This window comes from Pseudomonas fildesensis (assembly GCF_001050345.1).
In the GTDB taxonomy this organism is placed as follows: domain Bacteria; phylum Pseudomonadota; class Gammaproteobacteria; order Pseudomonadales; family Pseudomonadaceae; genus Aquipseudomonas; species Aquipseudomonas fildesensis.
Genome location: NZ_LFMW01000001.1, coordinates 394762 through 450701, shown reverse-complemented (window position 1 = coordinate 450701; position 55940 = coordinate 394762). Strand labels below are relative to the sequence as shown.

Annotated in this window: 53 protein-coding genes and 1 pseudogene (1 of these 54 running past the window's edge); 33 read left to right on the top strand and 21 right to left on the bottom strand. The window is 59.9% G+C overall.

From position 1 onward, the window contains the following. Positions 1–18: 18 nt before the first annotated feature. From ACR52_RS02210 to ACR52_RS02195, 4 genes are all read left to right on the top strand, one after another. Positions 19–1296, top strand: a complete 1278-nt coding sequence (locus ACR52_RS02210) for a flavohemoglobin expression-modulating QEGLA motif protein (RefSeq protein ID WP_048720030.1) — start codon at positions 19–21, stop codon at positions 1294–1296. A gap of 133 nt (positions 1297–1429) precedes the next feature. Continuing rightward, positions 1430–2335 carry an alpha/beta hydrolase gene (locus ACR52_RS02205; protein WP_048720028.1) on the top strand — a complete coding sequence of 302 codons (906 nt, stop codon included), beginning with the start codon at positions 1430–1432 and terminating at the stop codon, positions 2333–2335. Then, a complete protein-coding gene (locus ACR52_RS02200) occupies positions 2332–2658 on the top strand; it encodes a hypothetical protein (protein ID WP_048720026.1) in 327 nt (108 codons plus the stop codon). Before ACR52_RS02205 ends, ACR52_RS02200 begins: the two co-directional genes overlap by 4 nt. A gap of 186 nt (positions 2659–2844) precedes the next feature. Then, positions 2845–3189 (top strand): hypothetical protein, encoded by a 345-nt coding sequence (locus ACR52_RS02195; protein WP_048720025.1) that lies wholly within the window; start codon positions 2845–2847, stop codon positions 3187–3189. Positions 3190–3249: 60 nt separating this feature from the next. Here ACR52_RS02195 and ACR52_RS02190 read toward each other — a convergent pair whose 3' ends face one another. The 3 genes from ACR52_RS02190 to ACR52_RS02180 all read right to left on the bottom strand — a co-directional run bounded on the left by ACR52_RS02190 (position 3250) and on the right by ACR52_RS02180 (position 5147). Beyond that, positions 3250–4035 (bottom strand): OmpA family protein, encoded by a 786-nt coding sequence (locus ACR52_RS02190; protein WP_048720023.1) that lies wholly within the window; start codon positions 4033–4035, stop codon positions 3250–3252. 56 nt (positions 4036–4091) lie between these two features. Beyond that, a complete protein-coding gene (locus ACR52_RS02185; RefSeq protein WP_048720021.1) occupies positions 4092–4517 on the bottom strand; it encodes a DUF4398 domain-containing protein in 426 nt (141 codons plus the stop codon). A gap of 285 nt (positions 4518–4802) precedes the next feature. Beyond that, on the bottom strand, positions 4803–5147 hold the full coding sequence (locus ACR52_RS02180) for a hypothetical protein (RefSeq protein ID WP_048720019.1): 345 nt from the start codon (positions 5145–5147) through the stop codon (positions 4803–4805). A gap of 186 nt (positions 5148–5333) precedes the next feature. On the opposite strand from ACR52_RS02180, the gene ppc reads away from it, so the two are divergent. From ppc to ACR52_RS02145, 7 genes are all read left to right on the top strand, one after another. Next, entirely contained in the window at positions 5334–7979 is a 2646-nt protein-coding gene (gene ppc, locus ACR52_RS02175; RefSeq protein WP_048720017.1) for a phosphoenolpyruvate carboxylase, read from the top strand. 295 nt (positions 7980–8274) lie between these two features. Beyond that, a complete protein-coding gene (gene adk, locus ACR52_RS02170; protein ID WP_048720015.1) occupies positions 8275–8922 on the top strand; it encodes an adenylate kinase in 648 nt (215 codons plus the stop codon). A gap of 90 nt (positions 8923–9012) precedes the next feature. Then, positions 9013–9699: a tRNA (adenosine(37)-N6)-threonylcarbamoyltransferase complex dimerization subunit type 1 TsaB gene (tsaB, locus tag ACR52_RS02165; RefSeq protein ID WP_048720013.1), complete on the top strand. Its 687-nt coding sequence runs from the start codon at positions 9013–9015 to the stop codon at positions 9697–9699. 160 nt (positions 9700–9859) lie between these two features. Then, on the top strand, positions 9860–10162 hold the full coding sequence (locus ACR52_RS02160) for a hypothetical protein (protein ID WP_048720011.1): 303 nt from the start codon (positions 9860–9862) through the stop codon (positions 10160–10162). After that, positions 10162–11022, top strand: coding sequence for a DUF72 domain-containing protein (locus ACR52_RS02155; protein WP_048720009.1), 861 nt, complete (start codon positions 10162–10164; stop codon positions 11020–11022). The genes ACR52_RS02160 and ACR52_RS02155 overlap by 1 nt, the downstream gene beginning before the upstream one ends. 27 nt (positions 11023–11049) lie before the next feature. Further along, positions 11050–11877 carry an isocitrate lyase/PEP mutase family protein gene (locus tag ACR52_RS02150; protein ID WP_048720007.1) on the top strand — a complete coding sequence of 276 codons (828 nt, stop codon included), beginning with the start codon at positions 11050–11052 and terminating at the stop codon, positions 11875–11877. A 3-nt stretch (positions 11878–11880) separates the two neighbouring features. Further along, positions 11881–12579 (top strand): extensin-like domain-containing protein, encoded by a 699-nt coding sequence (locus ACR52_RS02145; RefSeq protein WP_048720005.1) that lies wholly within the window; start codon positions 11881–11883, stop codon positions 12577–12579. A gap of 3 nt (positions 12580–12582) precedes the next feature. Here the strand turns inward: ACR52_RS02145 and ACR52_RS02140 are convergent, their stop codons facing one another. Next, complete coding sequence (locus ACR52_RS02140; protein WP_048720003.1) at positions 12583–13203, bottom strand: hypothetical protein; 621 nt, start codon at positions 13201–13203, stop codon at positions 12583–12585. A 96-nt stretch (positions 13204–13299) separates the two neighbouring features. Here ACR52_RS02140 and ACR52_RS02135 point away from each other — a divergent pair, with 96 nt between their 5' ends. Then, positions 13300–14082, top strand: a complete 783-nt coding sequence (locus ACR52_RS02135) for a class I SAM-dependent methyltransferase (RefSeq protein ID WP_048720001.1) — start codon at positions 13300–13302, stop codon at positions 14080–14082. Between the two features lie 56 nt (positions 14083–14138). On the opposite strand, the gene ACR52_RS02130 is transcribed toward ACR52_RS02135, so the two are convergent. Next, on the bottom strand, positions 14139–14792 hold the full coding sequence (locus ACR52_RS02130; protein WP_048719999.1) for a TetR/AcrR family transcriptional regulator: 654 nt from the start codon (positions 14790–14792) through the stop codon (positions 14139–14141). Between the two features lie 93 nt (positions 14793–14885). Here ACR52_RS02130 and ACR52_RS02125 point away from each other — a divergent pair, with 93 nt between their 5' ends. Both ACR52_RS02125 and ACR52_RS02120 read left to right on the top strand, forming a co-directional pair. Then, positions 14886–15986, top strand: coding sequence for an efflux RND transporter periplasmic adaptor subunit (locus ACR52_RS02125; protein ID WP_048719997.1), 1101 nt, complete (start codon positions 14886–14888; stop codon positions 15984–15986). Positions 15987–15992: 6 nt separating this feature from the next. After that, positions 15993–19061, top strand: coding sequence for an efflux RND transporter permease subunit (locus ACR52_RS02120; protein ID WP_048719994.1), 3069 nt, complete (start codon positions 15993–15995; stop codon positions 19059–19061). A 131-nt stretch (positions 19062–19192) separates the two neighbouring features. Here ACR52_RS02120 and ACR52_RS02115 read toward each other — a convergent pair whose 3' ends face one another. Beyond that, positions 19193–19648, bottom strand: coding sequence for an Lrp/AsnC family transcriptional regulator (locus ACR52_RS02115; RefSeq protein WP_048719992.1), 456 nt, complete (start codon positions 19646–19648; stop codon positions 19193–19195). 301 nt (positions 19649–19949) lie between these two features. Here ACR52_RS02115 and ACR52_RS02110 point away from each other — a divergent pair, with 301 nt between their 5' ends. Together ACR52_RS02110 and ACR52_RS02105 are read left to right on the top strand one after the other, a co-directional pair. Then, the gene (locus ACR52_RS02110) at positions 19950–20567 is read left to right on the top strand and encodes a LysE family translocator (protein WP_048719990.1); all 618 of its coding nucleotides are present in this window, start codon (positions 19950–19952) and stop codon (positions 20565–20567) included. Positions 20568–20616: 49 nt separating this feature from the next. Next, on the top strand, positions 20617–21210 hold the full coding sequence (locus ACR52_RS02105; RefSeq protein WP_048719989.1) for a LysE family translocator: 594 nt from the start codon (positions 20617–20619) through the stop codon (positions 21208–21210). Positions 21211–21246: 36 nt separating this feature from the next. Here ACR52_RS02105 and ACR52_RS02100 read toward each other — a convergent pair whose 3' ends face one another. The 3 genes from ACR52_RS02100 to plsB are packed head-to-tail and all read right to left on the bottom strand — an operon-like array spanning position 21247 to position 24950. Beyond that, positions 21247–21936, bottom strand: a complete 690-nt coding sequence (locus ACR52_RS02100; RefSeq protein WP_048719987.1) for a DUF4197 domain-containing protein — start codon at positions 21934–21936, stop codon at positions 21247–21249. Positions 21937–21962: 26 nt separating this feature from the next. Beyond that, on the bottom strand, positions 21963–22364 hold the full coding sequence (locus tag ACR52_RS02095; RefSeq protein ID WP_048719985.1) for a YbaY family lipoprotein: 402 nt from the start codon (positions 22362–22364) through the stop codon (positions 21963–21965). A 51-nt stretch (positions 22365–22415) separates the two neighbouring features. Continuing rightward, entirely contained in the window at positions 22416–24950 is a 2535-nt protein-coding gene (plsB, locus tag ACR52_RS02090; RefSeq protein ID WP_048719983.1) for a glycerol-3-phosphate 1-O-acyltransferase PlsB, read from the bottom strand. A gap of 181 nt (positions 24951–25131) precedes the next feature. Between plsB and ACR52_RS02085 the strand changes: the two genes are divergently transcribed. Next, a complete protein-coding gene (locus tag ACR52_RS02085; RefSeq protein ID WP_032891681.1) occupies positions 25132–25341 on the top strand; it encodes a cold-shock protein in 210 nt (69 codons plus the stop codon). Between the two features lie 143 nt (positions 25342–25484). Here ACR52_RS02085 and ACR52_RS02080 read toward each other — a convergent pair whose 3' ends face one another. The 4 genes from ACR52_RS02080 to ACR52_RS02065 form a co-directional block, all read right to left on the bottom strand. Beyond that, positions 25485–25862: a hypothetical protein gene (locus tag ACR52_RS02080; protein WP_048719980.1), complete on the bottom strand. Its 378-nt coding sequence runs from the start codon at positions 25860–25862 to the stop codon at positions 25485–25487. 71 nt (positions 25863–25933) lie between these two features. Continuing rightward, positions 25934–26743, bottom strand: coding sequence for a putative RNA methyltransferase (locus ACR52_RS02075; protein WP_048719978.1), 810 nt, complete (start codon positions 26741–26743; stop codon positions 25934–25936). Continuing rightward, the gene (gene dapE / locus ACR52_RS02070) at positions 26743–27894 is read right to left on the bottom strand and encodes a succinyl-diaminopimelate desuccinylase (RefSeq protein ID WP_048719976.1); all 1152 of its coding nucleotides are present in this window, start codon (positions 27892–27894) and stop codon (positions 26743–26745) included. Before dapE ends, ACR52_RS02075 begins: the two co-directional genes overlap by 1 nt. A 225-nt stretch (positions 27895–28119) precedes the next feature. Continuing rightward, complete coding sequence (locus tag ACR52_RS02065; RefSeq protein WP_048719974.1) at positions 28120–30711, bottom strand: glycosyltransferase; 2592 nt, start codon at positions 30709–30711, stop codon at positions 28120–28122. A gap of 217 nt (positions 30712–30928) precedes the next feature. Between ACR52_RS02065 and tcdA the strand changes: the two genes are divergently transcribed. After that, positions 30929–31738: a tRNA cyclic N6-threonylcarbamoyladenosine(37) synthase TcdA gene (tcdA, locus tag ACR52_RS02060; protein WP_048719972.1), complete on the top strand. Its 810-nt coding sequence runs from the start codon at positions 30929–30931 to the stop codon at positions 31736–31738. Positions 31739–31817: 79 nt separating this feature from the next. Here tcdA and ACR52_RS02055 read toward each other — a convergent pair whose 3' ends face one another. The 4 genes from ACR52_RS02055 to ACR52_RS02040 all read right to left on the bottom strand — a co-directional run bounded on the left by ACR52_RS02055 (position 31818) and on the right by ACR52_RS02040 (position 34858). Then, positions 31818–32216, bottom strand: a complete 399-nt coding sequence (locus ACR52_RS02055) for a SufE family protein (protein ID WP_048719970.1) — start codon at positions 32214–32216, stop codon at positions 31818–31820. Next, a complete protein-coding gene (locus ACR52_RS02050; RefSeq protein ID WP_048719968.1) occupies positions 32213–33418 on the bottom strand; it encodes an aminotransferase class V-fold PLP-dependent enzyme in 1206 nt (401 codons plus the stop codon). The genes ACR52_RS02055 and ACR52_RS02050 overlap by 4 nt, the downstream gene beginning before the upstream one ends. Positions 33419–33482: 64 nt before the next feature. After that, entirely contained in the window at positions 33483–34517 is a 1035-nt protein-coding gene (gene dapD / locus ACR52_RS02045; protein WP_048719966.1) for a 2,3,4,5-tetrahydropyridine-2,6-dicarboxylate N-succinyltransferase, read from the bottom strand. Positions 34518–34549: 32 nt separating this feature from the next. Further along, on the bottom strand, positions 34550–34858 hold the full coding sequence (locus ACR52_RS02040; protein WP_236692109.1) for an arsenate reductase: 309 nt from the start codon (positions 34856–34858) through the stop codon (positions 34550–34552). Positions 34859–35124: 266 nt separating this feature from the next. Between ACR52_RS02040 and ACR52_RS02035 the strand changes: the two genes are divergently transcribed. Continuing rightward, on the top strand, positions 35125–36759 hold the full coding sequence (locus ACR52_RS02035) for a Na+/H+ antiporter (RefSeq protein ID WP_048719962.1): 1635 nt from the start codon (positions 35125–35127) through the stop codon (positions 36757–36759). A 172-nt stretch (positions 36760–36931) separates the two neighbouring features. Here ACR52_RS02035 and ACR52_RS31655 read toward each other — a convergent pair. The 4 genes and pseudogenes from ACR52_RS31655 to map form a co-directional block, all read right to left on the bottom strand. Next, positions 36932–37279: pseudogene (locus tag ACR52_RS31655) on the bottom strand (M12 family metallopeptidase); the annotation flags it as partial. Positions 37280–37580: 301 nt separating this feature from the next. Continuing rightward, positions 37581–38780, bottom strand: coding sequence for a succinyldiaminopimelate transaminase (gene dapC, locus ACR52_RS02025; RefSeq protein WP_048719959.1), 1200 nt, complete (start codon positions 38778–38780; stop codon positions 37581–37583). Positions 38781–38912: 132 nt separating this feature from the next. Beyond that, entirely contained in the window at positions 38913–41615 is a 2703-nt protein-coding gene (locus ACR52_RS02020; RefSeq protein ID WP_048719958.1) for a [protein-PII] uridylyltransferase, read from the bottom strand. A 64-nt stretch (positions 41616–41679) separates the two neighbouring features. Beyond that, positions 41680–42474 carry a type I methionyl aminopeptidase gene (gene map / locus ACR52_RS02015; RefSeq protein WP_048719955.1) on the bottom strand — a complete coding sequence of 265 codons (795 nt, stop codon included), beginning with the start codon at positions 42472–42474 and terminating at the stop codon, positions 41680–41682. A 387-nt stretch (positions 42475–42861) separates the two neighbouring features. Between map and rpsB the strand changes: the two genes are divergently transcribed. The 14 genes from rpsB to lpxB all read left to right on the top strand — a co-directional run. Then, entirely contained in the window at positions 42862–43599 is a 738-nt protein-coding gene (gene rpsB, locus ACR52_RS02010; RefSeq protein ID WP_048719953.1) for a 30S ribosomal protein S2, read from the top strand. 190 nt (positions 43600–43789) lie between these two features. Next, a complete protein-coding gene (tsf, locus tag ACR52_RS02005) occupies positions 43790–44653 on the top strand; it encodes a translation elongation factor Ts (RefSeq protein WP_048719951.1) in 864 nt (287 codons plus the stop codon). Positions 44654–44862: 209 nt separating this feature from the next. After that, on the top strand, positions 44863–45606 hold the full coding sequence (pyrH, locus tag ACR52_RS02000; protein ID WP_048719949.1) for a UMP kinase: 744 nt from the start codon (positions 44863–44865) through the stop codon (positions 45604–45606). Next, entirely contained in the window at positions 45603–46160 is a 558-nt protein-coding gene (frr, locus tag ACR52_RS01995) for a ribosome recycling factor (protein WP_048719947.1), read from the top strand. Before pyrH ends, frr begins: the two co-directional genes overlap by 4 nt. 17 nt (positions 46161–46177) lie before the next feature. Beyond that, positions 46178–46933, top strand: a complete 756-nt coding sequence (uppS, locus tag ACR52_RS01990) for a polyprenyl diphosphate synthase (protein ID WP_048719945.1) — start codon at positions 46178–46180, stop codon at positions 46931–46933. Then, positions 46934–47740, top strand: coding sequence for a phosphatidate cytidylyltransferase (locus ACR52_RS01985; RefSeq protein ID WP_048719943.1), 807 nt, complete (start codon positions 46934–46936; stop codon positions 47738–47740). After that, positions 47737–48927: a 1-deoxy-D-xylulose-5-phosphate reductoisomerase gene (ispC, locus tag ACR52_RS01980; protein ID WP_048719942.1), complete on the top strand. Its 1191-nt coding sequence runs from the start codon at positions 47737–47739 to the stop codon at positions 48925–48927. The genes ACR52_RS01985 and ispC overlap by 4 nt, the downstream gene beginning before the upstream one ends. A 53-nt stretch (positions 48928–48980) precedes the next feature. Continuing rightward, positions 48981–50333 (top strand): sigma E protease regulator RseP, encoded by a 1353-nt coding sequence (gene rseP, locus ACR52_RS01975; protein ID WP_048719940.1) that lies wholly within the window; start codon positions 48981–48983, stop codon positions 50331–50333. Between the two features lie 74 nt (positions 50334–50407). After that, positions 50408–52795, top strand: coding sequence for an outer membrane protein assembly factor BamA (bamA, locus tag ACR52_RS01970; RefSeq protein ID WP_048719937.1), 2388 nt, complete (start codon positions 50408–50410; stop codon positions 52793–52795). 45 nt (positions 52796–52840) lie between these two features. After that, the gene (locus ACR52_RS01965) at positions 52841–53344 is read left to right on the top strand and encodes an OmpH family outer membrane protein (protein ID WP_003189173.1); all 504 of its coding nucleotides are present in this window, start codon (positions 52841–52843) and stop codon (positions 53342–53344) included. Positions 53345–53347: 3 nt separating this feature from the next. Further along, entirely contained in the window at positions 53348–54403 is a 1056-nt protein-coding gene (lpxD, locus tag ACR52_RS01960; protein WP_048719934.1) for a UDP-3-O-(3-hydroxymyristoyl)glucosamine N-acyltransferase, read from the top strand. Positions 54404–54513: 110 nt separating this feature from the next. After that, the gene (fabZ, locus tag ACR52_RS01955; RefSeq protein WP_003172281.1) at positions 54514–54954 is read left to right on the top strand and encodes a 3-hydroxyacyl-ACP dehydratase FabZ; all 441 of its coding nucleotides are present in this window, start codon (positions 54514–54516) and stop codon (positions 54952–54954) included. Then, positions 54951–55727, top strand: coding sequence for an acyl-ACP--UDP-N-acetylglucosamine O-acyltransferase (gene lpxA, locus ACR52_RS01950; RefSeq protein WP_048719932.1), 777 nt, complete (start codon positions 54951–54953; stop codon positions 55725–55727). The genes fabZ and lpxA overlap by 4 nt, the downstream gene beginning before the upstream one ends. Before the next feature lie 2 nt (positions 55728–55729). Continuing rightward, positions 55730–55940, top strand: the beginning of a protein-coding gene (lpxB, locus tag ACR52_RS01945; RefSeq protein WP_048719930.1) for a lipid-A-disaccharide synthase. Its footprint extends 929 nt past the window's final position; 211 of the gene's 1140 nt are visible here — the first part of the coding sequence; it begins with the start codon at positions 55730–55732; its stop codon lies beyond the right edge, outside the window.

Below are 55940 nucleotides of genomic sequence, written 5' to 3'. Positions count from 1 at the left end.
TTAAAGAGGAAGCACCGGGTGGACGATTACCAGCAGACGATACGCACCTTGTCCGATCGCATTGTGCTGGCGCAAACACCGATCCGCGTCCTCGACGCCGTGAAATGGGACGAGAGCATTCGCCAGGGATTCCTCAAGGCCAAGGGCAAGGAAATGCCCGCCGTGAACCGCGACTATTATCTGAACCGGCCGCTCTCGTTCGATTCCAGCGCAGTTAAGCTGGAGTTCCAGAACATCGAGCGCGACATCACGCGCCGCCTCGGCCAGTTCAGCCCGGTGGGGCAGATCATGCGCCGCATGTGCCGTGAGTACCGCATGGTGGTGCGCATGCTTGAAGCGCGGGGCACCGAGGATTTCGGGCTGATTTCCCAGGAGCTCTACGGCGCTGCCTCCGATGCCTTCCACGCTGGCGACCCGACCCTGGCTGACCTCGGCCTGATGCTCTCCGACTACCTGAACAATATCGACGGCCGTGGCGACCTGAAAGACGAAGCCAAGACCCTCACCGCCAAGGACGCCGTGGCCTTGCTGCAAACCCGCCTGAACAAGGTGTTTGGCGAGGCCGAAGAAACCATCCGCGTGTTCGAGTCCGATGGCATCGTCGCTGACGCTGCAGCGGGCGCCGACTACATCAAGATCCGCGCCGACGCGATGTTCAACGACCGTGACGTGCGTGCCCTGGAAGTGCATGAAGGTCTGGTGCATGTCGGCACCACGCTCAACGGCCAGAACCAGCCTATCTGCACCTTCCTGTCCAAGGGCCCGCCATCGTCCACCGTGACCCAGGAAGGCCTGGCGATCCTGATGGAGATCATCACCTTTGCCTCTTACCCCAGCCGCCTTCGCAAGCTGACCAACCGCACCCGCGCCATCCATATGGTGGAAGAGGGCGCTGACTTTTTGCAGGTGTTCGAGTTCTTCCGCGAACAGGGTTTTGAAATGGCCGAGAGCTACGGCAACGCCAGCCGGGTGTTTCGCGGCTCGGTGCCGAACGGGCTGCCGTTTACCAAGGATTTGTCCTACCTCAAGGGCTTTATCATGGTTTACAACTACATCCAGCTCGCCGTGCGCAAAGGCAAGCTGGAACAAGTGCCGCTGCTGTTCTGCGGCAAGACCACGCTGGAAGACATGCGCACCCTGCGCCAACTGGTCGACGAAGGCCTGGTGGTACCGCCCAAGTACCTGCCCGAGCAGTTTCGCGACATGAATGCGCTGGCAGCATGGATGTGCTTCTCGAACTTCCTCAACCATTTGAGCCTGGACCGGATAGAAGCGGACTACTCCAATATTCTCTAGGGAATTCGATCGTTCCCACGCTCTGCGTGGGAATGCAGCCCGTGACGCCCTGCGTCACAAAAGCGGACGCAGAGCGTCCTGTTGATGCATTCCCAAGCAGAGCGTGGGAACGAGCGTCTGGAGGCTTCAACGGATGAGAATCCTCGGCATTATTTGCCTGCTACTCACGCTGAACGGCTGCAGTTCGCTGCTGTTCTACCCCGAGCCCGGTCTGCCGTTCACGCCGGAAAAAGCCCATCTTCAATACCGCGATGTCACCCTCACCACCGCCGACGGCGTAAAGCTGCACGCCTGGTGGCTGCCGGCCAAGCCCGGTGTGCCACTCAAGGGAACGGTGCTGCACCTGCATGGTAATGGCGGCAATCTCGCCTGGCACTTGGGTGGCAGTTGGTGGTTGCCGGAGCAGGGCTATCAAGTGCTGCTGCTGGACTATCGCGGCTATGGGCTGTCTGAGGGCAAGCCGTCGTTGCCGGCGATCTATCAGGACTTGGATGCCGCCTTCAGCTGGCTCGACAAGGCCCCTGAAACCCAAGGCCAACCGCTGATCGTCCTCGGTCAAAGCCTGGGCGGCGCACTGGCAGTGCACTACCTCGCCGCTCACCCCGAGCGTCAACCGCAGCTCAAGGCCCTGGTGCTGGACGGTGTACCCGCCAGTTATCGTGACGTAGGACAATTCGCCCTCAGCACCTCCTGGCTAACATGGCCATTCCAGGTTCCCTTGTCCTGGCTGGTGCCCGACGGCGACAGTGCGATCAATGCCATGCCCCGCTTGACCGGCGTGCCGAAACTGCTTTTCCACAGCCTGGATGACCCGATCGTGCCCATGTCCAACGGCATCCGCCTGTATCAAGCGGCGCCGCCGCCGAGGGTGCTGCAACTGACCCGGGGCGGGCATGTGCAGACGTTTGCCGACAAGACCTGGCAAACCGTGATGCTGCGTTATCTGGACGACCCGCAGCACTTCAACGGCCTGCGCCGCCTGGGCGAAATTCCGAACTATCCCATTCCTAAAGTTGATTCATCAGAGAGCCCGCAATGAGCGAAGAACGCAACATGATCCCGCTGATCCTCACTGGCATCGGCACCATCATCGGCACCGTCGGTTGCCTGTGGTTTTACGGCTACCTGCACTTCGCCAAGCCGGAGGATGCGTTGCTGCTCAGCGACTTCACCATGCTCAAGACAGTGCCGGGTGAGGACTACAAGATCTCCCTGACGCCTGCGGCGCAAGTCGCGCAATGTGTCGATGGCGTGCTGGTGATGTTCGACACCGAGCAGAAAGGCTTGAGCGGCGTGTTGGTGAACAACAAGAAACAGGCGGTGCGTTGCATGGGGCAGGAAACGCCGCAGCTCGAGCAATAGCGACTGCGGACGTACGAAAGATGCACTTCACCCCAGTGTTGTTGCGCTGATCGATGGTCGATTTCTGGTTCAAGGTATGTCGGGGAAGCGTCGTAGCGGAACCATTTCAGGTGAGTTACCACAGATTTTGAACTGACCGGCAGCGCTGGTCGGATCAAAGTGGTACCTAAATTTGGAGACGGCTATATGAATATGAGCGTGAACCCTCAGTTTTCTCAGGGCAGCATTGGCGGCTCCAATGAGGCCGGCGGTGGCCAGAAAGAAGTCGATGCGCTGAAAAAGCAGATCAAAGGTCTAGAGGAACAGATTTCGGCGAAGCAGCAACAGGGCTCCAGCGGCGCTGGAGGTGCTGGAGGTGCGGAAGGCGAAGAAGACCCGCTTCAGAAGCTGCTGAAGGAGTTGCAGGAGAAATTGGAGCAACTGATGGGTGGACAGGGGGCCGGTGGTGGAAATGACGCCGCAGGTGGGCAGGGCGGTTCAGGCCAAGTCAATGCGTCGGTCGAGCAATCTAAAACCTCGGTCAGTTTCTAATTAACGCACCCTGACAAGAACCCCGCCTATTGGCGGGGTTTTTTATGGTGCGTCAGACGATCAATTAGCGACGGACGAGCGCGGCTTGACCGGCTGGTTGTCGTTGGAGATGGTCACTTCCACGCGGCGGTTCATGGCACGGCCCGACACACTGCCGTTGTCGGCAACCGGGTATTCCTTGCCATAACCCTGGGTCACGATGCGCGAGATATCCACGCCCTGTTGAGCCAGTGCACGCTGTACGGAAGAAGCGCGACGCTCGGACAGGCTCTGGTTATAAGAGTCGGAACCGGTGCTGTCGGTGTAGCCTTCGACGATCACTTTACGGTCCGGGTTATCGCGCAGGAATTGCGCCAGCTTGGTGATATTCACCAGGCCGCTGGATTTCAGGTCGGACTTGTTGGTCGCGAACAGCACGTCACCGAAGGTCACCAGAGTGCCGCGCTCGGTTTGCTTGGCGTTCAAGCTGTCTTGCAATTGCTTGATCTGCGCGTCACGGGCGTCCAACAGGGCGCGGGCACGTTCGTCACCGGCGTTTTTCAGCTTGGCTTCGGATTCGCGCAACACGATGGTGTCTTTGGCCACTTCAACGCGCTGGTTGGTCAGGTAGGCCAACTGGTCGACTTTCTTCTCGTCTTCCTTGTCACGGTAAGCCTTGTCCGCCTTGTCCAGCCATTCGCTGGCGTCCTTGGTTTCCAGGGCTGCAATCTTGGTGGATTGCGGGTTGGATTGCAGGGCCGAGAAGTTGGTCCGTGCGTTTTCCAGGTTCGCGTTCGGCGGGGTGGAGCAGGCCGCCAGGGCAACGCTCATCGCCAGCAGGGCAGGGATCATCAATTGTTTACGCATAGTCGTGTCGTCCTTTCAATTCGATATTCAGGTGCGATGCAGTCAAGGGCAGCGGCTTATTGCTGTTGGATAACAGCCGGGCGCATGCCTTCTTTACGCAGCTCATCAACAGCCTTCTGGGAATCCTTCACCGCCTGTTCAGCCTTGGCAGCCTGGGATTTACGCTCAGCGACGCGAGCGTCCCACTCGGCTTGTTCAGCCAACTGACGGGCCTTGTCGTAGTTCTTGTCGTGCATGGCCAATTCGGCTTGCTTGAGCTTGTCCTGGGCCGACTTCATTTCCACGGCCGCGTATTCGGTGCCGCCGGCGCTGACTGCGCTATTCACCGCCGATTGAGTCACGGCGTATTGCTCGGTCGGAGGGTTGCCGGCGCAACCGGCCAGAACGAAGCTGGTGCCGATTGCCAGCGCGGCCAATTTGAGCCCGCGCAGGTGGTTAAACGTGGATTTGGCAGTGCTGGTCTTCATCGTCTTCAACTCCATTGGATAACTCCCGAAAAACATCAAAATCCATCTCAGCTGGTCAGCGGTTGCGGGCCCGGCGGTAAAGCACGAGGTGCCCTTTCAAACGGCCGTTCCAAGTGATGGCTTACTGGCTGTGACCGGAGGATTTTTTCAAAAGTTCAGAGAAGATGGCGATTTGCCTAAAAAAATATCTGACTGAATGGTCAGGGTAAATATCTTGGAACTTTCGTGACGCGCAGGGGTAACCCGAGCCTCAAAGAGGCCCGGAATAAAAGGGGTTTATGGTTTTTTAGCGGGTGCTTGTCAGTGCTTCTGTTCGTCTGCACTGGCCGACAAATCATGCAGATAGCGACGCGACAACGTCAGAAAGCGCGGGGTAGGGCCGACGTCTTCGTACAGCGGGTCACCCTCTTCATCCGTGGCAATCACGTGCTGGCCCTTGATGTAGGGAAAGCTGGCTTCCAGCTCTTCCAGGGCGGCGCCGATCAGCTCGCCGAGCAGCTCTTCAGTGTGGCGCTTGGGGTACATTTCAGCGATCGCCGCCAGCCGTGCAGCGGCCTCCACGTCCAGATGGATCGCGTATTCGGTTTTGGTCAGGCGACCCTTGGCATTCTCTTCCCAATGCTGGGCCAGTTCTCGAATTTTCATGGCAACCTCAATAGAACCTGCGGCAGCAGGCGGTGATGAGTGACCAGCCGCCTGCGTGAATAAACGCGGCGACTCACCATTGAGACTAGCTGCAAGCCGCAAGGTTTAAAGTGTCTTGTCAGAAACCGATGCGGGCGGCACTCTGGATGGCCTGCGCGTCCCGGAATTCTGGCTGGAGATTGGCTGATGAGTGATATCGATGCACGCTTGCGTGAGGACGTTCACCTGCTGGGTGAACTGTTGGGCAACACAATTCGAGAGCAGTACGGTGATGAATTTCTCGACAAGATCGAGCAGATCCGTAAAGGCGCCAAGGCCGACCGCCGCGGAGCCGTCCTGGAGAAAGCCGCTGGCGATGAACTGAGTGCCAGCCTGAACCAGTTGCAGGAAGACGAGTTGCTTCCGGTGGCCCGGGCCTTCAATCAGTTCCTCAACCTGGCCAACATTGCCGAGCAATACCAGTTGATTCATCGGCGCGATGAGTCGCAACCGGCGCCCTTCGAATCCCGTGTGTTGCCGGAATTGTTGGCGCGTCTGCAACGCGAAGGCCACAGCAATGAATCCCTGGCCCGCCAGTTGGGGCGCCTGGAGATCGAACTGGTCCTCACCGCGCACCCCACCGAAGTGGCCCGCCGTACCCTGATCCAGAAATACGATGCGATTGCCGCGCAATTGGCGCTGCAGGATCACCGCGACCTCACCACCGCCGAGCGCGATCAAATTCGCGAGCGCCTGCAACGGCTGATCGCCGAAGCCTGGCACACCGAAGAAATCCGCCGCACTCGCCCCACACCGGTAGACGAAGCCAAGTGGGGCTTTGCGGTGATCGAGCATTCGCTGTGGCACGCCATCCCCAACTACCTGCGCAAGGCTGATCACGCCTTGCATGCCGCCACAGGCCTGCGCCTGCCCCTGGAGGCGGCACCGATTCGCTTTGCGTCGTGGATGGGCGGCGACCGTGACGGCAACCCGAATGTCACCGCGCCGGTCACCCGCGAAGTGCTGTTGCTGGCGCGCTGGATGGCGGCCGATCTGTACCTGCGCGATATCGATCACCTGGCCTCGGAACTGTCGATGCAGCAAGCCAGCCCGGCGTTGCAGGCCAAGGTGGGTGACAGCGTCGAGCCGTATCGCGCCGTGCTCAAGCAACTGCGCGAACGTCTGCGGGCCACGCGCCAGTGGGCTCACGCTTCGTTGACGGCCAGCACGCCGGCCCCGGCTGAAGTGCTGCAAAACAACCGCGACCTGCTGGACCCGCTGGAGCTGTGCTATCAGTCGCTGCATGAATGCGGCATGGGCGTGATCGCCGATGGCCCGTTGCTCGATTGCCTGCGCCGCGCGGTCACCTTCGGCCTGTTCCTGGTGCGGCTGGATGTGCGCCAGGATTCCAGTCGGCATTCGGCAGCCATGACCGAGATCACCGACTACCTCGGGTTGGGGCGCTACGAGGACTGGGACGAAGACGCACGTATCAGCTTCCTGATGAAGGAGTTGGCCAATCGACGGCCGCTGCTGCCGGGTTATTTCAAACCGTCGGCGGACACCGCTGAAGTCTTGAATACCTGTAAGGAAGTCGCCGCCGCGCCGGCAGCATCCCTCGGCTCGTATGTCATCTCCATGGCTGGCGCCGCGTCGGACGTGCTGGCGGTGCAACTGCTGCTTAAAGAGTCGGGCGTGCAACGGCCGATGCGCGTGGTGCCGCTGTTCGAAACCCTGGCCGACCTGGATAACGCAGGTCCTGTAATCGAGCAACTGTTGCTGCTGCCGGGTTATCGCGCACGGTTGCAGGGCCCGCAGGAAGTGATGATCGGCTATTCGGATTCGGCCAAGGATGCCGGCACCACCGCTGCGGCCTGGGCGCAGTACCGGGCGCAGGAACGGTTGGTGGACATCTGCCGCGAGCAGCAGGTGGAACTGCTGTTGTTCCATGGTCGCGGCGGTACTGTAGGTCGCGGCGGCGGCCCGGCTCACGCGGCGATTCTGTCGCAGCCACCGGGCTCTGTGGCGGGGCGTTTCCGTACCACCGAGCAAGGCGAGATGATTCGTTTCAAATTCGGCCTGCCGGACATCGCCGAACAAAACCTCAATCTTTACTTGGCCGCCGTGTTGGAAGCGACCTTGCTGCCACCGCCTCCGCCGGAACCTGCCTGGCGTCATTTGATGGACGAATTGGCAGCAGACGGCGTCAGCGCCTATCGCGCCGTGGTGCGGGAAAATCCGCAATTCGTCGAGTACTTCCGCCAGTCCACCCCGGAGCAGGAACTTGGCCGTTTGCCCCTCGGCAGCCGTCCGGCCAAGCGTCGTGCCGGTGGTATTGAAAGCCTAAGGGCGATCCCGTGGATCTTCGGCTGGACCCAAACCCGCCTGATGTTGCCGGCCTGGCTCGGGTGGGAAGCCGCCTTGAGCAAGGCGTTGGAGCGCGGTGAAGGCGAGTTGCTGGGGCAGATGCGCGAGCAATGGCCGTTCTTCCGTACCCGCATCGATATGCTGGAAATGGTGCTGGCCAAGGCCGATGCCGATATCGCGCGACTGTATGACGAGCGTCTGGTGCAGCCGGACCTGCTGCCATTGGGTGCGCATTTACGCGACCTATTGTCGCAGGCGTGTAACGTGGTGCTTGGCCTGACTGGCCAGTCGCAACTGCTGGCCCATAGCCCAGACACCCTGGAGTTCATCCGCCTGCGCAACACCTACCTCGACCCCTTGCACCTGTTGCAGGCCGAACTGCTGGCGCGCTCGCGTCAACAGGAGGCGGCGCAGGACAGCCCTCTGGAACAGGCGCTGCTGGTGTCCGTGGCCGGTATTGCTGCCGGTTTGCGCAACACCGGTTAAGGTTTTTCGCGTGTTCTCAAAGGTTTGCAGATAAACACCGACGACCGCCTGGAACAGGGCGGTCGTTGTTTGAGTGGCCGGGTTGCACTCAGGCACACCCTACCTATGACGCATGCGCGGCGCGGGTTCCTCCGACTTTCGGCGGCTTGTGTGGTTAGGGCCTGCTGTGTATCTTGATCAGCCTTTGGCCGTTTGGGCGGCTTGGGCTCATATTTTTACGAGCCATATTTTTACGAGATTGGCCCCACGCGGCGAATCCGAGCGTCATCTCTATAAAAAATTGAGGAGCACATCGATGCGCGTCATTCTGCTGGGAGCTCCCGGGGCCGGTAAAGGTACTCAGGCAAAGTTCATCACTGAAAAATTCGGCATTCCACAAATCTCCACCGGTGACATGCTGCGCGCGGCCGTCAAGGCCGGCACCGAGCTGGGCCTGATCGCCAAGAGCGTGATGGACAGCGGCGGTCTGGTTTCCGATGACCTGATCATCAACCTGGTCAAGGAACGCATCAGCCAGGACGACTGCAAGAACGGTTTTCTGTTCGACGGCTTCCCACGCACCATTCCCCAGGCTGAAGCCCTGGTGAAGGCCGGCGTCGAGCTGGACAACGTGGTGGAAATCGCCGTTGAAGACGAAGAGATCGTGCAGCGTATTGCCGGTCGTCGTGTTCACGAGGCCTCGGGTCGCGTTTACCACATCGTCTACAACCCGCCGAAAGTCGCAGGCAAGGACGATGTCACGGGTGAAGACCTGGTGCAGCGTAAAGACGACACCGAAGAAACCGTGCGTCATCGCCTGTCGGTCTACCATTCGCAGACCAAGCCGCTGGTGGACTTCTACCAGAAGCTGGCCGATGCCCACGGCAAGCCGAAGTACAGCCACATTGAAGGTGTTGGTTCGGTTGAAGCCATCACCGGCAAGGTTCTGCAAGCCTTGAGCTGATCAACCGATCAGGTTCATGTACAACGGCCCGCTTGCGGGCCGTTGTTGTTTATACTGGCGCACTTTTTTTCGACTTGGACACCTACACCGATGAGCACCCTGCTGGCCCTGGATACCGCGACTGAAGCTTGCTCCGTTGCCTTGTTGCACGATGGCATCGTCACAAGTCACTACGAGGTGATCCCGCGCCTGCATGCGCAGAAGCTGCTGCCGATGATCAAGCAATTGCTCGAAGACGCCGGCATCACCCTGTCCGCTGTGGATGCCATCGCCTTTGGCCGTGGCCCGGGTGCATTCACCGGCGTGCGCATCGCCATTGGCGTGGTCCAGGGCCTGGCCTTTGCGCTGGAACGTCCGGTGTTGCCAGTGTCCAACCTTGCCGTGCTGGCACAGCGCGCCTTGCGTGAACACGGTGCCTCGCAAGTGGCCGCCGCCATTGATGCGCGCATGGATGAAGTCTATTGGGGTTGCTACCGCGAAACGGACGGGGAAATGCGCCTGGTCGGCGTGGAAGCGGTGCAGCCACCGCAAGCATCCGTATTGCCCGCGGATGCCAGTGGAGACTGGTTCGGTGCAGGTACCGGTTGGGGGTATGGCGAGCGCATTTCTGTGCCGCTTATTGGCCAGGACGCCGCGATGTTGCCTCATGCTGAAGACTTGCTGACGTTGGCACGCTTCGCTTATGAGCGCGGTGAGGCGATACCTGCGGATCAGGCAGCGCCTGTGTACTTGCGCGATAAAGTCGCTCAAACCAAGGCGGAACGCGGGATAATTTGACGTCAAAAATGATGGAAGTCTGGGATAAAAATCACCAATCGTCAGAATTTGCCCCCGTGTTTAAACCTTTTTCAAATTATGTGTTCTAGTTATCACCAGAGCATTTGCGCGCTACGGATTGCGCCACTAAAATGCCATCACCGATACCGAGTTCGCATCGATGCGTATAGACGGCTTTTCCTCACAGTCCTACCCCCTAAAGCGTAAGCCGCGTAAGGCAAACGTCACGGTAGACGAGTCCGTCGAGGATTCGCCGGACTTCATTGAGGTCCTGTCCGACGCATCGTCCAGCCCCAAGGGCTCTGCAAGCGCCCGCATCAGCGGCCTGCCTGCCCGTCAGCAAGACATGGTCTTCCCGCGTTCCATGAGCAAAAGCGTTGCCACCGCCCTGGCCAGCTACCTGACCACCGCCGGCTTTGTCGAATGGGATATGGAAGTGCTGGGCCTCGACGTCCACATCTGATGCGCCTGCCTTACTACCTCGGTTGCCCGTCCTGGAGTGAAAACGCCTGGCGCGAGTACCTGTACCCCGTCGATGCCCGTTCCAGCGACTACCTCGCCCTCTATTCCCAGGTCTTCAATACCGTTGAAGGCAACACCACTTTTTACGCTCGCCCCTCGGCCGCCACCGTGCAGCGCTGGGCCGAGATCATGCCGCTGGACTTCCGTTTCACAGCCAAATTCCCCGGTGATATCAGCCATGGCGGCGACCTGCGTGAGCAGTTGCCGGCGGCGGAAAGTTTCGTCGGCCTGATGAGCCCGCTGGGTGAGCGTGTGTCGCCGTTGTGGCTGCAACTCTCGGCGAGCTTTTCGCCGCAACGCCTCGGCGAACTGGCCGGTTTTATCGACGGGTTGGAGCGCCCCATGGCGGTGGAAGTACGCCACCCGGAATTCTTTGCCAAGGGTGATGCCGAGCGCATGCTCAATCGGCTGCTGCGCGACCGTGGCGTCGAGCGCATTTGCCTCGACCCTCGTGCGCTGTTCAGTTGCACGTCGACCTCGGCGGCCGTGCTGCATGCCCAATCAAAAAAGCCCAAGGTACCGACGCGCCCGGCGGCGCTGACCCAGTTTCCCCAAGTGCGTTTTATCGGCCACCCGGAGCTTGAGGCCAATGACCCGTTCCTGGTCCCGTGGGTGGAAAAAGTCGCCGGTTGGATCGAAGAAGGGCGCACACCCTACGTGTTCCTGCACACCTCTGATAACCGCCTCGCCGCGCAACTGGCCCTGCGTTTTCACGACCAGTTGATGGCGCGGTTGCCGGGCCTGCCGGCGTTGCCAACCTTGCATCGGGAACCCGCAGCGCAGCAACTGGGGTTACTCTAGGGCTCCTTTTCCCGCCAGGAGTCAGTCATGGATGCCCAAACCCTTCGCGCCGAAACCTTCAAGGCCTTGCACGAGCGTGACCGCGCGTTTGTGATGCCCAACCCGTGGGACGCTGGTTCCGCGATCATGCTTGCCAGTCTCGGCTTTGAAGCCCTGGCCACCACCAGCGCTGGCTATGCGTTCAGCCTGGGGCGGCCGGATGCCGAAGGCGCGCTGTCCCTGGAAGACACGCTGGTCAACGCCGCAATGATCGCCAAGGCAACCGCGTTGCCAGTCGCGGCCGACCTGGAAAACGGCTTCAGCGACACCCCCGAAGGTTGTGCCCAGACCATCCTGCGTGCGGCTGCGAGCGGTATCGTCGGTGGCTCCATCGAAGACGCCACGGGCATCGCCATCGACCCGATCTACCCCTTTGATTTGTCCGTCGAGCGCGTGGAAGCCGCCGTTGTCGCTGCCCGCAGCCTGCCATTCCCGTTCATGCTCACGGCCCGCGCAGAAAACCTCCTGCATGGTCGCCTGGATTTGCCTGACACCATTCGCCGTCTGCAGGCCTACGCCGAAGCCGGTGCCGACGTGCTCTATGCGCCGGGCCTGCGCAATGCCGAAGAAGTGCTGGCGGTGGTCAAGGCGGTCGCGCCAAAGCCGGTGAATGTGTTGATGTCCGGCGGGCTGAAACTCAGCGTGGCGCAATTGAGCGCGATGGGTGTCAAGCGCATCAGTGTGGGCTCGGCCATGGCGTTGGCGGCGTATGGCGAGTTCTACCGGGCGGCGCGGGAGGTGTTTGAGTCGGGCACCTTTACCTTCACCGAACGCTCGATGCCCTACAGCCAGGCCAGCCAATTCTTCAAGGATTAAGCGGTGCGTTTCCTCAAGGTGATGAGTGTGCTGCTGTTACTGGCCGGTGCATTCGCGCTGGGCGTGTGGCGCGGTTGGGTGCCGTTGCCCGGCGAATGGAACCCGTGGGCACCGTTGGACGTACGCGCCAGCCCGAACTTTCTGACCCGCTTTAAGCTGGGCCGCTTACAGGATGACCCGGCGCTGTGCGATGAAGTGCTGAAAACCTCCGGCCTGCGAGTCAGCCATCAAGCGGATACGCCGGCCGATGCCGTGTGCCCGTTGCGCAATGTCTTGCGCGTGCAGGGCGCCGACGTGGCCTTGAGCAGCAGTTTTCTTGCCAGTTGCCCGCTGGCGGTGGCGTTTGCCCTGTTCGAGCGCCACAGCGTGCAACCGGCGGCCCAGGCGGTGTTCGGCCAGGCGGTGGCGCGGGTTGATCACCTGGGCAGTTTCGCTTGTCGCAACCTGTATAACCGCGCCGAAGGGCGGCTCAGTCAGCATGCCTCGGCCAATGCCCTGGATATTGCCGGCTTCCGTCTGGCGGATGGGCGCAGCATCAGTGTGCTCAAGGAGTGGCCGGGGGAGGGTGACGGTGCGCGCTTTCTGCGCCAGGTGCGTGATAGTGCCTGCGATGATTTCAACGTGGTGTTGAGCCCGGACTACAACGCCGCGCACCGTAATCACTTCCATCTGGACATGGGCCGATGGTGGGTGTGTCGCTGAGGCTCAGGCGGCCAGGCGCAGGTTGTGGGTGATCAGCGGGCGTGCCCAGTAGTAATCGAAGTCCAGGGCCTTCTGTTGTGCCACCAATTCTTCTTCAGGGAACGGGATGGCGGCTGGCGGCAGCAGGTCCATTTCGAACTCGGCAATCGGCAGGTGCAGTGGGCGAGGTGCCGGCGCCGGGCCCGGTTCAGGCAATGGAAGGCCGGCGGTGAGCACGATCGGGCGTACCCAACCGCTTTCGAAGTTCTGCTGACGCTGCTGGGCGACGATTTCGTCGTCCGGGAACGGCGTAGCGGCCGGTGGCAGCAATTCTGTTTCAAATTCGGCAATCGGCAGGAACAGCGGCTCAGGCGGGGCGATCTCGGTGTCTTTAACGTCGCAGTCGCGCTGGGTGAGGATCTGCGCCAGCAGGTCGGCGCCTTCGCTGGGTTCCACCGCTGGATCGGTCGGTGCAGGCGCATTGGCGGCGAGCGCGTCCGGCGTTTCACCGAGCTGCTCGGCCAACGCTCGGGCGAAGAAGTCCTGCCACACATGACTGACTCCGGCGAGCGCTTGAGTATTGCGCAGGCCGTAGTGGTTGTGGGTCGGCAGTACACCGATGGATAGGGGAAGAATGTCTGACATTTTTCTCGGTCGACGCTCAGCTCTGGCAAAATACCTGACTATTGTTTTTATCGGCCGCTGTTTGCCGATCCTTAATATTTTTGAGCGTAGCGATTCATGAGCGAACAACCAGCGGCCAGCCGCATTCGGGTCGAGGCCTTGGCCGAAGGCTTCCAGGCTCGCGCACAGCAGTGGGCTTCGCTGCTGGGCTTGCCTTTACAGCTGGCGGATGCGGATTTTTCCCTGCAGGTCGGGGAACAGGGCCTGCAGCTGCAACAGCTCGGGCCTGACGCGCCGGGTGCGGTGCGGGTGGATTTTGTCGAAGGCGGTGCAGCACACCGGCGTTTATACGGTGGTGGCAGCGGGCAGATGATCGCCAAGGCCGTGGGCGTTGCCCAAGGTGTGCGACCGCGGGTGCTGGACGCTACGGCAGGGTTGGGCAAGGACGCGTTTGTACTCGCCAGCCTGGGCTGCGAGATGAGCCTGATCGAGCGTCAGCCACTGATCGGTGCCTTGCTCGAAGACGGCCTGGCACGCGGTGCGGATGATTTTGAAGTAGCGCCGATTGTGGCGCGCATGAAGCTGCTCAAGGGCAACTCCATCGACGTGATGCTCAACTGGCAGGGCGAGCCGCCCCAGGTGATCTACCTCGACCCGATGTTCCCGCATCGTGAGAAAACCGCCCTGGTAAAGAAGGAAATGCGCCTGTTTCGCCCACTGGTGGGAGATGACGCGGATGCACCGGCCCTGCTGGCAGCAGCGTTGGCCCTGGCAAGCCACCGCGTAGTGGTCAAGCGCCCGCGCAAGGCGCCGTGTATCGAAGGGCCAAAGCCAAGCCATGCGCTGGAGGGTAAATCCAGCCGGTATGACATCTATCCTAAAAAAGCACTTAAGCCTTAGGAGCAGCTACAAGCCGCAAGCTAAAAGCTGCAAGTACATCCACTTGCAGCTTGCAGCTAACCACTTACAGCTGCTTCACTCCTATACGCCCGCATAAACAACCCGACCACATCATGCACATGAGCTTCGGCGGCTTCCTCGCTCAACTGCCCACCGCAGCCATACAACAAGCAGAAATTTGCCGTGCCCTTGAGCAGGCAGAAGAAGTGCTCGGCTGCGGTAAGCGGTTTGTCGATGCTCAAGGCGCCACTCTGGTCGATGCGGCTGAGGAGGCGCTCCATGCCTTGCAACATCCGCATGGGCCCGGCTTCGAAGAAGATCTGTGACAATTTCACGTCCTGATTGCCCGTGGTCATCATCAGGCGATGCAGGTTCACCGATTCCTCGCTGTTGATCAGGCGATGGAACCCCCGCGCAATATTCAGCAGCACCGTCTCCACGGGCACGCCTTCGGGCAGTTCGAAGTACATCACCGGCAACTGCTCTTCGCACTTGGCCACCACGGCGGCGGTGAACAAGGTCTCTTTGTCGGTGAAGTGGCTGTAGACGGTCAGTTTCGACACGCCGGCCTCCAGGGCCACGGCATCCATGCTGGTATTGGCGTAACCATTGCTCAAAAACAGGAATTTCGCTGCTTCGAGGATAGCCTGGCGTTTTGCCATGTCCTTGGGACGCCCGGGGCTATTAGTGTTTACAGGATTGTCGGACATTTTCACCTTTAATACTGGACTGGCGAGTTTGGTATTAATAACATACCGGCTAGTATAATTATTCCAAGCTCCATTTGCGAAAGGTCCTTCAGCATGCGCAGTACTTTCCTGCCCCTTGCGTTGCCTGTCAGCCTGGTCTTCCTGTTAGCCGCCTGCGGCCACGAAGAAGCGGCCCAGACCACCATCCGTCCGGCCATGGTGGTGCAACCGCAGCCATCGGCGCAGGCGATGGACAGTTATCCAGGTGAGGTACGTGCCCGCTACGAGCCCGACCTGGCCTTTCGCATCGGTGGCAAAGTCAGTAAACGCCTGGTGGAGGAGGGCGAGCGGGTCAAGGCCAACCAGCCGCTGGCGGAGCTCGACCCCCAGGATGTGCGCCTGCAATTGGAGGCCACTCGCGCCCAAGTCGCCGCCGCCGAGGCCAACCTGAGCCTGGTGCGTTCCGAGCGTGATCGCTACAAGACCCTGATGGACCGTCAGATGGTCAGCCGCTCCCAGTACGACAATTCCGAAAACCTCTACCGAGCAGGTGTTGCGCGCCTGAAGCAGATCAAGGCCGAGTTCGACGTGTCGAGTAACCAGGCCGGTTATGCCGTGCTGCGTGCGCCGCAGGACGGCGTGGTCGCCAAACGGGCGGTGGAAGTCGGCCAGGTGGTTTCCGCCGGCCAGACCGTGTTCACCCTGGCCACCGATGGCGAGCGCGAGGTGCTGATCAGCCTGCCTGAACAAGGTTTTGGCCGGTTCAAGATCGGCCAGCCGGTGACGGTCGAATTGTGGAGCCAGCCGGACCAGCGTTTTGCCGGGCGCATTCGTGAGCTGTCACCCTCAGCAGATCCGAAATCTCGCACCTTCGCCGCCCGCGTCGCCTTCACCGGCGGCAAAGTTCCGGCGGAACTGGGCCAGAGTGCCCGCGTATTCATGCAGGCCGACAGCGTTATTGCGCTGTCGGTACCGCTGTCTGCGCTGAGTGCGGAGAACGGCGCGTCCTACGTCTGGCGTGTGCAGCCGGACAATACCCTCAAGCGCACCCCGGTACGCATCGGCGCCTTCGGTGAAAAAACCGTACCGGTGCTCGAAGGGCTTAACCCCACTGATTGGGTGATTGCTGCGGGAGTGCATGTGCTCCATGAGGGCCAGCAAGTACGCCCGGTGGACCGTTCCAACCGTGTGGTGAATCTGGCGGCCAAGGAGTAGTCCCCGATGGGTTTCAATCTTTCCGAATGGGCGTTGCGTAATCGCCAGATCGTACTGTTCCTGATGATCCTGCTGGCAGTGGTCGGCACCTTGTCCTACACCAAGTTGGGGCAAAGTGAAGACCCGCCGTTTACCTTCAAGGCCATGGTCATCAAGACCAACTGGCCCGGCGCCACAGCCCAGGAAGTGTCGCGCCAGGTCACTGAGCGCATCGAGAAAAAACTCATGGAGACGGGCGATTATGAGCGCATCGTTTCCTTCTCGCGGCCCGGAGAGTCACAGGTCACCTTCATCGCCCGCGACTCGATGCACTCGGCGCAGATTCCCGAGCTGTGGTACCAGGTGCGCAAGAAAATCAGCGATATCCGCCAGACCTTGCCACCGGATATCCAGGGGCCGTTTTTCAACGATGAATTTGGCACCACGTTTGGCAATATCTACGCCCTGACCGGCGATGGCTTCGACTACGCGGTGCTCAAGGACTACGCCGACCGCATCCAGATTCAGCTGCAACGGGTGCCGGATGTGGGCAAGGTCGATCTGCTTGGCCTACAGGACGAGAAGGTCTGGATCGAACTGTCCAACCTCAAGCTCGCCACCCTAGGCCTGCCATTGGCCGCCGTGCAGCAGGCGTTGCAGGAACAGAACGCCGTCTCTACGGCAGGCTTCTTTGAAACTCCGAGCGAGCGCGTGCAACTGCGGGTGTCGGGTAACTTCAAGACGGTGGAGGAGATCCGCGCCTTCCCGATTCGCGTGGGCGATCGCACTTTCCGTATCGGCGACGTGGCCGACGTCCATCGGGGCTTCAACGATCCACCGGCCCCGCGCATGCGTTATATGGGCGCGGACGCCATCGGCTTGGCCGTGGCTATGCGTGACGGCGGCGACATTCTGGTACTGGGCAAGGCGCTTGAAGGCCAATTCGCACGCTTGCAGAAGAACCTTCCTGCGGGCATGGAGCTGCGCAAGGTGTCAGACCAACCGGCAGCGGTGAAAACCAGCGTCGGAGAATTCGTCCAAGTGCTGGCTGAGGCGCTGGCCATTGTATTGCTGGTGAGCTTTTTCTCCCTCGGCGTACGCACCGGTATGGTGGTGGCCCTGGCGATTCCGCTGGTGCTGGCAATGACGTTTGCCAGCATGTATTACCTCGGCATCGGCCTGCACAAGATCTCCCTCGGCGCCTTGGTACTGGCCCTCGGCTTGCTGGTGGACGATGCGATCATCGCCGTGGAAATGATGGCGATCAAAATGGAGCAGGGCTACGACCGGCTTAAAGCCGCGAGTTTCGCCTGGACCAGCACCGCGTTCCCGATGCTCACCGGCACGCTGATCACGGCGGCGGGTTTCCTGCCGATTGCCACCGCGCAATCAAGCACCGGCGAATACACCCGTTCGATATTCCAGGTGGTGACCATCGCGTTGCTGGCCTCTTGGGTCGCCGCCGTGGTGTTTGTGCCGTACCTGGGGGAAAAACTCCTGCCGGACCTGGCGAAAATTCATGCGGCCAAACACGGCGCCAATGGCCCTGATCCCTACGGCACACCGTTCTACCAGCGTGTAAGACGTTTGGTGGAGTGGTGCGTACGCCGGCGTAAAACCGTGATCGTGCTGACGCTGTTGCTGTTTATCGGCTCGGTCGCGCTGTTTCGCTTTGTGCCGCAGCAATTCTTCCCGGCCTCCGGTCGCCTGGAGTTGATGGTCGACCTCAAACTGGCCGAAGGCACCTCACTGAGCAACACTGCCGACCAGGTCAAACGCCTGGAAGCGTTACTCAAGGAACACGCCGGTATCGACAACTATGTGGCGTATGTCGGCACCGGTTCGCCGCGCTTCTACCTGCCGCTGGACCAGCAACTGCCTGCGGCCAGCTTCGCGCAATTTGTGGTGTTGTCCAAGACCATCGAGGAACGCGAAAGCCTGCGTATTTGGCTGATTGAAACCCTCAACGAACAATTCCCCACTCTACGCTCGCGCGTCACTCGCCTGGAAAACGGCCCGCCCGTGGGCTACCCGGTGCAGTTCCGTGTGACCGGCGAACACATCGAAGAAGTCCGCGCCCTGGCTCGGAAAGTGGCGGCGAAGGTTCGCGAAAATACCCACGTGGTCAACGTGCACCTGGACTGGGAAGAGCCGAGCAAAATCGTCTACCTCAATATCGACCAGGACCGCGCCCGCGCGCTCGGTGTGAGCACGGCCAACCTGTCGAAATTCCTGCAGAGTTCCCTGACCGGCTCCAGCGTCAGCCAGTACCGCGAGGACAACGAGTTGATCGAGATTCTCCTGCGCGGCACCGTGCATGAGCGTACCGAGTTGTCGCTGCTGCCAAGCCTGGCGGTGCCGACAGACAACGGTAAAAGCGTGGCACTGTCGCAGATCGCCACCCTTGAGTATGGCTTCGAAGAAGGCATCATCTGGCACCGCAACCGCCTGCCGACCGTGACCATTCGCGCCGATATCTATGGCAAGGAACAACCGGCGACCCTGGTCCAGCAAATCCTGCCGACCCTTGAAGGCGTGCGCGCCGAACTGCCGGACGGCTATCTGCTGGACGTCGGCGGCACTGTCGAAGACTCCGCGCGTGGCCAGAACTCGGTGAAGGCGGGTGTGCCGCTGTTTATCGTGGTGGTGCTGACCCTGCTGATGCTGCAACTGCGCAGCTTCTCACGTACCGCGATGGTGTTTCTGACAGCTCCCCTGGGCCTTATCGGCGTGACGTTGTTCCTGCTGGTGTTCCGCCAACCCTTCGGCTTCGTGGCCATGCTCGGTACCATCGCCCTGTCGGGGATGATCATGCGTAACTCGGTGATTCTGGTGGACCAGATCGAACAGGACATCAAGGCCGGCCTGGCGCCGTGGCAGGCGATCATCGAAGCCACAGTGCGCCGCTTCCGACCGATTGTTCTCACTGCGCTCGCAGCGGTGTTGGCAATGATCCCGCTGTCACGCAGTGTGTTCTTCGGGCCGATGGCGGTGGCGATCATGGGTGGGTTGATAGTGGCGACGGCGTTGACGTTGTTGTTCCTGCCGGCGCTGTATGCGGCGTGGTTCCGCGTCAGGAAGGACACTGGCCAATAATAAGGTCGTTAACCGGGCGTGTGCATATAAGTGTATGCGCCCTTTGACGTTTTAGGTGTGTAACAGTTAAGTGGGACATTCCTGATGTCCGATGATGGTGGTCACAGTCTGGATATTTCCCACTGATTGGCTTAGAGGTTGGGTAGTTTCTTATCAACTGTTTTTATAATGGAAGTGTTAGTGTCGGCCAGTCGTGTTATTTTTTGCAGTGTGTGGTCCAGATGGCTGACAGACTCAATATACAGATGGCAGACGAAACTATCCTCTCCGGTAATTTTGTAGCAAACAACACACTCCGCCATATCCGCGAGCATTTGTTCCACGGCCTGAAACTTTCCCGTAAACGGTTTTACCCGTACGAGTGCTTGTAGTGAAAAGCCCAACGCAGTGGCATCCAACTCTACGCTGAACCCAGTGATGACGCCGCCTTCCTCCAGGCGTTTAAGGCGCTCACTGCAACCCGGCGCCGACAATCCTACCTGGCGACTGAGCGCACGGATGGACGCACGGGCGTTCTGGTGAAGGGCGAGAATCAGGGCACGATCAATCGGGTCTAGTTCCTGATCGTTCTTTGTAAGCTTTTTCATTAAATGGACCTTACGAACATTGATGAAACAGCAAGGAAATCTTACATACCATAATTCCATGAAAAAATAATGGCTTTTTTAAAAGGGATGACTAATGCTTTGTCTTTGGTTGCCTCCGCCACGGTGCAATTAATTTGATAAGGTGTCGCTGTGTCAACTGATGTTGTACGGAGCCGCGTCTTGAGTAGGTTGTGCGCTTTATATGCACTCGTTCATGAAAGTTTAAAGCATCAATAATTTGTAAAGTGTGTTCCTACTCCCCCAATAAGTTGCGACGACTACTGGAATAGAGGAGACCTGTATGCCCGGCACCCCACTATCCGTCTATCAGGCGACATTTACTTTCGCCGTCGCCGCCATTGCACTACTCGCCAGCCCAGGGCCAGCGACTCTGGCGTTGGCGGCGAGCGGAGCAGCCTATGGCATGAAGCGTTCGATTCGGTTTTTCATCGGGATCACGGCGGGACTAGTGATTGCCATGGCATTGGTTGCCACGGGACTGTATGTGGTGTTGCACAGCTTTCCCGTGTTAGCGATGGCGCTAACTGTCATCTCCATTGTTTATATCTTGTCGCTGGCTTATCGGATTGGCACTGCGCCGCCGATCAAGTATGAGCAGGCGGTGGTCACGCCAGGCTGGGGTGCCGGGTTTGTGCTGGGGGCCGCGAACATCAAGGCATATGCAGCGTTTGCGGCGTTGTTGGGCAGTTTTACCTTGGGTGCGTCGCCAGCCTGGGAGCAGGGTACGAAGGCGTTGATCTGCCTTGTGGTGTGTGTGGTATTCGACTTCTTGTGGCTCTTTGCGGGCAGCAAACTTCGCAAGGTGTTCATCCACCCCACCTGGAGTCGAGTACTTAACGTAAGCTTCGCGCTTTTGATGATAGCGACAGTCGCCTGGTCATTCACGCTGACGCAGTAACGCTATCGGTGGAAAGGCGATTGATCATTTCCCGCCGAGGATAATCTTCATGTTTGGGACTGTTTCTGCATTGGTGTTGCTGCTGGTCGTGCCTGGCCCGACAAACACTCTGTTGCTGCGAGCAGGGGTGTTGTTTGGGTTTGCGGCTTCTTGGCGCCTGGCCTTTATCGAGTGCCTGGCGTACTTGCTCCAGGTATCGGTGTGGGGGGCGGCGTTGCTCTATCTCTCGGCCTGGTCCCCGTGGGCTGTGAAAGCCACGCAGTTGGCCGCCGCGTGCTATTTGTTGTACCTCTCCTATAAGTTGTGGCTGCGCAAGAACAGCGTAGTCAGCCCGGCCCGCGACCGCTTCTCCGGGCCGTATTTCTTTTTACTGACGGTGATGAACCCCAAGGGCTTGCTGATCGTTTCGTTCATCGCGCCGCTCGATACGTTCGTCACGCTGCACGGGTACGCAGCTTTCATGACCACGCTGGCATTGGTCATCGTTCCGGTAGGGTCGGTGTGGATTTTATTCGGCAGTCGCTTCGCCGGGATTCAGAAGACTTGGTTGACGCCGCTGAAGATCAATCGCGCTACTGCAGTCGCGATTGTCTGTTTTGCGATGCTTATGATTGGCCGTCTGGCTGGCTCGATTAGTCCATGAGTCCGTTCCCGGATGAGGGAACGGACTTTCGTGTTTTTACAACGCGCCAAACACCTTCTTCGCCAAACTGGTAGCCGCCGCTGCCGGGTTCTTGCGAATCGTCTCTTCCTGCTGCGCAATCATCTTGAACAACCCGTCGAGCGCCTGCTCGGTCACGTAGTTTTCGACATTGGCACTTTTGGCATCGACCGCGCCAAACGCCGCAGCCTTGCCGGCGAGCGCATTGTACTGCTGGGCCACGCCGACCTTGTCGGTGGCGGCCTTGACGATGGGCAGGAACTTGGCGCGGATTTGTTCGCGGCTGCTTTTGTTCAGGTATTGGGTGGCCGAGTCCTGGCCGCCGCTGAGAATGCCCTTGGCGTCGGTGATGCTCATGTTTTTGACGGCGTTGACGAGGATCGGCTGGGCCTGGGTGACGGCGGTTTCAGCGGCCTTGTTCATGCTGGTTTCCAGCTGCGTGACCTGGTCACCCATGCCAAACATTTTCAGCTTGTCGGCGACTTTGCCCAGCTTGCCCGGCAGGCCGATCTTCACTTCGGGGTTGTTGCTGAAACCACCGGGCACGCCCAGTTGTTTCACGGCGATCTGTGCACCTTGTGTCAAAGCGTCCTTGAGGCCGCCGCTGGCATCATTTTGGGACAGGCTGCCAAGGTCCAGGGCCATGGCGTTGGCGCCGAGCAGCAGGCCGGCACACAGGGCAGTGAGGCGAAGGGAGTTACGGAGCATGGGCGCTTCCTTGAGTAGGGGTGAAATCAGTGAGCGACCGCATCAACGCGCAGGCGCAGCGGCTGTGGGTCCTGGCCGTTGAGCTGCACAGTGTGCCGTTCGGTGGTGATGAACAGTAGCTTGCCATCCAGTTCGATGCGAGCGCTGACCGAGTAACTGTGGCCCGGTTTGACCTGGGCCGGGTCATAGCTCAGGTGAAACGGCAGCGGTACCTGGCCTTTGATCGGGCCTTTCTGCTCTGCGAGGGTCACGGCGGGGGCATCCGCCAGGGACACGTCTTGCAGGCTGACACTCAGGGTGGCCGCGGGCGGCAGGGCGATGCGTTGCAGGTAGAACACTTCGCCGTCGAGGCTGGCCTTGGGGGCAGGACTCATGGATTGGCAGGCTCCGAGCAGGGCGGTCAGGCCCAGGAGAATGATTTTCTTCATGGTGCAGCTCCTTTTCAACGGCGCCGGAATCAATCCGGCGCCTCATTCAATCTAGCGGCTTTTTTCAGGGGTGAGGGCTTCAGGATTCGGGGCTTCAGGTTCGGCGGGCGCCTCGGCCGCACCGTCCACGCGATGCAAGGCCACCTGGCGGATCGACAGGCGAATATCGGCCGGCAAGACGCGCTTGGCCGCACCTTCTGCCAATTCGCCGAGCAGGTCGTGATAGCTCAACTTGCCCGCCTCATCGCGGCGCAGCACATCTTGCTCCAGCAACGTCTGGATGAAATGTCGGAAAAGGCTCTTGTCGAAGAACTCCGGGGCGTTGAGGCCATGCAGGATCGACAGGCGCTGGGCCATGATCGTGCACAGGTCTTCCAGCTCTTCGGCGCTGATGCTGTTCTGGCCGCTGTTAAGCAACAGCGAAATCGCCATGTAGAAGCGTTGCAGGGTCTGGGCGATGCTTTTGGACAGCAGTGTCAGCAGCACGAATTGCCGCGAACTTGGCGCCGGGCGCAGGTACACGTTGTTTTCGAAGCGCAGCAGGCCTTGTCCGACAAATGCCTCCAGCCACTGGTCGACTACCGTGTCCAGCTCTTCCAGCGACCAGCGGATAAACAGCTCCGATTGCAGGTACGGGTAGAGCGCGTGGGTGTAGCGCAGGATCTGTTCGCGGCTCATCCGCGAGCTGCTCTGGAAGAAGCTCGCCAGCAACGCCGGCAGGGCGAAGATGTGCAGCACGTTGTTGCGGTAGTAGGTCATCAGGACGGCGTTCTGCTCGTCCAGGTACACAATCTTGCCCAGGGCATCGCTCTGTTCCGACAGCAGGTCCATGTCTTTGACGTGCTTGATCAGCGCCACACCGTCGCCTTCGGGCAAGGTGGTATGCGGCGAGTACGGCACGCGGCGCAACAGCGCCAGGTACAGGTCGAGCTGGCGCGCCATGGCCTGTTCATCCAGCGCCAGGCGCGTGGTCGACAACAGCGCCAGGGCCACCAGGTTCACCGGGTTCACCGCTGCCGCCTCGTTCAGGTGGCGGGCCACCTGTTCGCTGAGGCGATTGGTGGTTTCATTGAGCCAGGCCGGTTTGTAGTTCGGCCCCAGTTCCTGGGCGCGCCAGCCAGGTTGCTCGGCGTCGAGGAACTCAGCCAGCTTGATCGGCTCGCCGAAGTTCACCGCGACCTGGCCAAAGCGCTGTTTGAGCGCGCCGACCACTTTGAAAATATCGAAGATCGATTCTTTCTTCTTGGTGGCGCCGCGCAATTCGCCGAGGTAGGTACGGCCTTCGAGTACACGTTCATAGCCGATGTACACCGGTACGAACACAATCGGCATGCGCGAGGAGCGCAGGAAACTGCGCAGGGTGATCGCCAGCATCCCGGTTTTCGGTTGCAGCATGCGCCCCGTGCGCGAGCGCCCGCCTTCGACGAAGTACTCCACCGGGAAGCCTTTGGTGAACAGGGTGTGCAGGTATTCGTTGAACACCGAGGTGTACAGCGGGTTGCCCTTGAAGGTGCGGCGCATGAAAAACGCACCGCCACGGCGCAGCAGGCTGCCGATCACCGGCATGTTCAGGTTGATGCCGGCGGCGATGTGCGGCGGGGTCAGGCCATTCTTGAACAGCAGGTAGGACAGCAACAGGTAGTCGATATGGCTGCGGTGGCACGGCACGTAGATCACCTCGTAGCCTTGGGCAACCTTTTGCACGCCTTCGATGTTATTGACCTTGATCCCGTCGTAAATCTTGTTCCAGAACCAGCTCAGCACCACTTCCAGAAAGCGGATCGCGGTGTAGGTGTAGTCCGAGGCGATTTCGTTGCCGTAGCGCAGGGCCTGGGCCTTGGCTTTTTCCGGGGAGATCTTCTCGCGTTCGGCTTCCTCGCTAATCGCCTGGCGCACCAGCGGCATGTTCACCAGGCCCTTCACCAGGTTGCGCCGGTGGGACAGGTCGGGGCCGATCACGGCGGTCTTCAGGTTACGAAAGTGCACACGCAGGATGCGCTGCGCCATGCGCACGGTGCGTTCGTGACCTTTATTGTGCTCGATCAATTCACGCAGGTTGATTGGCGCAGAGAATTGCACACGGGTCTTGCGGCCGAGGATCAGGATGCTCAGCAACCGGCGCAGACGCCCGGTGACCGCCCAGCTGTCGGCAAACAACAGTTTCCACGGACTGGACTCGCTCTCGGGGGATTGTCCCCAGAACACGCTGACCGGAATGATTTGTGCATTCTCTTCGGCGTGTTCGGTGAGAGTGTTGACCAGGCGGGTCAGGGTCGGCGGTGCACCACGCTTGTCCTGGCGGCCGAGCCAGTCCGGCGCAGGCGTCAGGTAGAAGAACGCCGCGGGCTCCAGCAACGGGCCGACCGATACCGGCAGCACCGGGCGCGGCAGGCCGGCCTTGGTGCACTCGGTATCGACCACGGCCAGTTCGGTGAGGGAGGGCGATTGCAGGACGTAGAACACCGGCCGGCTGCGGTCGAGGTTAAGGGTTAGGGACGACTGGTTGATCGTCTCCGAGCGAACCCAGAGGTACAACAGTCGGCGCAAGGTGCCAAATACCAGACGGCGGAACGGGGAGCGGGTCATAGGTGTGCTGCTTCAAGTGGAAAAAACCGAGCAGGCGCTCGGGTGGGTAGTGTGCCGTATTCGCCGAAAATCGGCAAAAAAGCAGCGAAGTAAACTTGAGTTGAACGTTTTTGAGCCTGTCTTATACTCGGCAGTTCAATGCGACTGACTCAACAATAAAAACATAAGTGGGAGCAAACAGATGGCAACGCGCGAAACCGGCAATGTGAAGTGGTTCAACGATGCAAAAGGCTATGGCTTTATTCAGCGTGAAGACGGCAAGGATGTGTTTGTGCACTACCGCGCCATTCGCGGTGACGGCCACCGTTCGTTGGCCGAGGGCCAGCAGGTGGAATACGCCGTGGTGACCGGCGAGAAGGGGTTGCAGGCAGAGGATGTGGTGGGCTTGTAAGCCAGATATTTGCTTCACCGCTGAACAAATGTGGGAGGGGGCTTGTTCCCGATTGCTGAGTGTCAGTCACTGAATACATGGCTGATCCACCGCTATCGGGAGCAAGCCCCCTCCCACATTTATATTGGGTTCACAAATCAGGGTCAGGCAGTTTTCCAGGTGATCTCTTCTTCACCATCGACGCTGATGCGCATCCAACGATCAGCGCTTTCTTCACCTTCCTCTTCAACCCAGCTACCCGGCGCGCAACGCACTTCGACGTTCAGCGCGGCAAACGCGGCGCGGGCGCAGGCGATGTCGTCTTCCCACGGGGTGTTATCACTGTCCAGGTGCAGGCTGTTCCATTTGCCTACGGCTTTCGGCAGCCAGGTCACTGGTACGGTTCCGGCCTTGCACTTGTAGGTCTGGCCGCGCTGGACCCAGTCGGAGCATGCGCCCAGGGCAGCGCCCAGCCAGGCAGCGATGGCCTTGTGGTCGACGTCGGCGTCTTTGAGGTAAATCTCGATATCAGGTTGGCGCATGGATGTTCCTCGTTGCGGGATTCGAAAATCCATTCGCGGATTCTAGGTAGGCGTAGTGCCCGAAAAGTCGGTTATTGAAGCACGAAATAGTCGTAGCGCATCGACACAGTGACCAACAGCGGCTCGGCGGCCTCGATCACTTCGGCGCGGCGCTCGGCACTGGCGCGCCAGCCGTGGGGCGTCATGGCCAGCAGGTTGGCGCGGTCCTTGGGTTCGCCCAGGCTCAGCGTGAACTCGAGGTTTTCGCTGTGCGCAAGGCTCATGCCGTCCGGCACCAGGGCCAGGTGTTTGTCGTCGGTGTACTCGCGCACTTCGTCGTACAGGCGCTCGCGCAGTTCCATCAGGTGGCCGCTGGTCGGGCCGACCTTCATCAAGCCGCCGCCAGGGCTGAGCAGGCGCTTGGCCTCTTGCCAGTCCAGCGGGCTGAACACACTGGCGAGGAACTGGCAGCTGGCATCGGCCAACGGCACGCGAGCCATGCTGGCGATCAACCAGGTCAGCGCCGGGTTGCGCTTGCACGCACGCTTGACCGCTTCCCTGGAGATATCCAGGGCATAGCCATCGGCATGGGGCAGGGCGTCGGCGATCTGTGCGGTGTAGTAACCCTCGCCACAACCGATGTCCACCCAGCGCTGCGGCGCACGTTCGGCGGCCAGTTCGGCCAGGCGCTTGGCCACCGGGGCGTAATGCCCGGCGTTGAGGAAGTCGCGGCGCGCTTCGACCATGGCCAGGTTATCGCCCGGGTCGCGACTGTTTTTGTGCTGCACCGGCAACAGGTTCAGGTAACCCTGGCGCGCGCGGTCGAAACGGTGCCCGACCGGGCAGGCCACGCCATTATCGACCGCGTTGAGCGGTGCGCTGCAAATGGGGCACGCGAGCATCAGGCGAGCAACTTGATCAGGGTCTGGTAATAGATTTCGGTCAGCACATCGAGGTCGCTGGCCAGAATGCGCTCGTTGACCTGATGGATCGTCGCGTTGACCGGGCCCAGTTCGACTACTTGAGTGCCAAGCGTCGCGATAAAGCGCCCGTCGGACGTTCCGCCGCTGGTCGACGCCTTGGTCTGACGCCCGGTGATCGTCTTGATGCTGGCGGACACCGCATCGAGCAGCGCGCCCGGCTCGGTCAGGAACGGCAGGCCCGACAGCGCCCACTCCACGTGCCAGTCCAGGCCATGCTTGTCGAGAATCGCCGCGACCCGTTGTTGCAGGCTTTCAACGGTGGATTCGGTAGAGAAACGGAAGTTGAACACCGCCGTCAGGTCGCCGGGGATCACGTTGGTGGCGCCGGTACCGGAATTGAGGTTGGAAATCTGGAAGCTGGTCGGCGGGAAGAAGGTGTTGCCGTCGTCCCAATGCTCGGCGGCCAGTTCAGCCAGCGCCGGAGCGGCCAGGTGGATCGGGTTTTTCGCCAGGTGCGGGTAAGCCACATGGCCTTGTACACCGCGCACGGTCAGGGTGGCGCCGAGCGAACCGCGACGGCCGTTCTTGACCACGTCGCCCACCAATGTGGTGCTCGACGGTTCGCCGACGATGCACCAGTCCAGGCGCTCCTTGCGCGCCGCGAGGCGCTCGATCACGGCCTTGGTGCCGTGGTGCGCCGGGCCTTCTTCATCGCTGGTGATCAGGAAGGCGACCGAACCCTTGTGGTCCGGGTAGTCGGTGACAAAACGCTCCGCCGCCACCAGCATCGCCGCCAGGCTGCCTTTCATGTCTGCTGCGCCACGGCCGCAGAGCATGCCGTTGTCGTCGATCAGCGCGTCGAACGGGTCGTTCTGCCAGGCTTGCACCGGGCCGGTCGGGACCACGTCGGTGTGGCCGGCAAAGCACAGCACCGGGCCTTCGTGCTTGCCATGGGTGGCCCAGAAGTTGTCCACGTCTTCGATACGCATCGGCTCAAGCGCAAAACCGGCGTCGCCCAGGCGCTGCATCATCAGCTTCTGGCAATCGGCGTCGATCGGCGTCACGGAGGGGCGACGGATCAGGTCGATGGCAAGTTGAAGGGTCGGCGAAAGGTCGGCATGGGCCGTCATGGGAAACTCCGTAAATCGAGGCAGCGACGTTCTAATGACTGTAGGAGCGAGCTTGCTCGCGAAAAACGCAAGGGCACCGCGTGCGTTCAGGATGACCACGTCATCGTTAACGATTTTCGCGAGCAAGCTCGCTCCTACGGTGATGTGTGCAAGGCGTGCAAAACGGCCGTTATCTTATAGCAAAACGGCGGCCAGAGGCCGCCGTTTAGTGCATTGCGCAAGTTTTTACACGGCGGTTGCTGGCTCAGCCTTCGGCGCCGGTTTAGGCAACGACGACAGGAACGCCATGATCAACGCCGCCACATACGGCAGCGATTGCACCAGCAGCATCACCACCCAGAAGCGTATGTCATTGCTCGGCAGGCCCTGCACCAGGTAGATCCCCAGCGCCGCGCCCCACAACAGCAGCATGATGAACATTTCTTCGCGGGCTTCGGAAATAGCTACCCAGAAGCCGTGGTTATCCGCGTTTTTCGGTGTACGAAAGAACGGAATACTGGTGGTGAAGAAGCCATACAGCACCGCCTTGGCGATGGTGTGAGACAACGCCAACCCGGCCAGCGCCGCGCAGAACGCATCCTTCAGGTTCACACCCACCGCACGGCGGTAGAGGAAGATGATCTTGCCGACCTTGAACACGAACAATGCCAACGGCGGGATCGCGAAAATCAGCAGCGGCGGATCAACCCGCGTCGGCACGATAATCATCGCCGCCGACCACAGCAGCGCGCCGACGGTGAAGAATATGTTCATGCCATCCGCCACCCACGGCAACCAGCCCGCAAGGAAGTGGTAGCGCTGGCCACGGGTCAGCTCGGTGCCCTTGCCGCGCAGCAGGCTTGCGGTATGACGCTTGATGATCTGAATCGCGCCGTAGGCCCAGCGGAAACGCTGTTTCTTGAAGTCGATAAAGGTATCCGGCATCAGGCCTTTGCCGTAGCTGTTGTGGTAATACGCCGCCGACAGGCCTTTCTCGAATACCCGCAGGCCCAGCTCGGCATCTTCGCAGATGCACCAGTCCGCCCAGCCCAGCTCTTCGAGCACCGAGCGCCGGGTCATGGTCATGGTGCCGTGCTGGATGATCGCGTCACGGTCGTTACGCGTGACCATGCCGATGTGGAAGAAGCCTTTGTATTCCGCGTAGCAGAGCTTCTTGAACGTGCTTTCGTTCTGGTCGCGGTAATCCTGCGGCGATTGCACCACGGCAATTTTCGGGTCGGCGAAGTGCGGCACCATGTGCTTGAGCCAGTTCGGCGACACGCAGTAGTCGGAGTCGATCACCGCGATCACTTCGGCGTCCTTGGCGGTGTGCGGGATCAAGTAGTTCAGCGCTCCGCCCTTGAAACCGGCCAACGGCGAGACGTGGAAGAACTTGAAGCGCGGGCCGAGGGTTTCGCAGTAGTCGCGTACCGGTTCCCACACCGCCGGGTCCTTGGTGTTGTTGTCGATGATCAGGACTTCGTAGTCCGGGTAATCGAGGGCGGCCAGGGCGTCGAGGGTCTGTTTGACCATTTCCGGCGGCTCGTTGTAGCACGGCACGTGGATCGACACTTTCGGTCGGTAGTCCGAATCCCCCTCGACCGGCAGGAATTCACGCCGACGTTTGTGGGTCCACACCGCTTCCGCCAATTCGTGGGCTTCGGTGAGCAACACGATAAACACGCCGAGGGCGCCGAGTGCCAACAGGAATCCAACCGTCAAACTGAACCAGGTGCTGTATTGCTGGCTGTAGTCGTAGCCGATCCAAACCAGCACCGACCCGCACAGGAACGCGATAAAGGTCAGGAACGTACGGCCACGCTGGCGCAGGGCCGAGCCGTCGATCATCAGCAGGGTCAGAGACAGCAGCGCGAGCACCACCGAACCGATGGCCAGCACGCGCCATTGCGGGATCGCGACCACTGGGCCTTCAAAGTTGAATTTCTGCTGGCGCGCGGCGTTGAACACGCCCCAATAAGCGCCCGCCGAGCCTTCGTCGCTGACTTTCCATGGCTGGTCGAAGGCCTCAATCACGAAGTAGTTGTAGCCTTGACGATTGAGCTTGTTGACCAGTGTGCGTAGGTAAATCGCCTGGTCTGCAGGAGAAGATTCATTACCACCGCGCATGCGTCCGTTACTCGGCCAGCCAACTTCCGAGAGCAGCAGCGGCTTTTTCGGGAAGGCCTTCTTCAGATCCCTGGCGCGGTCGAGTACGTACTGGCCAGCCTTGTCCATCGGGATATATTCCCAGAACGGCAGGATGTGCGCGGCGATCAAGTCGACGTGCTTGGCCAGTTGCGGGTTCTTTTCCCAGATGTGCCATTGCTCGGAGGTGGTCACCGGCACTTTCACGGCGGAGCGTACGCGGTCCAGCAGTACGATCAGCGCTTCAGGGGTGATTTCCTCACGGAACAGCGCTTCGTTACCCACCACCACACGCACGACGCTGCGCGAGCTGTTGGCGATTTCGATGGCGCGCTGGACTTCGCGCTCATTGCGCTCCAGGTCCGGGCTGATCCAGATCCCCAGCGTCACACGCAGGCCGAACTCTTCCGCCAGCTTGGGAATGTCGCCCAGGGTGCCGTCGACCGAGTAGGTCCGGATGTTGTCCGTCAGCTTGCTCATGATCGCAAGGTCCTGACGCATCTGGTCGTCGGTCGGGTACTGGTCTTTCTGCGGGTACTGGCCCTGCTGGAACGGCGAGTAGGAAAACCCGGAGATCTGTTCTGGCCAGTTGGGGGCGGTGACCGGGCGGTTGATCAGCGCCCAGAAGCCGGTGAACAGCGCGGCAATTGCCAGCACCACCACCAGGTTGAGTCCAAATTTACGCGATGACATAGCGATTTCGGGTTCCAAAGGGTGCGGAACGAAAAGAGGTGTCGGCCTGCGCCGAACGGCGCGCATCCTACACCGGCCTTTCCCTCAACGTATAGCAGACAGAGAAAAGCCGGACGTTAGTCCGCGAATGTTCACCTAAGTTCTTAACTTGTAACTTGTAGCTTAAAACTTGTCGCTGCGTAGCTCATAATGCGCGCCGGTTTTTGGGGTAATGGTCATGAGCACAGAAGATCCGCGGTTTGCAGGCGTCGCCCGTTTGTATGGCATTGAAGGCCTGGAACGCTTGAAAGCGGCCCATGTGGCGATCGTCGGCGTAGGAGGTGTGGGCTCCTGGGCGGCGGAAGCCATCGCCCGCTGCGGTGTGGGCGAAATCTCGCTGTTTGACCTGGACGATGTCTGCGTCAGCAACAGCAACCGCCAGTTGCACGCGCTGGACAGCACCGTGGGCAAGCCCAAGGTCGAGGTGATGGCAGAGCGCCTGCGCGGCATCAACCCGGATTGCACCGTGCATGCGGTGGCCGACTTCGTCACCCGCGACACCATGGCCGAGTACATTACCCCCAACATCGATTGCGTGATCGACTGCATCGATGCGGTCAACGCCAAGGCCGCGCTGATCGCCTGGTGCAAGCGCCGCAAGATCCAGATCATCACCACCGGCGGGGCGGGCGGGCAGATTGACCCGACGCTGATTCAGGTCTGCGACTTGAACCGCACCTTCAACGACCCGCTGGCCTCAAAAGTGCGCTCCACCCTGCGCCGCGACTACGGTTTTTCGCGCACGGTGACCCGCCATTACAGCGTGCCCTGCGTGTTTTCCACCGAACAACTGCGCTATCCCAAGCCGGACGGCAGTATCTGTTTGCAGAAGAGTTTTGTCGGTGATGGCGTGAAGCTGGACTGCGCCGGCGGGTTTGGCGCAGTGATGATGGTCACCGCGACCTTCGGCATGGTGGCGGCGACCAAGGCGGTGGACAAGATTGTGGCTGGGGTGCGGCGGCCGTCGGAGCGGGTCAAACCTTCCTGAACATTTAGGAGTCGGCTTGCCGGCGATGAGGGGTTGAAACTCACCGCAGGGCTTCAGGTAGCTATCGCCGGCAAGCCGGCTACAGGGATCGCATGCGCTGCAGTACTGCGTTAAGGCCATTGCTGCGCGACGGCGACAACTGGCGAGAAAGCCCCAGTTGATTGAACCAGTCAGGCAAGTCAACGGCCTGCAACTCAGCAGCCGACAACCCATTGACCCGCGCCAGCAGCAGCGCCACCAACCCGCGAATCATCCGTGCATCGCTGCTCGCGGCAAACTGCCAATGGCCTTCTTGCAAACGCCCCACCAACCACACCAGGCTCTCGCAGCCCTGCACCAGGTTGGCGTCGATCTTATCTTCATCGGCCAGGGCGGGCATGCGCTCGCCCCATTGCATCAGCATCCGCGCGCGTTGTTCCCAGCTGCCGACGGCCTGGAACGCTTCCAGCGCAGCCGCTGCATCTGCCGGCAAACTCATCGCAACATATCCAGCGCTTGATCCAGCGCTTCAAAGAAGCGCTCCAGATCGTCGGAGTCGTTGTACAGCGCCAGGGACACACGGATCGCCCCCGACAATTGCATCGACTTGAGCAACGGCATTGCACAGTGATGGCCGGCACGCACGGCAATCCCTTGCTCGGTCAGCAGGTGCGCAAGGTCGGCGTTATGCACGCCTTCCACCACAAAACTGACCAGCGCCACCTGCGGCGAGCCCAGCACGCGTAAGCCATTGCGCGCTTTCAGCCCGCGCAGCAGGTAGTCATGCAGGGCGGCTTCATGGGCGATCACCGCCAGATGATCCAGCGAACTCAAGTAGTCCAGGCTGGCGCCCAGGCCTATCACGCTGGCAATCGGCGGTGTTCCCGCCTCAAAACCCAATGGCGCAGGGCGGAAGCTGGCGCTGTGGTAGTCCGCCTGTTGCACCATCTCGCCGCCGAACTGCCAGTGGCGCAGGTGATGCAGGGCTTTGTTGTCGCCATACAGCACGCCTACGCCGTCCGGGCCGTACAGCTTGTGGCTGGAAAATACATAGAAGTCGCAGCCCAGGGCCTGTACATCATGGCGGCCGTGCACGATGCCTTGGGCGCCATCGATCACGCTCAGGGCTCCGTGTGCCTTGGCCATTGCCAGCAAGGCTTCCAGCGGTTGCCAGGAGCCGAGTACGTTGGACAACTGGCTCACCGCCAGCAGGCGCGTGCGCGGGCTGATCAGTTCGGCAGCGGCTTGAAGGTCAATCACGCCGTCATCGCCCAGCGGCAACACCACCAGCGTGAGCGCGCGACGTTTGGCCAGTTGCTGCCAGGGCAGCAGGTTGGCGTGGTGTTCCAGGGCGCTGATGACAATTTCATCGCCCGCATTGAATAAGTGCTCAAGGCCATAGGCCAGGAGGTTCAGCGCAGACGTAGCGCCGTGGGTGAAGATGATTTGCCCGCTGTCTCCTGCGTTCAACCACTGCGCGACCTTGCTGCGACTGTCCTCGAAGGCCTGGGTCGCATGGGCGCCGGGCAAATGCTGGGCACGGTGCACATTGGCTGCACCATTGGCGTAGTAATGGCTGATCGCATCCAACAGGGCTTGAGGTTTTTGCGTGGTGGCGGCGTTGTCCAGGTAGGTCTGGTCTTGCCGTTGCAGGGCGGCGATGGCCGGAAAGTCGGCGCGCCAGGGAGAGGGCACAAGCATGGTGATCAAGACTCGTATAAGCGAGCCCCAGGGTCGGGGCTCGCTAGTGGCATCGAGTGGCTGCTTAGTTGTGAGCGTGCAGCGCTTCGTTCAGTTCGATGGCCGATTTGTGGGTTTTGCACTCCACGGCACCGGTCTCGGAGTTACGGCGGAACAGCAGATCCGGTTGGCCGGCCAGCTCGCGGGCCTTGACCACTTTGACCAGTTGGTTCTGCTCATCGAGCAGCGCAACCTTGGTCCCGGCGGTCACGTACAGACCCGATTCCACGGTGTTGCGGTCGCCCAACGGGATACCGATACCGGCGTTGGCGCCGATCAGGCAGCCTTCGCCAACCTTGATCACGATGTTACCGCCGCCCGACAGCGTGCCCATGGTTGAGCAACCGCCGCCCAGGTCCGAACCCTTGCCAACGAACACGCCAGCCGACACACGGCCTTCGATCATGCCCGGGCCTTCGGTGCCGGCGTTGAAGTTGACGAAACCTTCGTGCATCACGGTGGTGCCTTCGCCCACGTAGGCGCCCAGGCGGATACGCGCGGCATCAGCGATACGTACGCCACTCGGCACGACGTAGTCGGTCATTTTCGGGAACTTGTCCACCGAGAACACTTCCAGTAGCTCGCCACGCAGGCGCGCTTCCAGTTGACGTTCGGCCAGTTCGGCGATGTCGATCGCGCCCTGGCTGGTCCAGGCTACGTTCGGCAGCTGTGGGAACACACCGGCCAGGCTCAGGCCGTGTGGCTTGACCAAGCGATGGGACAGCAGGTGCAGCTTGAGGTAGGCCTCAGGCGTGGAGGTCAGTGCGGCGTCTTCGGCCAGCAGGGTGGCGACCAGCGGAGTGTGGCTCTCAGCCAGGCGGCTCAGCAGCGCAGCCTGGGTAGCGTCGACGCCTTTGAGCGCATCAGCCAGTTGCAGCGCTTGGGCGACGGTGAAAGTGATTGCCTGGTTGCCTTCGGTGTAACCGAGGATCGGTGCGATGGCTTTGATGATTTCAGCTGACGGGTTGAGCAAGGGTTGTGCGTAAAACACTTCCAGCCAAGCACCTTGGCGGTTCTGAGTGCCGACGCCGAAGCCCAGGCTGAACAGGGAATTGGACATGCTGTTACCTCTACAAAAATGGAAGGGCTGGCCTACTTGAGGGCCGCCGAATAAGTATCTGGCTTGAAGCCAATCAGGGTTCTGTCACCGAGATCAAGCACCGGGCGCTTGATCATCGAAGGTTGCGCGAGCATCAATTCAATGGCTTTCGACTGATCGAGATCGGCTTTGCGTTCGTCTTCGAGTTTGCGAAAGGTGGTGCCCGCACGGTTCAAAACCACCTGCCAACCGTGCTCGTTGCACCATTGGGTCAAGTGTTCGCGGTCGATACCGGCCGTTTTGTAGTCGTGGAACTCATAGCTCACAGCGTGCTCATCGAGCCAGGTGCGGGCTTTTTTCATGGTGTCGCACGCTTTGATGCCGAAAAGGTGCAACGTTTTGCTTGAAACGGTCAAGGAATTGCCCCCTTTTGGACGAATGAAAACGAAAGGTCACGGATTATGCCACGACCAGCGGGTTTGGGTGCCGCTCGTCACTGTTGCGCTTTGCAACGTGCGACTTTTGTGCAAAGGCCAGCGCGCAGCATAGGCGGCTAATATGGCACTTCAACGGCGAGTTGTTGCCTGAAGTGTGTCGCTGCAAGTCGATTGTCCGGGAAACCCGCGTTATGCAAACCGCCTACACCGTTCTTATCCTGCTGATGCTGGTCAGTGTTTCGCGTCTGGTCGGGCGTGTTATCCCCTTGCCGTTACCCTTGGTGCAGATTGCTGCCGGCGCATTGCTGGCGTGGCCGACGCTGGGGCTGCACGTGGCGCTGGACCCGGAGCTGTTTCTGTTTCTGTTCCTGCCGCCGCTGCTGTTCTCTGATGGCTGGCGTATGCCCAAACGTGAGTTGTGGCGCCTGCGTGGGCCGATCCTCACGCTGGCCGTAGGGCTTGTTTTGTTCACCGTAGTCGGAGCCGGTTATTTCATTCATTGGCTATTACCTACGATTCCCTTACCCGTTGCCTTCGCCCTGGCGGCGGTACTGTCGCCGACGGATGCCGTGGCGGTGTCGGCCATTTCCCAGAACCGTTTACCCAAACCGCTGATGCACATGCTGCAGGGCGAGGCGTTGATGAATGATGCTTCGGGCCTGGTGACCTTCAAGTTCGCCCTGGTGGCGGCGTTGACCGGAGTGTTTTCCCTGGCCGATGCGAGCCTGACTTTTGTCCTGGTGGCAGTGGGTGGCCTGGCGGTCGGGGTTGCGTTGAGCTGGCTGGTCGGGCGCTTGCGTGCCTGGATGATTGCGCGGGGCTGGGATGATCCCGCCACCCACGTGGTGTTCATGTTGTTGCTGCCGTTTGCAGCGTACGTACTGGCGGAGCGCCTGGGCGCATCGGGCATTCTGTCGGCGGTGGCGGCGGGCATGATGCAAAGTTGGCTCGACCTGTTGCCGCGCCAGACCAGCACGCGTTTGCTCAATCGCAGTGTCTGGTCGTTGCTGGAATTTGCCTTCAATGGCTTGATCTTCCTGCTGCTGGGTCTGCAACTGCCGGACATCATCAAGGCCGTGGTCAGTCATGAAACCACGCTATGGCCGACCCTCTTGTACCGCTGCCTGGACGTGATAGCGATCTTCCTGGTGTTGGTGGTGTTGCGCTTTATCTGGGTGCAAAGCATCTGGCGCCTGTCAGGTTTGTTGCGCCGACTTCGTGGGAAAAGTGAGCTGACATTGGTACCTACTGCTAGGTCCTGTTGGCTGCTGACCGTCGGCGGCGTGCGCGGTGCGGTGACCCTGGCGGGCGTGATGTCGGTGCCTTTGCTGCTGGCACCGGGCCGAAATTTCCCGGAGCGCGACCTGCTGATTTTCATTGCGGCCGGTGTGATCCTGCTCTCGCTGGTCTGCGCCTGCATCGCCTTGCCACTACTGTTACGCGGCATTGAAAAGAGCCCGGATGAAAAACGCGACAACGAAGTGCGCGAGGCCTGGAAAAAGACTGCCGAGGCGGCGATCCATGCCTTGGAGATAGAAGAATCGGCGCCCCAGGACGCCGCTCAAGCCGCACTGGCCACCGAACTCAAGGCACGGATCATGTCGGAATACCGCCATCAGCTTGAGGTATTCAATGATTCGGCCGAAGCACAAGCCCTGGCCTTACAGATGGATCAGCTGGAGCGCCGTTTGCGGCTCAAAGCCCTGAGAGCCCAGCGCCTTGAGTTGTACAGTCTGAGTCGGCAGCACGCAGTCGGCGATGATGTTCTGCGGGAGGTGTTGGCTGATCTGGACCTGAGCGAAGCAAACCTTGGGAAGGAGAAGTAGGTGCGGGCGGCGTCGGCATGGGGTAAGCCTGTTTCATCTGGGCGATGTCGCCGTCGCTGATTTCCCAGCTTTCCGACTGACCCCAAGCGTTGGATGTCCATTGAGGCCTGAGCTCGTAATGCATCACCGAGTTCTCGTCGTAGGGTTGATAACGGTGCTGATCGTTGCGGGGCGAGGGCAGGATATTCTCGTCGACGGTTTCCTTGGTCCATCCAAAGCGCTGTAAGGCGTCCGTATAAGTGCTCTGCCTGTCCCAGGGAATGTTTGAATCGGGGTGCTGATGGGCATGCCGCGCGCCCAAGGCGTGCCCGAACTCATGCAGCACTACGTAGCGAAAGCTGGGGTAGCTGGTATCGCCGGGCAGCATCATTGTGGGCTGGTGCAGCGGGACGTCTTTGGCTGCCGTTCCTATCGCAGAACTGAACATATGATTGATATGGTTGAGAGCGATTCGGATGTCGCCGTCCTCACCGGAAACGAATTCGAACTTGAGATTGACGTGAGGCTGCCATTCGTTGATCGCGATCCTTGATCGCCTGTGCCGTTTCTACGTCAGCGTCATAGAGCGCTATTTTGATCGTCGAGCTATTGGGCCAGAGCTGGGCAGCGTCGAGCACGTTACGCTTGGTTCGCACCGCGCTGACAGGTTGCGTGTCAGAGCCCCAGAGGTTGCCCGCGTAGGTAGAGGTGCTGATTAGGGGCGTAAGATTGAGTGCGTTGATCATAAGACGTTTTGCCGAAAGACCGAGGGAGTCTTTGGGTGGTGGCCATGACGCCCGGAGTTCCCGGTCCGGGCGTGTTTCAGTCAGCCATTGGGCCTATCAACGGTTTCGGGTGAGGTACGCGCGAATCCGCTCCGCCGCTTCCACACATTCTGCCAGCGGCGCAACCAGTGCCATGCGCACACGCCCGGCGCCGGGGTTGACGCCATCGACTTCCCGCGACAGGTACGAACCCGGTACCACGGTCACGTGTTCTTCCACGAATAAATCCCGGCAGAACGCCGCATCGTCGCCATTCACATTCGGCCACAGATAAAACCCGCCGTCCGGAGCCTGCACATCCAGCACCGGTTTGAGGATTGCCAGCACGGCGTCGAATTTTTCCCGGTAGAGGTCACGGTTGGCCAGGACGTGGGCTTCATCCTGCCAGGCGGCGATACTGGCCAGTTGGGTTTGCACGGGCATTGCGCAACCGTGGTAGGTGCGGTACAGCAGGAAGGCCTTGAGGATATCGGCGTCGCCGGCAACAAAACCGGAGCGCAGGCCTGGCAGGTTGGAGCGCTTGGACAAGCTATGGAACACCACGCAACGCTTGAAGTCCTGGCGGCCCAGTTCAACGCAGGCACTCAACAGGCCCGGCGGCGGGGTTTGTTCGTCGAAGTACAGTTCGCTGTAGCACTCGTCGGCAGCGATGACGAAGTCATATTCGTCGGCCAGGGCGATGAGTTTTTTCAGGGTGTCCACCGGGATCAGTGCGCCGGTGGGGTTGCCTGGGGAGCACAGGAACAGGATCTGGCAGCGTTTCCAGATATCCGGCGATACCGCGTCGAAGTCCGGGTTGAAACCATTGGTGTCCAGGCACGGCAGGTAATGCGGCTTGGCCCCGGCCAGGAACGCGGCGCCTTCGTAGATCTGATAGAACGGGTTCGGGCTCACCACCAGTGCGTCGTCGCCGCGATTGACCACGGTCTGGGTGAAGGCGAACAGCGCCTCGCGAGTACCGTTGACCGGCAGGATGTTGCGCGCCGGGTCCAGCCAACCGGCGGGGACGTTGAAGCGGCGCTCGCACCAGGCACCGATGGCTTCACGCAGGGCTGGAATGCCCAGGGTGGTCGGGTACACCGCCATCTGGTCGAGGTTATTGCTCAACGCCTCGGCGACGAACGTCGGGGATTTGTGCTTGGGCTCGCCGATGGACAGCGCGATCGGACGTTTGTCCGGGTTCGGCGTGACGCTGCCGAGCAAGGCGCGCAATTTCTCGAACGGGTAGGGCTGCAGCTGATTCAGGGCGTTGTTCATCGGTGGATCTCATTCGGTGTGTGGGCCGTAGGAGCTGGGTTGCGTGCGATGCGGGTGCCGCGATGTATCTGGGGCACCGAGGTGCTGCTATCGCCGGCAAGCCGGCTCCTACAGGGGGCCGGTGCTGTTGATTCAAATGGTCAGGCGCGTCAGTTCGACGCCGGGTTCCTGGGTCACGCTTAGTTGCTGGACGATCGCGTCCTGCAAACGGCGGCACAACTCGGGGTCGGACAGCGGCTGGTTGTCGGCATCGGTGATGAAGAATACGTCTTCCACCCGCTCGCCCAGGGTCGCAATCTTGGCGTTCTGCAACGACAGGTCGAACTCCAGGAAGATCCCGCCGATGCGTGCCAGCAGGCCGGGACGGTCCGGGGCGCTGAGTTCCAGCACGGTCACCGGGCGCTGCGCGTCATTGGAGATGGTCACCTGCGGCGCGAAGGCAAAGTGCTTGAGCTGACGTGGTACACGGCGCTGGATGATGGTCGGGTAGTCATCCGGGTTGCGCAGGGCTTCGGTCAGGCCTTCGCGGATCTTTTTCACCCGTACGGGGTTGTCGCCGATCGAGTCGCCCTCGGTGTCGAGCACGATATAGGTGTCGAGGGTGAACTGGCTGCTGGAGGTGATGACGCGGGCGTCGTGGATGTTCAGGTTGAGCTGGTCCATGGCCGCCACGGTCACGGCAAAGAAGTCGTGCTGGTCGGGCGCGTAGATGAAAATCTGCGTGCCGCCTTCGAATTCGCGCTGGGTGGTTTCCTTGATCAGCACCAGCGGGCCGCCATCGGCCGGCTGCTGCAGGATCGCGTCACTGTGCCAGGCCACGTCGCCGGCGGTATGGCGCAGGAAGTAATCGTCGCCCAGTTGCGACCAGAGTTGCTCGACGTCGTCCGGGTCGTTGCCGCCGCGCACCAGGATATCCAGGGCCGCGCTCTGGGTGCGGCGGATCTGCTCTTCGCGGTCCACCGGGTTTTCCAGGCCCCGGCGCAAGGCGCGCTTGGTCTCGGTGTACAGCTGGCGCAACAGGCTGGCGCGCCAGGAGTTCCACAGGGTCGGGTTGGTGGCGTTGATGTCGGAGACGGTCAGCACGTACAGGTAGTCGAGGCGAGTTTCATCGCCCACAATCCCGGCGAAATCGTGGATCACCTGCGGGTCGGACAAGTCCTTGCGCTGGGCGGTGGTCGACATCACCAGGTGGTTTTGCACCAGCCAGACAATCAGGCGGCTGTCCCACAGCGGCAATTGATGGCGCTGGCAGAACGCCTCGGCGTCGACTGCGCCGATTTCCGAGTGGTCGCCATGCCGGCCCTTGCCGATGTCGTGGTACAGGCCGGCCAGGTAGATCAGTTCCGGCTTGGGCAGCTTGGCCATGAGCTTGCTGGCCAGCGGGAATTTCTCTGACACCTGGGTGTACTGCAGCTTGCGCAGGTGTTTGATCAGGTTGAGGGTGTGGGCGTCCACGGTATAAATGTGGAACAGGTCGTGCTGCATCTGCCCGACGATGAAGCCGAACTCTGGCAGGTAGCGCCCAAGGATGCCGTAGCGGTTCATGCGCCGCAGGTTGCGGTGGATGCCGATCTTGCACTTGAACAGCTCGATAAACAGGCTGGTATTGCGGATGTCGTTGCGAAAGTCATCGTCGATCAGGTGACGGTTTTCTCGCAGCAGGCGGATGGTATCGGCGCGCACGCCTTTGATTTCCGGCTGCTGGGCCATCAGTACGAAGATTTCCAGCATCGCGAACGGGGTGCGGCGGAACACGTTGTCGTTGCGTGCTTCGATATAGCCGTCATGCAGTTGGAAGCGCGCATTGATCGGCTGCGGCGGCGCTTCGTCTTCGGGGGCCAGGATCACCTCTTCGAAGTGCTGGATGATCAGGTCGCTGAGTTGGGCAATGCTCATGACCACTCGGTAGTACTGCTGCATGAAGCTTTCGATGCTGGTTTTCGCATCTTCGCCTTCGAAGCCCAGCAGGGTGGCGATGGAGCGCTGATGGTCGAACAGCAGGCGGTCTTCCGAGCGCCCGGCGAGCATGTGCAGGGCGTAGCGCACCTTCCAAATGAATTCCTGGGACGAGGCCAGTAGGGCGTTTTCGCTCTCCACCAGGAAACCTTCACCCGCCAGGGCGCGCAGGTTCAGGGTGCCGTACTGGCGCCGCGCTACCCAGAGGATGGTCTGGATATCACGCAGCCCGCCCGGCGAACCTTTGACGTTAGGCTCCAGGTTGTATTCGGTGTCGTTGTACTTGTGGTGACGGGCTTTCTGCTCGGCGCGCTTGGCCAGGAAGAAATCCTTGCTCGGCCACATATTTGCGGTGCTGGTGACTTCGAGCATGCGCTGGCGCAGGCGCTCGGGGCCGGCAATGGTGCGGCTTTCCATCAGGTTGGTGATGACGGTCAGGTCGGCGCGGGCTTCCTGGGCACATTCGTCCACCGAGCGCACGCTCTGGCCGACCTCCAGGCCGATGTCCCACAGCAGCGTCAGAAAACGCTCGATGGAATCGCGAAATATCTCATGATCGGCGCTGTCCAGCAGGATCAGCAGGTCGATGTCGGAGTAGGGGTGCAGTTCGCCGCGACCGTAGCCGCCGACCGCCACCAGGGCGATATCGGCGTCTTCGCTCCAACTGAACTGTTCCCAGGCTTTTTGCAGGATGTTGTCGACGAACCAGGCGCGGTCCTCGATCAGCCGGCGGATGTCCCGGCCACTGCGAAAGCGCTCATCGAGCACCTCGCGCGCCTGGCGGATAGCCTTCTTGAAGGCGGCGATGGGGCTCGCCTTCAGTGCCAGTTCGGCCTGGAACTGACCACGGTCGAAGAGTTCGGGATCCACCTGGGGCATCGATCGGCTTTCCTTTCTATCTATCAGTCAGTCACAACACAGTTTGGGAAAACCTGAGCAGCCGTTACGCCGAAGCTGCACCCGAAATGCGTGGGATTGTATCGTCTGCGCGCAAGGTGAAGATCTCGTAGCCGGTGTCGGTGACCAGCAGGGTGTGTTCCCATTGGGCCGAGAGCTTGCGGTCCTTGGTGATGGCGGTCCAGCCGTCGCCCAGCACCTTGGTGTCGGCCTTGCCCTGGTTGATCATCGGCTCGATGGTGAAGGTCATGCCTGCTTTCAGTTCCATGCCGGTGCCGGCGCGGCCGTAGTGCAGGATCTGCGGCTCTTCGTGGAACACCTTGCCGATGCCGTGGCCGCAGAATTCGCGTACTACCGAGAAGCCGTTCTTTTCGGCGTGCTTCTGGATCACTTCACCGATATCGCCCAGGCGGCAGCCGGGTTTGACGATCTCGATCGCTTTGTACATGCATTCCTGGGTGATCTGCGACAGGCGCTCGGCCCAGACCGGCACGGTGCCGACGTGGAACATGCGGCTGGTGTCGCCGTGGTAGCCGTCCTTGATCACAGTGACGTCGATGTTCAGGGTGTCACCGTCTTTCAGGGGCTTGTCGCCCGGAATCCCGTGGCAGACCACGTGGTTGATCGAGGTGCAGATCGACTTGGGAAAGCCCTTGTAGTTCAGCGGGGCAGGGATGGCTTTTTGCACGTCGACTATATAGTCGTGGCAGATGCGGTCGAGCGCTTCGGTGGTAACGCCGGGCTTGACGTGTTCGGCAATCATTTCCAGCACGTCGGCAGCCAGTTTGCCGGCAACGCGCATGCCTGCGATGTCTTCGGCGGTCTTCAAAGTAACGGTCATACAGGCTCTCTCTCGCGCGACGCGCTGAAATCAATACGGTTTACGGGCGTGCGGCAAAAAGTTGCAGAGTTCGCACAATCCCTGAAAAACGCGATTCTACCAGACGCGGGCGGCAAACCATGAGCGTCTGGCGATCGGTTATCTCTATAAGGTGGGGTTATATTCGCTCTATTCAAAGGGTTGCGCAAAAGGCGTCGTCGGCAAAGGTGATTTCGGGTTTCGTTTTTGCCCTTGCTGTGGTATAAAATGCGCCGCTTTCCGGGGATACCCCGCAAAGCTTAAATCCACACACGTGTCGACACGATGACCTGGGTGCCGGAGGCCTTGAAGCCGCTGGTTGGTCATTGGGATACGTGGAGGCCAAACCCGACTTATTAAGGAACTATCATGTCCCAAGTCAACATGCGCGATATGCTGAAGGCCGGTGTGCACTTCGGTCACCAGACCCGTTACTGGAACCCGAAAATGGGCAAATACATTTTCGGCGCGCGTAACAAGATCCACATTATCAACCTTGAAAAAACCCTGCCAATGTTCAACGAAGCTCTGACTTTCGTAGAGCGTCTGGCACAGGGCAAAAACAAGATCCTGTTCGTCGGCACCAAGCGTTCCGCTGGCAAGATCGTTGCTGAAGAAGCAGCACGTTGCGGTTCGCCGTACGTCGATCACCGCTGGTTGGGCGGCATGCTGACCAACTTCAAAACCATCCGTGCTTCCATCAAGCGTCTGCGTGACCTTGAAGTGCAAGCCGAAGACGGTACTTTCGCCAAGCTGACCAAGAAAGAGGCGCTGATGCGCACTCGCGACCTGGAAAAGCTCGATCGTTCCCTGGGTGGTATCAAGGACATGGGCGGTCTGCCTGACGCACTGTTCGTTATCGACGTTGATCACGAGCGCATCGCGATCACCGAAGCCAACAAGCTGGGCATCCCTGTTATCGGCGTAGTCGATACCAACAGCAGCCCGGATGGCGTTGACTACATCATCCCAGGCAACGATGACGCAATCCGCGCTATCCAGCTGTACATGGGTTCGATGGCTGACGCTGTAATCCGTGGTCGCAACCACGTTGCTGGTGGTACCGAGCAGTTCGTTGAAGAAGCTCCGGTAGCTGCCGCTGAGTAATTGACGCCCTGGCGTTGACTCAGTAAGCAAAAAGGGGGCTTGGCCCCCTTTTTGCCACCTCGAAAACCATTTGTCGGCAGCGCAGCTACATCATCTGTAACGTGCAGCGGCCTACAAGAGGATTCGGGAAGAATTGATCGCCCGTTTGATCGGGTGGAATGGTTGAAAACCTATCCAAGAGGATTTTGAAATGGCAGAGATTACTGCAGCGTTGGTTAAAGAACTGCGTGAGCGTACCGGCGAAGGCATGATGGATTGCAAAAAGGCCTTGACCAAGGCCGGCGGCGACATCGAAAAAGCCATTGATGACATGCGTGCATCCGGCGCCATCAAGGCTGCCAAGAAAGCAGGCAACGTAGCTGCTGAAGGCGCTATCGCTCTGAAAGAAGACGGTAAAACCGCCGTTCTGCTGGAAGTGAACTCGCAGACCGACTTCCTGGCTCTGCAGGACGACTTCAAGGCATTTGTTGCTGCAAGCGTTGAAAAAGCGTTCGCCGACAAACTGACTGACGCCGCTCCGCTGATCGAAGCTCAAGAAGCTGATCGCCTGGTACTGGTCGGCAAGGTTGGCGAAAACGTCAACATTCGTCGTCTGGTACGTGTTGAAGGTGACGTTGTTGGTGGTTACCTGCACGGCAACAAGATCGGTGTAGCAGTCGCTCTGAAAGGCGGCACCGTTGAACTGGCCAAAGACATCGCTATGCACGTAGCTGCCAGCAACCCTGAGTTCCTGCTGCCATCGGAAGTTTCCGCTGAAGCCATCGAACGCGAAAAAGCCGTGTTCCTGAGCCTCAACGCTGACAAGATCGCCGGCAAGCCGGAAAACATCGTTGAGAACATGATCAAAGGCCGTATCAGCAAGTTCCTGGCTGAAGCGAGCCTGGTTGAGCAGGCGTTCGTCAAGAACCCTGAAATCAAGGTTGGCGAACTGGCCAAGAAAGCCGGTGCTGAAATCGTTTCCTTCACCTACTTCAAAGTAGGTGACGGCATCGAGAAGCCGGTCGACAACTTCGCTGAAGAAGTTGCTGCCCAGCTGGCTGCCGCCAAGCAATAAGACAGTTTTCAACTGTCGCCCGAAAGAGGCTGCCCGCTCACGCGCGCAGCCTCTTTTCAAATGGGAAGCCGATTTTATTTGGCTTACCCTCGGAACTGGCTTACAAAGCCGTGTTCCGATGGCGCTGTGACAGCGTCCGGCTAGAGTGAACGCAAGCCGTAAACGGCTCGCCAAGATTTTTTAAAAATACGCCGCAGGAGAGATTCGCAATGGCTCAGCAGGGCAGTGGTTATCAGGCTCGCTATAAACGCATTCTACTCAAGCTTAGCGGCGAGGCCCTGATGGGCTCGGAAGAGTTCGGGATCGATCCCAAGGTGCTCGACCGCATGGCGCTGGAAGTCGGCCAACTGGTCGGCATCGGTGTTCAGGTCGGTCTGGTGATTGGCGGTGGCAACCTGTTCCGCGGCGCGGCACTGAGTGCGGCCGGCATGGACCGGGTAACCGGCGACCACATGGGCATGCTGGCCACTGTGATGAACGCCCTGGCCATGCGTGACGCTCTGGAGCGCGCGAATATCACCGCTATCGTCATGTCGGCGATTTCCATGGTTGGCGTAACCGATCACTACGATCGTCGCAAAGCCATGCGCCACCTGGATGCCAAGGAAGTAGTGATTTTCGCTGCCGGTACCGGCAACCCGTTCTTCACCACCGATTCGGCAGCGTGCCTGCGCGGTATCGAAATCAACGCAGACGTGGTGCTCAAGGCCACCAAGGTTGACGGTGTTTACACTGCAGACCCATTCAAAGACCCGCATGCCGAGAAGTTCGATCATCTGACCTACGATGAAGTGCTGGATCGCAAGCTGGGTGTAATGGACCTGACGGCTATCTGCCTGTGCCGCGACCACAAGATGCCGCTGCGCGTATTTAACATGAACAAGCCCGGCGCCCTGCTGAACATCGTACACGGCGGCGCAGAAGGGACTCTGATCGAGGAAGGCCAACAATGATCAACGAAATCAAGAAAGACGCTCAAGAGCGTATGCAGAAATCCCTGGACTCTCTGAACCATGCATTTGGTCAGATCCGTACCGGCAAGGCACACCCAAGCATCCTGGGCAGCGTGATGGTGCCGTATTACGGCACGGACACGTCGATTACCCAGGTCGCCAACATCACCGTAAAAGACTCGCGCACCCTGCAAGTCGTGGCCTTCGAGCGCAACATGCTCGGCGCCGTTGACAAGGCGATCCAAAGCGCCGGCCTGAACCTCAACCCGACCAACCTCGGCGAGTTGTTGCTGATCTCCATGCCTGCCCTGACCGAAGAAACCCGCAAGGGCTTCACCAAGCAGGCGCGCAGCGCAGCTGAAGATGCACGTGTTGCCGTGCGCAATATCCGTCGTGATGCCTTGGGTGACCTGAAGAAGCTGGTCAAGGACAAGGAAATCAGCGAAGACGAAGAGCGTCGTGCCGTCGCCGATATCGATAAGCTGACCAAGGATGCGGAGGCTCAGATTACCAAGGCCACCGACGATAAAGAAAAGGACCTGATGGCCGTATAAGGGGTCAGGACGCCTTCATGGAAAAGACCAAGCAGACTGTGCCCGCCGTGGTGCCGCGCCATGTCGCGATCATCATGGACGGGAATAATCGCTGGGCGAAAAAACGCTTTATGCCGGGTGTCGCCGGGCATAAAGCGGGTGTCGATGCGGTACGGGCGGTGATTGAAGTGTGTGCCGAGGCCAAGGTTGAAGTGTTGACCTTGTTCGCCTTCTCCAGTGAAAACTGGCAGCGACCGGCTGAAGAAGTCAGCGCCTTGATGGACCTGTTTTTCAAGGCCCTGCGTCGTGAGGCCAAGCGCCTCAACGACAACCACATCAGCTTGCGCATCATTGGTGATCGCTCGCGGTTCCATCCGGAGTTGCAGACGGCCATGCGCGAAGCCGAGGCTATCACTGCCGGTGCCAACCGTTTTGTGCTGCAGATTGCAGCCAACTACGGCGGCCAGTGGGATATCGCCCAGGCGGCACAGCGGCTGGCCCGCGAAGTGCTGGCCGGTCATCTGCGACCGGACGACATTACGCCCGAACTGTTGCAAACCTGCCTGGTGACTGGCGACCTGCCATTGCCTGACTTGTGTATTCGTACCGGTGGTGAGCACCGCATCAGTAATTTCCTGTTGTGGCAGCTGGCTTACACCGAGCTGTACTTCTCCGACCTGTTCTGGCCGGACTTCAAACACGATGCCATGCGTAATGCGCTGGCCGATTTCGCTTCCCGTCAGCGTCGCTTCGGTAAAACGAGCGAGCAGATCGAAGCTGGAGCCCGGGTTTAAATGCTTAAACAACGAATCATCACAGCACTGATCCTGCTGCCGATTGCCTTGTGTGGGTTTTTCCTGCTTGAGGGTTCCGGCTTTGCGCTGTTTATCGGCCTGGTCGTGACTTTGGGGGCCTGGGAATGGGCGCGCCTTGCTGGTTTCAACGCTCAGTTGCCGCGCGTGGCGTACGCCGCTGTCGTGGCGCTGTTGCTGTTCCTGATGTACATCCTTCCGGACATCGCGCCCTGGGTATTGGGCGCGTCTGTGTTGTGGTGGGCATTGGCAACGTTCCTGGTGCTGACCTATCCGCGCACCAGTGGCCAGTGGTCCAGCGTCGCCTGCAAGTTGGTGATTGGCTTGTTGATCCTGCTGCCAGCCTGGCAGGGTTTGGTGGAGATCAAGCGTTTCCCGATCGGCAACGAGTTGATCCTGGCCGTGATGGTGCTGGTTTGGGGGGCTGATATCGGCGCCTACTTTTCCGGTCGGGCCTTCGGCAAGCGCAAGCTTGCGCCCGCCGTCAGTCCTGGCAAGAGCTGGGAAGGCGTGTATGGCGGCCTGGCATTGACGCTGCTGATCACGCTGGTGGTCGGTGTGGTACGTGATTGGTCGGTGCAGGAAATACTCCTGGCGCTGCTGGGCACAGCCATCGTTGTATTCATCTCGGTGGTGGGCGACCTCACCGAGAGCATGTTCAAGCGCCAGGCCGGGATCAAGGACAGCAGCAACCTGCTGCCGGGTCATGGCGGCGTGCTGGACCGTATCGACAGCCTCACTGCCGCGATCCCGATCTTTGCCGTGCTGTTATGGATGACCGCTTCGTGAGCCGCCTGCAGCAGGTCACCGTGCTGGGCGCGACTGGCTCGGTAGGGTTGAGTACCCTTGATGTCATTGCTCGTCACCCTGAGCGCTATCAAGTCTTTGCTCTCACCGGGTTCACTCGCCTGAGTGAGTTGCTGGCCCTGTGCGTGCGCCATGCGCCACGTTTCGCTGTCGTGCCTGAGGCTGCTGCTGCACGGGGCTTGCAGGATGATCTGCGAGCGGCCGGGCTTGCCACTCAAGTGTTGGTGGGAGAGGAGGGGTTGTGCCAGGTGTCGGCCGATGCCGAAGTTGATACCGTGGTGGCCGCCATCGTCGGTGCTGCGGGCTTGCGTCCGACCTTGGCGGCTGTCGACGCCGGAAAAAAAATTCTACTGGCCAACAAAGAAGCACTGGTCATGTCTGGTGCGCTGTTTATGCAGGCGGTGCGCAAGAGCGGGGCGGTGCTGCTGCCGCTCGACAGCGAGCACAACGCCATCTTCCAGTGCATGCCCGGTGATTTTGCCCGGGGTTTGAGCCAGGTCGGTGTGCGCCGGATTCTGCTGACGGCTTCAGGTGGCCCTTTCCGGCAGACCCCGCTGGCTGAGTTGGAGCACGTGTCTCCGGACCAGGCGTGCGCCCATCCGAACTGGTCTATGGGGCGCAAGATCTCCGTGGATTCGGCGAGCATGATGAACAAGGGCCTGGAATTGATCGAGGCGTGCTGGCTGTTCGATGCACAGCCCGAGCAGGTCGTGGTGGTTATTCACCCCCAAAGTGTGATTCATTCCCTGGTCGACTATGTGGACGGTTCGGTATTGGCGCAGTTGGGCAACCCCGATATGCGCACGCCGATCGCGAATGCCCTGGCCTGGCCAGAGCGGATTGACTCCGGCGTGGCACCCTTGGACCTGTTTGCCATCGCGCGCCTGGACTTTGAAGCGCCGGACGAGCAGCGCTTTCCGTGCCTGCGTCTGGCGCGACAAGCAGCCGAGGCGGGTAACAGCGCGCCGGCGATGCTCAATGCGGCTAATGAGGTGGCGGTGGCGGCGTTTCTTGATCGGCGCATCCGCTTTCCGCAGATCGCGAGTATCATCGAGGACGTCCTGGGGCTTGAGCCCGTGGTGGTCGTGAATGATTTGGGGGCAGTGTTCGAGGCGGATACAAAGGCCCGGACCCTGGCCCAACAATGGTTGAACCGCAACGCGCGCTAGTTTGTGGGCGCGTTTGAGCCTTCAGGCACTGGATTGGAATGCGGAGAAATTAGATGAGTGCGCTCTACATGATTGTCGGCACCCTGGTTGCTCTGGGTGTGCTGGTTACCTTCCACGAATTTGGCCACTTCTGGGTGGCGCGTCGTTGCGGCGTCAAGGTATTGCGCTTTTCCGTCGGTTTCGGCATGCCGTTGCTGCGCTGGCATGACCGCCGTGGCACTGAGTTCGTGATTGCGGCCATTCCCCTGGGTGGCTACGTCAAGATGCTCGATGAGCGCGAAGGCGAAGTGCCGGCGGATCAGCTGGACCAGTCCTTCAATCGCAAGACCGTTCGTCAGCGTATCGCTATTGTTGCCGCTGGCCCGATCGCCAATTTCCTGTTGGCGATGGTGTTCTTCTGGGTCCTGGCCATTATGGGCAGCGAGCAGGTTCGCCCTGTGATCGGTGCGGTCGAGGCGGACAGTATGGCAGCCAAGGCCGGCCTGATTGCCGGGCAGGAAATTGTTTCCATTGATGGCGAGCCGACCACCGGTTGGGGCGCGGTCAATCTGCAGTTGGTACGCCGCCTGGGTGAAAGTGGCACCGTCAACGTGGTGGTGCGCGAACAGGATTCCACCACCGAGACCCCGCGTGAGCTGGCTCTCGACCATTGGCTCAAGGGCGCCGATGAGCCGGATCCGATCAAATCCCTGGGTATTCGTCCGTGGCGTCCGTCCTTGCCGCCAGTGCTTGCCGAGCTGGATCCGAAAGGTCCGGCCCAGGCCGCAGGTCTGAAAACTGGCGACCGCTTGCTGGCTCTCGATGGCCAGACGCTGGGTGACTGGCAGCAAGTGGTCGACCTGGTACGTGTACGGCCTGATACCAAAATTGTGCTGAAAGTTGAGCGCGAGGGTGCTCAAATCGACGTCCCCGTGACGCTGTCGGTTCGTGGGGAAGCCAAGGCGGCCGGGGGTTACCTCGGTGCCGGAGTGAAGAGTCCGGAGTGGCCGCCGTCGATGGTACGTGAGGTCAGCTTCGGGCCGTTGGCCGCGATTGGCGAGGGTGCGAAACGCACTTGGACCATGAGTGTGCTGACCCTCGAATCCCTCAAGAAAATGTTGTTCGGCGAGCTCTCGGTAAAAAACTTGAGTGGACCGATAACCATTGCTAAAGTGGCGGGCGCTTCTGCCCAGTCGGGTGTCGCGGATTTCCTGAATTTCCTGGCTTATCTGAGTATTAGCCTTGGGGTTCTGAATTTGTTGCCCATTCCAGTATTGGATGGGGGGCATCTGTTGTTTTATCTGGTCGAGTGGGCGCGTGGTCGCCCCTTGTCGGATCGGGTGCAGGGTTGGGGGATACAGATCGGTATCAGTTTGGTGGTCGGAGTGATGTTGTTAGCTCTGGTCAACGATCTGGGACGACTGTAACGCTTCGCTGAATTGCGAATCTGCCGCATTTTGCGGCAGTTTGTTTATTGCCAGTTGGAATAAGAAAGGACTTCATGAAACGTCTGCTGCTAACTGCGGTTCTCACCGTATTGATGATCGCCGAAGTTCACGCCGAGTCCTTCACCATCTCCGATATTCGCGTCAACGGCCTCCAGCGGGTTTCCGCGGGTAGCGTCTTTGGTGCCTTGCCGTTGAACGTCGGGGAACAGGCTGATGACCGTCGCCTGGTGGAATCCACTCGTGCGCTGTTCAAAACCGGTTTCTTTCAAGACATCCAACTGGGTCGCGAAGGCAACGTCCTGGTCATCACCGTCGTCGAGCGACCTTCCGTCGCCAGTATCGAGATCGAAGGCAACAAGGCGATCTCCACTGAAGACTTGATGAAGGGTCTCAAACAATCCGGTCTGGCTGAGGGCGAGATCTTCCAGCGCGCCACCCTTGAAGGTGTGCGTAACGAGCTGCAACGCCAGTACGTTGCCCAGGGTCGTTACTCCGCGAGCGTGGAAACCGAAGTGATCCCGCAGCCTCGTAACCGTGTCGGCCTCAAGGTCAACATCAACGAAGGCACCGTGGCGGCCATTCAGCACATCAACGTGGTGGGCAACACCAAGTTTGCTGATGAAGACCTGATCGACCTGTTCGAACTCAAAACTACCAACTGGTTGTCGTTCTTCAAGAACGATGACAAGTACGCCCGTGAAAAGCTTTCCGGTGACCTGGAGCGCCTGCGTTCCTACTATCTGGACCGTGGCTATATCAATATGGATATCGCTTCGACCCAGGTGTCCATCACCCCGGACAAAAAACACGTGTACATCACCGTCAACGTTAACGAAGGTGAGAAGTACAAGGTTCGTGACGTCAAGCTGAGCGGTGACTTGAAAGTGCCTGAAGACCAGGTCAAGTCCCTGTTGCTGGTGCAGAAAGACCAGGTGTTCTCGCGCAAGCTGATGACCACCACGTCCGAGCTGATCACCCGTCGCCTGGGTAACGAAGGCTATACCTTCGCCAACGTCAACGGCGTACCGACCCCACACGATGATGACCACACCGTGGACATCACCTTCGTGGTCGACCCAGGCAAGCGTGCCTACGTGAATCGCATCAACTTCCGTGGCAACACCAAGTCTGCGGACGAAGTGCTGCGTCGTGAAATGCGTCAGATGGAAGGTGGCTGGGCGTCGACTTACCTCATCGATCAGTCCAAGACCCGTCTTGAACGCCTGGGTTTCTTCAAGGAAGTAAACGTTGAAACCCCGGCTGTTCCGGGTGTAGACGACCAGGTTGACGTGAACTATGCCGTAGAAGAACAGGCGTCGGGTTCGATCACTGCCAGCGTCGGTTTCGCACAGAGTGCCGGTCTGATCCTTGGTGGTTCGATCACCCAGAACAACTTCCTCGGTACCGGTAACAAGGTTTCCATCGGCCTGACCCGAAGCGAATACCAGAGCCGCTATAACTTCGGTTATGTCGACCCCTACTGGACGGCTGACGGTGTGAGCCTGGGCTACAACGCCTTCTATCGCACCACCGACTACAAAGACCTCGACGTTGACGTAGCAAGCTATGCGATCGACAGCCTGGGTGCGGGCGTCAACATCGGTTACCCGATCAGTGAGACCTCGCGTCTGACCTTCGGCCTGACCGCGCAACAGGATGAGATCAAGACCGGTGTTTACACCGTGGATGAAATCTTCGACTTCACTCGCCGTGAAGGCGATAAGTTCCTGAACTTCAAGGCGTCTGCCGGCTGGTCCGAGTCGACCCTGAACAAAGGCGTACTGGCGACCCGTGGTCATTCCCAGAGCTTGACCCTGGAAACCACCACGCCGGGCAGCGACCTGTCGTTCTTCAAACTCGACTACCGCGGCCAGTTGTTCCAGCCGTTGAGCGATAACTACACCATGCGCCTGCACACCGAGCTGGGCTATGGCGACGGTTATGGTTCGACCAATGGCTTGCCGTTCTATGAAAACTACTATGCTGGTGGTTTCAACTCGGTACGTGGCTTCAAGGACAGCACGCTGGGCCCACGTGGTACCCCGAGCCGTGGTTTCGCTCAAACCGGTAACCAGGGCACTGTGGCTGACTCGGACAACGACCCGCTGCCGTTCGGTGGTAACGTGTTGATCCAGGGTGGCGCGGAGATCCTGTTCCCACTGCCGTTCGTGAAAGATCAGCGTTCCCTGCGTACGTCGGTCTTCTGGGACGTGGGTAACGTGTTCGACTCCAAATGCGAGCAGATCAAAAACCCAAGTGGCTTGAAGTCCAATACTCAGTGCAACGATGTGAGCCTCAGCAACCTGGCGAGCTCCGTGGGTGTCGGCGTGACATGGGTAACTGCGCTTGGTCCGTTGAGCTTTGCTCTGGCTATGCCGATCAAGAAACCGGATAACGCTGAAACCCAGATTTTCCAATTCTCCCTCGGCCAGACGTTCTAAGCGTCTGACCCAAGATAACGACAACGGATTCTGTAGGAGTACATCGTGCGTAAGTTGACTCAATTGGTTCTGCTGGCAACTGTGCTGGTAACCACCCCGGCCTTCGCCGAAATGAAAATCGCCGTCCTGAACTATCAGATGGCCCTGCTGGAATCCGACGCGGCCAAGCGTTACGCCGTAGATGCCGAGAAAAAATTCGGTCCGCAACTGACCAAGCTGAAAACGTTGGAAAGCAGCGCCAAGGGCATCCAGGATCGTCTGGTCGCCGGTGGCGACAAGATGCAGCAAGGCGAGCGCGAGCGTCTGGAGCTTGAATTCAAGCAAAAGGCCCGTGACTACCAGTTCCAATCCAAGGAACTGAACGAAGCCAAGGCTGTTGCCGACCGCGAAATGCTCAAGCAGCTCAAGCCGAAACTCGACAGCGCTGTGGAAGAAGTCATCAAGAAAGGTGCCTTTGACCTCGTGTTCGAACGTGGCGCCGTGATTGACGTCAAGCCTCAATACGACATCACCCGCCAGGTGATCGAGCGCATGAACCAGCTGAAGTAAACCATGACCGCGACTATCAAGCTCGGCGAGTTGGCCGAGTTCCTGGGGGCCGCCTTGCGTGGCTCCAAGGAGAAAGAAATCACTGGGCTAGCCACCTTGCAGGAGGCTGGCCCAGCTCAGTTGAGCTTCCTCGCAAATCCCCAATACCGTAAGTACCTGGTCGACTGCCAGGCCGCAGCCGTGTTGCTGAAGGCCGCTGACGCCGAAGGGTATGCGGGAGATGCGTTGGTGGTGGCCGATCCGTACCTGTCCTACGCAAAAGCGTCGCACCTGTTCGATCCGAAGCCCAAGGCTGCCGGCGGGATTCATCCCTCGGCCGTGATCGCCGATGATGCTCAGGTTGACCCTGCGGCCAGCATTGGCGCCTTTGTCGTGATCGAGAGTGGCGCACGTATTGCTGCCGGTGTCACGGTAGGCGCGCATTGCTTTATCGGCGCGCGCTGTGAAGTCGGTGCCGATGGCTGGTTGGCTCCCCGCGTTACTCTGTACCACGATGTGCGTATCGGGCAGCGAGTGGTCATCCAGTCGGGTGCTGTGATCGGTGGCGAAGGCTTTGGCTTTGCCAATTCCAAAGGTGTTTGGCACAAGATTGCCCAGGTCGGCGGCGTATTGATCGGCGACGACGTGGAAATCGGTGTCAATACCGCTGTTGATCGTGGCGCATTGGCCGATACCGTGATCGGTAACGGCGTGAAGCTCGACAACCAGATCCAGATCGCCCACAACGTACAGATTGGCGATCACACCGCCATGGCGGCATGCGTGGGGATCTCCGGCAGCACCAAAATCGGCAAGCATTGCATGCTCGCCGGTGGCGTAGGGCTGGTGGGGCATATTGATATTTGCGACAACGTATTCATCACCGGCATGACCATGGTGACCCACTCGATTACCGAGCCAGGTGCCTATTCGTCCGGTACCGCCATGCAGCCCGCGGCTGAATGGCGCAAGAGTGCAGCACGTTTGAGGCAGCTCGACGACATGGCTCGACGCCTCAAACAGCTGGAAAAGCGTGTTGGGGACGTGACCCCTGGCGGTAATGCTTCATCAGAAGGCTGATACCATTTCCATATCAAGTGTGCACAGCCGCTAGACTGCCTCCTTGATTTGCTAGCGGGGCGTGCTTTTAGTCCGCCCGCCCCCAACTTTATTACAGGCTTCCCCCCGAAATGATGGACATCAACGAGATTCGCGAATACCTGCCTCACCGTTACCCGTTCCTGCTGGTGGACCGTGTAGTGGACCTGAATGTTGAGGAAAAGCGCATTCGTGCCTACAAGAATGTCAGCATCAACGAACCGTTCTTCAACGGTCACTTTCCCGCGCATCCCATCATGCCGGGCGTGTTGATCATCGAAGCGATGGCCCAGGCTGCCGGTATCCTTGGTTTCAAAATGCTCGACCTCAAGCCTGCCGACGGCACGCTTTACTATTTCGTGGGTTCCGACAAGTTGCGTTTTCGCAATCCGGTCACCCCGGGTGACCAGTTGATCCTGGAAGCCAAGTTCATCAGTTGCAAGCGCCAGATCTGGAAGTTCGAGTGCCAGGCATCGGTGGATGGCAAGCCGGTTTGCTCTGCAGAGATCATCTGTGCGGAACGCAAACTATGAGTTTGATTGACCCTCGCGCAATCATCGATCCGTCGGCCGTTCTGGCCGCCGACGTTGAGGTCGGCCCTTGGTCGATCATCGGCGCAGGTGTGGAAATCGGCGAGGGGACTGTCATCGGGCCGCACGTGATCCTCAAAGGTCCGACCCGCATTGGCAAACACAATCGCATCTACCAGTTTTCCTCGGTAGGCGAAGACACCCCCGACATGAAGTACAAGGGTGAAGAGACACGCCTGGTAATCGGTGATCACAACATCATCCGTGAAGGCGTGACCATTCACCGTGGCACCGTGCAGGATCGTGCCGAGACCACGTTGGGTGATCACAACCTGGTCATGGCCTATGCCCATATCGGCCACGACAGCGTGATCGGCAACCACTGCATCCTGGTCAACAACACCGCGTTGGCCGGCCATGTGCACGTTGACGATTGGGCGATCCTGTCCGGGTTCACCCTGGTGCATCAGTATTGCCATATCGGCGCCCACAGCTTTTCCGGCATGGGCACCGCCATCGGCAAGGATGTTCCGGCATTCGTCACGGTATTCGGCAACCCCGCCGAGGCCCGCAGCATGAACTTCGAAGGCATGCGCCGTCGTGGTTTCAGCGAAGACGCGATCCACGCCCTGCGTCGCGCCTATAAGGTGGTTTACCGCCAGGGGCTGACGGTTGACCAGGCCCTGACTGAACTGACCGAGCCGGCAGCGTTGTTTCCGGAAGTCGCGGTGTTCCGTGACTCGATCCAGGCGTCGACTCGCGGCATCACCCGCTAACCATGGCCAATCTGCGTATCGCGTTGGTGGCCGGAGAAGCTTCCGGCGATATTCTGGGTGCAGGTCTGATGCGGGCCCTGAAGGCCCAGCATCCGGCTGTGGAGTTCATCGGTGTCGGTGGCCCGCTGATGCAGGCCGAAGGCCTCACGTCCTACTTTCCCATGGAGCGCCTGTCGGTCATGGGGCTGGTGGAAGTGCTGGGCCGCCTGCGCG

Bases quoted from the DNA above. Each gene is read 5' to 3' on its own strand.
- ACR52_RS01985 (WP_048719943.1), top strand. From the start codon at position 46,934: ATGCTTAAACAACGAATCATCACAGCACTGATCCTGCTGCCGATTGCC.
- ACR52_RS02160 (WP_048720011.1), top strand. From the start codon at position 9,860: ATGCGTATAGACGGCTTTTCCTCACAGTCCTACCCCCTAAAGCGTAAG.
- rseP (WP_048719940.1), top strand. From the start codon at position 48,981: ATGAGTGCGCTCTACATGATTGTCGGCACCCTGGTTGCTCTGGGTGTG.
- ACR52_RS02040 (WP_236692109.1), bottom strand. From the start codon at position 34,858: ATGAAAAAAGCCCGCACCTGGCTCGATGAGCACGCTGTGAGCTATGAG.
- fabZ (WP_003172281.1), top strand. From the start codon at position 54,514: ATGATGGACATCAACGAGATTCGCGAATACCTGCCTCACCGTTACCCG.
- rpsB (WP_048719953.1), top strand. From the start codon at position 42,862: ATGTCCCAAGTCAACATGCGCGATATGCTGAAGGCCGGTGTGCACTTC.
- ACR52_RS02150 (WP_048720007.1), top strand. From the start codon at position 11,050: ATGGATGCCCAAACCCTTCGCGCCGAAACCTTCAAGGCCTTGCACGAG.
- dapE (WP_048719976.1), bottom strand. From the start codon at position 27,894: ATGACGGCCCATGCCGACCTTTCGCCGACCCTTCAACTTGCCATCGAC.
- ACR52_RS02085 (WP_032891681.1), top strand. From the start codon at position 25,132: ATGGCAACGCGCGAAACCGGCAATGTGAAGTGGTTCAACGATGCAAAA.
- ACR52_RS02080 (WP_048719980.1), bottom strand. From the start codon at position 25,862: ATGCGCCAACCTGATATCGAGATTTACCTCAAAGACGCCGACGTCGAC.
- frr (WP_048719947.1), top strand. From the start codon at position 45,603: ATGATCAACGAAATCAAGAAAGACGCTCAAGAGCGTATGCAGAAATCC.
- tsf (WP_048719951.1), top strand. From the start codon at position 43,790: ATGGCAGAGATTACTGCAGCGTTGGTTAAAGAACTGCGTGAGCGTACC.
- ACR52_RS02185 (WP_048720021.1), bottom strand. From the start codon at position 4,517: ATGGAGTTGAAGACGATGAAGACCAGCACTGCCAAATCCACGTTTAAC.
- dapC (WP_048719959.1), bottom strand. From the start codon at position 38,780: ATGAACAACGCCCTGAATCAGCTGCAGCCCTACCCGTTCGAGAAATTG.
- ACR52_RS02075 (WP_048719978.1), bottom strand. From the start codon at position 26,743: ATGCTCGCGTGCCCCATTTGCAGCGCACCGCTCAACGCGGTCGATAAT.
- adk (WP_048720015.1), top strand. From the start codon at position 8,275: ATGCGCGTCATTCTGCTGGGAGCTCCCGGGGCCGGTAAAGGTACTCAG.
- ACR52_RS02180 (WP_048720019.1), bottom strand. From the start codon at position 5,147: ATGAAAATTCGAGAACTGGCCCAGCATTGGGAAGAGAATGCCAAGGGT.
- ACR52_RS02035 (WP_048719962.1), top strand. From the start codon at position 35,125: ATGCAAACCGCCTACACCGTTCTTATCCTGCTGATGCTGGTCAGTGTT.
- ACR52_RS02190 (WP_048720023.1), bottom strand. From the start codon at position 4,035: ATGCGTAAACAATTGATGATCCCTGCCCTGCTGGCGATGAGCGTTGCC.
- pyrH (WP_048719949.1), top strand. From the start codon at position 44,863: ATGGCTCAGCAGGGCAGTGGTTATCAGGCTCGCTATAAACGCATTCTA.
- ACR52_RS02020 (WP_048719958.1), bottom strand. From the start codon at position 41,615: ATGCCCCAGGTGGATCCCGAACTCTTCGACCGTGGTCAGTTCCAGGCC.
- ppc (WP_048720017.1), top strand. From the start codon at position 5,334: ATGAGTGATATCGATGCACGCTTGCGTGAGGACGTTCACCTGCTGGGT.
- ACR52_RS02125 (WP_048719997.1), top strand. From the start codon at position 14,886: ATGCGCAGTACTTTCCTGCCCCTTGCGTTGCCTGTCAGCCTGGTCTTC.
- ACR52_RS02105 (WP_048719989.1), top strand. From the start codon at position 20,617: ATGTTTGGGACTGTTTCTGCATTGGTGTTGCTGCTGGTCGTGCCTGGC.
- ACR52_RS02195 (WP_048720025.1), top strand. From the start codon at position 2,845: ATGAATATGAGCGTGAACCCTCAGTTTTCTCAGGGCAGCATTGGCGGC.
- ACR52_RS02120 (WP_048719994.1), top strand. From the start codon at position 15,993: ATGGGTTTCAATCTTTCCGAATGGGCGTTGCGTAATCGCCAGATCGTA.
- ACR52_RS02115 (WP_048719992.1), bottom strand. From the start codon at position 19,648: ATGAAAAAGCTTACAAAGAACGATCAGGAACTAGACCCGATTGATCGT.
- map (WP_048719955.1), bottom strand. From the start codon at position 42,474: ATGACCGTTACTTTGAAGACCGCCGAAGACATCGCAGGCATGCGCGTT.
- lpxD (WP_048719934.1), top strand. From the start codon at position 53,348: ATGACCGCGACTATCAAGCTCGGCGAGTTGGCCGAGTTCCTGGGGGCC.
- ACR52_RS02140 (WP_048720003.1), bottom strand. From the start codon at position 13,203: ATGTCAGACATTCTTCCCCTATCCATCGGTGTACTGCCGACCCACAAC.
- ACR52_RS02095 (WP_048719985.1), bottom strand. From the start codon at position 22,364: ATGAAGAAAATCATTCTCCTGGGCCTGACCGCCCTGCTCGGAGCCTGC.
- ACR52_RS02200 (WP_048720026.1), top strand. From the start codon at position 2,332: ATGAGCGAAGAACGCAACATGATCCCGCTGATCCTCACTGGCATCGGC.
- lpxA (WP_048719932.1), top strand. From the start codon at position 54,951: ATGAGTTTGATTGACCCTCGCGCAATCATCGATCCGTCGGCCGTTCTG.
- ACR52_RS02055 (WP_048719970.1), bottom strand. From the start codon at position 32,216: ATGAGTTTGCCGGCAGATGCAGCGGCTGCGCTGGAAGCGTTCCAGGCC.
- dapD (WP_048719966.1), bottom strand. From the start codon at position 34,517: ATGTCCAATTCCCTGTTCAGCCTGGGCTTCGGCGTCGGCACTCAGAAC.
- uppS (WP_048719945.1), top strand. From the start codon at position 46,178: ATGGAAAAGACCAAGCAGACTGTGCCCGCCGTGGTGCCGCGCCATGTC.
- ACR52_RS02065 (WP_048719974.1), bottom strand. From the start codon at position 30,711: ATGTCATCGCGTAAATTTGGACTCAACCTGGTGGTGGTGCTGGCAATT.
- tcdA (WP_048719972.1), top strand. From the start codon at position 30,929: ATGAGCACAGAAGATCCGCGGTTTGCAGGCGTCGCCCGTTTGTATGGC.
- ACR52_RS02155 (WP_048720009.1), top strand. From the start codon at position 10,162: ATGCGCCTGCCTTACTACCTCGGTTGCCCGTCCTGGAGTGAAAACGCC.
- ACR52_RS02205 (WP_048720028.1), top strand. From the start codon at position 1,430: ATGAGAATCCTCGGCATTATTTGCCTGCTACTCACGCTGAACGGCTGC.
- bamA (WP_048719937.1), top strand. From the start codon at position 50,408: ATGAAACGTCTGCTGCTAACTGCGGTTCTCACCGTATTGATGATCGCC.
- ACR52_RS02130 (WP_048719999.1), bottom strand. From the start codon at position 14,792: ATGTCCGACAATCCTGTAAACACTAATAGCCCCGGGCGTCCCAAGGAC.
- tsaB (WP_048720013.1), top strand. From the start codon at position 9,013: ATGAGCACCCTGCTGGCCCTGGATACCGCGACTGAAGCTTGCTCCGTT.
- ACR52_RS02135 (WP_048720001.1), top strand. From the start codon at position 13,300: ATGAGCGAACAACCAGCGGCCAGCCGCATTCGGGTCGAGGCCTTGGCC.
- ACR52_RS02100 (WP_048719987.1), bottom strand. From the start codon at position 21,936: ATGCTCCGTAACTCCCTTCGCCTCACTGCCCTGTGTGCCGGCCTGCTG.
- plsB (WP_048719983.1), bottom strand. From the start codon at position 24,950: ATGACCCGCTCCCCGTTCCGCCGTCTGGTATTTGGCACCTTGCGCCGA.
- ACR52_RS02110 (WP_048719990.1), top strand. From the start codon at position 19,950: ATGCCCGGCACCCCACTATCCGTCTATCAGGCGACATTTACTTTCGCC.
- ACR52_RS02050 (WP_048719968.1), bottom strand. From the start codon at position 33,418: ATGCTTGTGCCCTCTCCCTGGCGCGCCGACTTTCCGGCCATCGCCGCC.